The organism is Alcaligenes endophyticus (genome assembly GCF_026344035.1).
Lineage (GTDB): Bacteria > Pseudomonadota > Gammaproteobacteria > Burkholderiales > Burkholderiaceae_B > Alcaligenes > Alcaligenes endophyticus.
Genome location: NZ_JAPKND010000003.1, coordinates 169851 through 226944, shown reverse-complemented (window position 1 = coordinate 226944; position 57094 = coordinate 169851). Strand labels below are relative to the sequence as shown.

Genomic DNA, 57094 nt, shown 5'->3' with positions numbered 1-57094 from the left:
GGTAGCAGCACTTGGCTGACTGCGCGCATGGTGCTTATGTCACGGGTAAACCAACCTAAGGTGTCTAAGGTGTCACAGAGTAAAAACATTCCTGCGCGATGCACAATGCCAAAACTGGGCTTGAACCCCAGCAAGCCTGTGAACGCGGCAGGCCGCATCATCGAACCACCAGTTTGAGTTCCCAAAGAAAAGTCGGCCATATACGCTGCTACGGCGGCAGCAGATCCACTTGAGGAGCCGCCCGGGCTATGAGCTAGGTTCAGGGGGTTACGAGTTGGCCCAGGAGCTTTATAAGCGAATTCTGCGGTGACCGTTTTACCTAAGACCGTAGCTCCCGCCATTTTTAGTCTGGCGACGCAAGCAGCGTCAAAAAGGGCGGGAGCCTTGTTGGGGAAATTAGCGCCGTAGCAGGTGGGCATCCCGCGCACGTCAATCACATCCTTTACCCCAAAAGTTAAGCCGTTTAGAGGCCCTTCACTAGGCGGCTCTATGGTTTGGGGTAGATAGGACCAAGCTCGAATCTGTTTATCGTGTGCTTCGAGTGCTTCTATGGTGGGGTGCTGCATACCTAGTACGGCCTTTCTAGATTACTGAATAGTGATATTTTTTTCTTTGATGAGTCTGTCCCAGCGCTTTCCTTCCTGAAGAATAAATTCAGCGAATTCTTCGGGAGTTCCCCCTACCGCCTCGGCGCCTTGATCTTGCACCAGTTGGCGATAGGCTGGGTCAGCCACGGCATCGTTGACCGCTTTGTTAAGGGTGTTGAGTACGTCATCAGGGATTCCCGCGGGTGCAATCACGCCGAACCAGTTAGAAGCCACTAAGTCTACGCCTAACTCCTTGAATGTAGGGGTGTCAGGTAAGGCGGGCAGCCGCTCTTCCGAGCTTACCGCTAAGGTACGAATACGACCATTAGGGGGAGCAATGTGCGGAATGAATAAGCTTCCCAGTTCCAGATAAAAGCTGATGTTGCCTGCCATAAGGTCACTGGAAGCAGGTGCCCCGCCACGGTATGGAACGTGCGTTGCCTCGAAGCCTACGATGTCCTTGAGTTGTTCTGTGATCAGGTGTGAGGCTCCACCCGCACCGGTAGAGGCGTAATCTAATTTATTGGGATCGTTCTTACCTGCTTCCAGCAAATCTTGGGCAGTTTGGTAGGGCGATTCAGCATTCACTCCTAAAACCATCGCACCACGCTCAATAAGGGCGATGGGTTGCAGGTTTTTTTGAGGATCAAAGGGCAGATTGTCGCCGTATAAGGATTTGTTCACAGCCATCGGGCCAAAGTTGCCTAACCCTATGGTGTAGCCATCAGGCTTGGCACGCGCCACATAGTTAGTGCCAATGTTACCGCTAGCGCCAGGCTTGTTTTCGACCACAATGGTGACCCCTAGTGATTCAGCCATTTTTTGTGCCAACATGCGTGAGCGAGTATCAGAACTACCGCCTGCGGCGTAAGGTACGACAAAAGTGATGGTTTTGTCTGGATAAGTGGTTTGTGCCTGAGCAACTGAGCTCAAACCCAGTGCACTCATAAATAGACTGCTAAGTAAGGTGTAACGAATCAAAGTAGGGCGCATGGATATTCCTCCTAGTGACTGCTGTCTGAGTTTTTCGTGAGCTAATGGTTCACCTACTCAGTTCGCGTATATATTCAAGCTGTATCTTATGAAGCGTTAATTATGTTGTCTAATATAATATTGTCGATAAATTAGGTCTTTTTTCCACTTAATCGAAAGGCTTTATCCATTATGCTTGACTCGCGCCTTAGTGAAATGTTTATGGTACTGGCTGAAGAACTGCATTTTGGTCGAGCCGCACAACGCTTATTCATGACGCAACCGCCGTTAAGTCAGAATATTCGACGTTTAGAAGAACAGTTGGGGGCTACCTTGTTTGAACGTAGCACCCGCAGCGTGCGTCTAACTGCTGCAGGTCAGGAGCTACAGCGACGTCTACGCTTTCTGGCGATGGAGCACGCGCATACCGTGCAGGCTGTACAGCAGATTCACCGTGGGCAAGCAGGGGTATTGCGCTTGGCCTTAACGCCAAGCAGCGCCTACGCAGAGGTATCGCGCTTACTGTATTCGTTTCGACAGCAGTATCCGCACGTATTGCTACAGGTGCTGGAGTTTAACTCTCGCGATATGCCCGCTGCTTTGTACGATGGGCAGTTTGACATAGGCTTCATTCGTCCTTCGTTTGCGGATGCAGACATGAATCCAGAGTTAGTCTCCACGGAGCCTATGAGATTTGTCGTGCGACATGATGACACTCGCGCGCTCACCTATGAGCAGGGCATTAGCTTGGAGCAGGTGTTTTCATACGAGTTGCTAAGCTATTCACGAGAAAACTCGCGCTACTTTTGTCAATTAGTTAATAGTATGGCGGCTCGTTCAGGCAGAGAGCCTAAATTTGCACAGGAAAGTTTAATTCCCACTATTTTGACCCTTGTTGAGGCAGGCATTGCGCCAGCCTTGGTTCCTGCCTCTTTAGCTCGTTTGCGTAAAGATACCTTAACGTATTTGCCCTTATTAGATGCAGACGAGTTTCAAGCGCAGATCATGAGTGTTTATCTGAGTGATAACCATAATCCAGCAATACCCCATTTTTTGGCTATTTTACGTGGACAATAGGCTAGGATTAAGTTTATTACATTGCTTGTTTAAATCGTCATGGAACTGCCTTTCCCTATACGTCAAGAATGTCCACCGGGCGCTTGTATTTGCCAGCGAGAGCAACTTTTACAGGCGCCTTACGCTGACCAACGAATTTTGCGCTTAACGCGCGAAGAGGAGAAAAAGCTGGTAGCCCGACTGGAAAAATTACGCAGTTTGGATGATCTATGGCATATGCAGACTTTACTGTATGAACAGTTAGGCATAAAGCTGATCGTGCAGCCTGGCCAAAATGAGGTGCGCACGGTGCGCGGATTGCATATTGAGTTAGAAGCACAGGTAGGTTTATGCCGGAAAACGACACAGCACATCCCCGCTGCCATTCGTAAGGGCTTAGAAGCTAACTTGCAAATCGTGTATGAATTGTTGGATCAATATCCCTTGGTCAACGGACAAACAAGCTTGTTTGCGACAGGGGATGAGGCACGCAAGGACTAGGGGGTCTAGCCTTGGTGGCACGGAAACAGTTCTAAGCGCCTTGGTAAAACGGCCATTGAGCTGAAGAATGGCCCTAGGGTATAGATGAGTTCGGGCGCTATATGTTTTATTTTCTGCTTTTGAGCTGGTTTGCCCAGTGGTTCAGCGCTACCAGTTGCGCACGTACATAGCCTTCGGTGGTTTCATCCCTAAGTTCCCCATCATCAGCGATAAGGTTTTGTGCGGTGGGAATCATGATCTCAGGTTGATTAAGTGGGTGTACGTTTAAAAACACTAATACTTGGCGTAAGTGATATTGTGCTCGGGCGGTGGCAAAGCGGCCTGCACTGGCGCCCATAATAGCAGCCGGCTTGTGGGCAAAGGGTTGGTCACTGCCGCGTGAGGCCCAGTCTATGGCGTTTTTTAGCAGACCAGGGATAGAGTAATTATATTCGGGCGTTACAAATAGCAGTGCGTCGGCTTGTGCAATATCTGCACGCAATTGTTGCACCGCCAAAGGCAAGCCTGCTTGGTAAACATCATCGTTATATAGCGGAATGTCAGCGATATTTGCCTCTTTAAAGCAAAAATTAGCGGGAGCAACGCGTTGCGCACAGCGCAACAACGCTGCGTTAAAAGAGCCTTTGCGTAAGCTGCCGCAAATAGCGAGTACGTGTAAAGGTGTTGCTTGCTCAGTCATGCAGTAACTCCATGCAAATAAAGATTAAGTCAGAGGCGGTTTGGACCGGTGCGATAATGTTAACAGGCATGGGGCTTTAGGCGTTGCTTGGCGGCGTCTAGGTTTAACTTTTTATAAGGTGGTGACAGTTGAGCTTTTGGCGATCTCTATGTCGTATGCCGCTTCTTATCGTTGGCATAGGGCTTATCTTTTTGCTGGATACCCTGACGCATTACGAAGTTGCCGTAGCGGTTTTTTATGCTGTGCTGATCTTGGCGGTAGGCAGTAGGCTTAGCCGCGCCAGCTTGTTGCGTTTAGCGATAGTTTGCGTTTTTTTGACGGTGTTCAGTTTTTTACTCACACCCACCGGTAATCTGGGTACAGGGCTGATTAATACGGGCATTAGTATTGCTGCCATTGCATTAATTGTGCATGTGCACGCTAAAATTCAAGCTGCTCAGCAGCAAGCGCAGGCAGCGCAGCAACAGTTGGCGCGTTTAACTCAAGTACAAAGTTTGGCGGGCTTAAGCTCTTCTATTGCGCATGAAATCAATCAGCCCTTAGGCGCGATGTTGACCAGTGCGCAAGCCTGTCAGCGATGGTTGGCGCAAGAGCCGCCCAATGTGCTTAAAGCATCACAGTCTGCGAATCGGATAGTGCAGGACGCCGATAGAGTAAGCGCCATTATTGCTCGGGTGCGTAGCTTAACGCAGGGTGAGCAAATACAGCGTGAAGCCTTCGATATGAATGTGGCGCTAGGGGAGACTTTGTTGCTGTGTCAGCCTGAGCTCCAAGCGCAAAAAATTAGTGTGAAAACCAACTTGATGGTGCAGTTACCTATGGCCTTGGGGGACCAAGTGTCGTTCCAGCAAACCTTAGGTAATTTACTGCTGAATGCTATTGAAGCGATGGCCAGTGTTCCTCCTCAGTTTCGGGTGCTACATCTTGCTACGAGTATTGAAGACGATTCTATATTGCTTACTGTAGCGGATACAGGGCCCGGCTTGCTCGCAGAGCAAGAGCAGCAAATGTTTGAAGCTTTTTGGACAACTAAGCGCAAGGGGATGGGCATAGGTTTAAGCATTAGCCGTAGCATGATCGAGGCAGCAGGAGGTCAACTTTGGGGCAACAATCGTAGGGATGGGGGGGCTGTATTTTATTTGCGCTTACCCAGTGTCAAGAAGGAGGAGTAATGAGCGTATCGACGAGCGGCTTAAGCAGCCAAATGGTGTATGTGATTGATGACGATAGCTCAATGCGTTTGGCCTTAGAAGATTTATTCGCTTCCGTAGGCCTACCGGTGCTCAGTTTTGCTTCTGTGGCCAGCTTTCTTGCAGCGGAGCGTCCCGATGTACCTGCTTGTCTCGCGCTAGATGTACGTATGCCGGGGCAAAGTGGGCTGGACTTTCAGCAAGCGATGAGTAGTCTGGGTATTGAGATGCCGGTTGTGTTGATGACAGGGCATGGAGACATCCCTATGGCTGTACAGGCAATGAAAAATGGCGCCATTGAGTTTTTAAGTAAACCTTTTCGTGATCAAGATTTGCTGGATGCAATACAGCGGGGCATTGCCTTAGATCAGCAGCGCCGTGAACAAGCGGCTGAGCATGAAGGGCTGCGCCAGTGTTGGTTATCACTGAGCGAGGGTGAACAAGCGGTGGCGCGCTTAGTGGTTCAAGGCTTATTGAATAAACAGGTGGCAGACCAGTTAGGGGTAAGTGAAATTACGGTGAAGGTGAGGCGTGCACAAGTGATGCGAAAGATGCAGGTGCGCTCTTTCGCGCAACTGGTACGAGTTTTAGTTCAAGTGATCGAGCAGTAAAAGTATAGTGGGGGGAGCTGTCCCACTTGAAATCCATGTACTTGCCCTTATCTACCAAAAATGGTGCCGCCTAGCGGCAATTGGGCAACACTTTTACCGTACATTGTGATTATGAGTCAAACCGAACCCGTATCTACTGCTGAAACCCTAGGCTTTCAGGCCGAAGTAAAACAGTTGCTGCATTTGATGATCCACTCCTTATACAGCAATAAAGAGATTTTCTTGCGAGAGCTGGTATCAAATGCCTCCGATGCTTGCGATAAATTACGCTTTGAGGCCTTAGATCAGCCCGATTTATTGCAGGGCGACAGTGATCTGCATATTCGAGTTGAGTATGACAAAGACGCACGTACCATCACTATTTCTGATAATGGTGTGGGGATGTCGCGTGAGGAGGCGATTGCGAATCTAGGTACGATTGCGCGATCCGGCACAAAAGAGTTTTTCTCTCAATTGACGGGCGATAAGCAGAAAGATACTCAGTTAATTGGGCAGTTTGGCGTTGGCTTTTACTCGTCTTTTATTGTGGCTGACAAGGTATCGGTATTAACCCGCCGCGCCGGGGAAGGTCAGGAAGCTGTGCTTTGGGAGTCTACCGGAGAAGGAGAGTTCACCATTGCGGCGGCAGAAAAGGAAGGGCGGGGCACCTCTATTACGTTACATTTGCGTCCCGATGAGGATGAGTTCCTAGATGGCTGGCGCTTGAGAAATGTGCTGCGTCGCTATTCAGATCATATTTCTTTGCCAGTGCAAATGCGTAAAGAAGAATGGGATGAAGAAAAAGGCGAACAAGCCAAGCAAGAAGAATGGGAAAGCGTCAACCAAGCAAATGCCTTATGGACACGCGCTAAGTCTGAGATCAGCGACGAGCAGTATGCTGAGTTTTATAAGCATATAGCGCATGATTTTGAAGATCCTTTGGCTTGGACGCATAACCGAGTCGAGGGGCGTAGCGAATATACGCAACTGTTGTATGTGCCCAAAAAAGCACCTTTCGATCTGTGGGATCGTGATGCTCGCCGTGGGGTGAAACTGTACGTCAAGCGTGTATTTATTATGGATGACGCTGAACAGTTGTTACCGGCTTATTTACGTTTTGTACGCGGTGTGATCGATTCTGCTGATTTACCGTTGAACGTATCGCGTGAAATCTTACAAGAAAGCCGCGACGTGCGAGCCATCCGTGAAGGTAGTGCCAAACGTATTCTTTCTTTGCTGGAAGATTTAGCTGAAAACAAACCCGAACAGTACGCAGAGTTTTGGACCCAGTTTGGTCAAGTGCTAAAGGAGGGTGCGGGTGAAGACATGGGTAATCAGGCGCGCATTGCTGGCCTAATGCGTTTTGCCTCTACGCACAATGACACCGCACTACAAAATGTTTCGTTTGCAGACTATGTTGGGCGCATGAAAGAGGGGCAGGACAAAATATATTACGTCACTGCTGAGTCCTATGCTGCCGCGTCGCATAGCCCACATTTAGAGGTGTTCCGCAAGAAAGGCATAGAAGTGCTATTGCTTTCGGACCGTGTGGATGAGTGGATGCTCTCTTATCTGCGTGAGTTCGACGGGAAGTCTTTAGTATCGGTAGCCAAAGGTGGCCTAGATTTGGACGCCATGGCGGACGAAGAAGAGAAAAAACATCAGGCTGAAGTGGCGGAAACCTTTAAGCCGTTTGTTGAGCGTCTACAAGCCACTCTAGGTGACAAAGTCAAGGAAGTCCGTATTACGGCACGTTTAGTTGATTCACCTGCGTGTGTAGTGGTCGATGCCAACGAGCTAAGTCCTCATCTATTACGCATGTTGCAGGCGGCGGGGCAAGAGGCGCCTGAAGTGAAACCTATTTTGGAAATTAATCCTGATCACGCCTTGATCGCTCGGGTGCAACAAGCAGAAGACGCTGATTTTGAAGAGTGGTCTTTGTTGTTATTGGAGCAGGCGATGTTGGCTGAAGGGGCGTCTTTGCAAGATCCTGCCACTTTCGTTAAGCGTGTTAACCGCTTGCTGTTGCAAGCTTAAAAGTTTGTAGTACTGCGTCTTAATGGCTTGACCTTAAGACTTTGCTTTTTTAACCCTGTGCGGTCTTACCGACCACACAGGGTTTTTTTTCGTCCTCTCGCTGAGCCTTTCCTTAAAGTAGTTTTAGATCAATGAAGCATGGCAAAAAAGCAACAAAACGTCGATTTCAATGCTTTCCCTATGGCTGAATGAATTAAAAGATGCTTTTTAGATTGTGTTTAATAATAAGAATTATTAACATTCAGTCTTTGAGATTTGTTTAGTCACTATTGACGTCAAGTTGCCGGTGAGGCCAGAGCACTCTGGGGGTGCTGCCCACCGTGTTGAAAAAAATCGATTTATTACGGAGTGGTGAATGTCACAGTTTTCGGTCTATACCCCATTGGGGTTTAAGGAAACGGTTTTGTCTGCAGCGCTGTTTGCAGCCTTAAGTGGTGGAGCGTGGGCACAAAATGTAGCGGAAGAAGTCAAAGAGTTGCCGTCTATACGAGTTCAAGGTCAGTCCGAAAACTACCAAGCCAAGCAAGTTCAGTCACATAAATTTACTGCGCCCTTATTGGATACCCCACGTACGGTTACAGTGATTCCTGAAGAAGTGATTGTTGATCGTGGTGCTACTTCATTACAGGATGTGTTACGTTTTACGCCTGGGGTTACTTTAGGCTCTGGGGAAGGGGGCACTCCGCAGGGTGATCGTCCGTTTGTTCGTGGGTATGAGGCCAGCACCGATATTTTCATTGATGGGGTGCGGGACTATGCTCGGGGCAGTCACGAGACTTTTAATTTGGAGGCTGTCGAAATCGTCAAGGGCCCTAGTTCGGCGTTTACAGGACGTGGGGCTACCGGCGGCAGTATTAACTTGCAAACTAAAAAGCCACGTTTGGGAGACTTTTTTGAAGCCTCAGCTGGAGCAGGAACCGATAAACAATATCGCTTGAGTGTGGATGGTAACTATAGTTTCAACGAAACCTCTGCTTTTCGTCTGAACGTCATGCGCATGGGTGGTGATATGCCAGGGCGCGATGAAGTGAAAATTGACCGCTGGGGCATTGCACCATCAATAGCGTTTGGCCTAGGAACGCCAACACGTGTCACACTCAGCTACGCGCATATCGAGGTGAAAGACTCACCTGATTGGGGAATGCCGTTTAAGAATAATGCGAACCCAGATCGTGTAACCCCTCTAGAGCCAAATAGAAAAAATTTCTATGGTCGTAAAAATGTGGATTATAGAAAGAATATTTTTGATACGGGGACGGTGGATGTTGAGCACGATCTAAATGACAGGTTATCCGTGCGCAATATCACTCGATATGGCAAAAGCTTGAACGAGTATCTTTATACCCGTCCATCGTTTGATAATTGCACAGCGACCTCAGGCGGCTCTTGCGCCAGTGAAGATGCAGGTTTGCAATTTACGCGTGCGGATCGTGCACGCTGGCGTCAAAGTGAATCGCTAGTGAATCAAACCGAGTTGTTTGGGGAGTTTCATACAGGCGCCTTACGTCATGAGTTTGTGGTGGGCGCTGAGTTCAGTAAAGAGGACGTGTACTCAAGGGCAGCAACTGGTGGTGTCGCAAGCGATAGAGATAATTTTTGGAATCCTAATCCCAATCGTCACTACGTGAGCACCCTGGCTTTTGGAGCGAAACAAAAAGACGGCTCGATTAAAAGTAATGCCGTTTACTTTTTTGATACGCTCCATCTTAGTGAGCAGTGGATGATTAACGCCGGGTTACGCTACGATAGCTTCCGTGTAACGGACGACCAATTTACCGATAAAAAACGGGCAAGTGGCTATTTAGAAGAGCGTAAAGACAATATCTTTAATTATCAGTTAGGAGTGGTCTATAAGCCCGTGCCCTATGGTGCAATTTATTTGTCTTATGGTACGTCTAGCAACCCGGCAGGTGAGAATCTAGGGCAGGCTGGTGGGGCGGACGGTCCAGCGGGCGGCGCTACCATCTACGATTTGAAGCCAGAGCGTAGCCATAGTTGGGAACTAGGGACAAAGTGGGACCTTATGCAAGAGCGCTTGTCGTTGTCGGCGGCATTGTTTGAAACCAAGAAAACTGATGCCCGCTCGACGGACATTGACGGTGATGTACGTTTGGCTGGAAGTAATCGTGTACGTGGGATAGAGTTTGGGATCAATGGCGCGATTACGCCAGAGTGGAATATCTGGGCGGGTTACACGTATTTGGATCCTAAGGTATTAAACTACCGTAACGGTAAAAACGTATTTGACGGCAAGCAAATGAAGTTTATTGCCAAAAATAGTGCGAGCTTATGGACCACTTATAAGGTCTTGCCGCAGTGGACCGTGGGAGCGGGGGTAACCTATCTGGGGCAACGTTTTGTGGATGATGAGAACACCTATAAGTTGCCTTCGCATACGGTGTATGACGCGATGATTTCCTACGACGTTACGAAAAATTTTAATTTGCGCCTTAACGGTAATAACCTAGGTAATGCACGAGTGTACGATGCTTCGCACGTGGGCATTTTTGCTAACGTAGGGCCCGGTCGTTCGTACATGTTGAATGCCACATATCGCTTTGAGTAAAGTGTAGTAACTCCGTAGAATAAATGGGCTGCCCCTTAGGGCAGCCCATTTTTCTGGTTCACTTAACAAGGATGTAGCAATGCTGATAGTGATTCCTGATGTGCTGGATGCAGAGCAATTGCGTGATTGTCGGCAAGCACTTGAGCAAGCCCAGTGGGAAGATGGGCGCAAGACTGCTGGTTATTTAGCCGTGCAAAGTAAGCGCAATGTGCAGTTGCCGTTAAATAGCCCATTAAGCCAAAAAATGGGTGAGTTCTTATTGCGTGTACTGGATGATAACGCCCAATTTATAGCAGCCGCGTTACCGGCGAACATATTGCCACCACGTTTTAATCGTTATGAGGGCGGTGGCGAGTATGGGAATCACATCGATAATGCTATTTTCAGCGTACCTGGTACGGGAGAGCGTTTGCGTACAGATGTATCCAGTACTCTTTTTTTCAGCGAGCCAGATGAGTATGAGGGAGGCGAGCTGATGATAGAAGATGTGTATGGCCAGCAAAGTATCAAGCTACCCGCTGGACACCTGGTGGTGTATCCGGGTACGAGCCTGCACAGAGTTAACCCAGTTACAGCGGGCACCCGCTACGCGTCATTTTTTTGGACCCAAAGCATGGTGCGCCATGCGCATCAACGCAGTGTGTTGTGGGAGCTAGATCAATGTATACAGAGTTTAGCTAAGCAGGGAGCCCACACCGATGAGCTCGCGCGTCTTAGTGGGGTTTATCACAATTTATTGCGTGAATGGGCGCAGGTTTAATAAGGCGCCGCGATGAGTCATCAGCTATTACCTGAGTTAACCCACATACCAAGCAGTATTGCGAGTGTTAGTGACTACGAGCCTTATGCGCGTGAGCGCATGTCGACCGCAGCATGGGCCTATTTTAGCGGTGGGGCAGCCGACGAGTACACTTTACAAGATAATCTTGCCAGCTTTAGGCGTTACGGCTTATGGCCTGCCGCCTTAGCTTCGCTGCAAAACGCCACAACACAAACCGAGCTGCTTGGGCAGACGCTGCCTTATCCGATTATGTTAGCGCCCATCGCCTATCAAGCCATGGCTCATCCGCAAGGGGAGCTAGGAACGGTTTTAGCGGCCGGTGCAATGCAGGCACATATGGTGGTGAGTATGCAGGCGAGCCACAGCATCGAGGACATCGCCGCACAAGCGCATAGCCCTTTATGGTTGCAATGGTACTGGCAACGCGATAAAGCGTTTATGCGTGATCTTTTAGCGCGTGCGCATGCCAGCGCTTATCAGGCCATAGTATTGACTGTTGATGCGCCAGTGAACGGCGTTAGAAATCGTGAGCAGCGGGCTAACTTTACTTTGCCTGCCCATATCGAAGCGGTCAATTTACGCGGCAGTTCGCAGCCTACAAGTAGCCATGGGGCAGCCGGGACTAGCCCCTTGTTTGGTAGTGACTTAATCAAATACGTGCCGACTTGGGACGATTTGTTATGGTTGGTGCAACATAGTCCGTTGCCCGTCGTGGTGAAAGGGATGATGCGGCCCGCTGATGTGTTACGTGCGCAGCAAGCGGGTGTGGCAGCCGTTATTGTGTCTAATCATGGTGGCCGCACCCTAGATACAGCGCCGGCCAGTTTAGATGCTTTAGCGGCAGTAGTACAAAGCGTTAGTGTGCCCGTATTGTTGGATGGTGGCATACGCCGAGGTACGGACATCGTGAAAGCTTTAGCGCTAGGTGCTAAAGCTGTGTTGATTGGGCGCCCCTATTTATATGGCTTGGCTGCTGCGGGACCACGTGGAGTCGCCCATGTTTTACATATATTGCGTGCCGAGCTGGAGGTTGCAATGGCGCTATGCGGTTGTGCTCAGCTAAGCGATATCGGACCCCATGTTTTATACCGTCCCTTGGCAGACTAGCGTGTGTTTATTCTGGCAGGGCATCCCGCGGCCAGCCATGTTCGCGGGCTAAGCGCAGCCAGTCAAAATGTGGGCCAGGATCCGTTTTGCGCCCAGGGGCAATGTGCTCATGGCCGCGTACTGCCTCAATGGCATGGTGCAGGCGTAGCGTTTGGCTTAGGCTGGCAAGTTCGCGATACTGTTTATCAGTAAAAGGCACATAGTCGCTTCCTTCGAGCTCTATGCCGATGGAAAAATCATTGCAGCGCTCTCGTCCGGCAAATACGGAAACACCTGCGTGCCAAGCGCGCTTGAGGGTGGGGACAAACTGAATAATGAGTCCGTCACGACGGATCAAAAAGTGCGCTGACACTTTGAGGTCTCGTATATGTTCGAACCATGGATCGGCGCTGAGATCGAGCTTATTTTGAAAAAAATCTTGAATAAATGGGCCTCCAAACTGATTTGGAGGCAAGCTAATGTTATGCAGCACAAGTAGACGTATGGTGGCGTCAGTAGGCCGATCGTCGTGGTTTGGTGACGGCGCTAGACGCACATTAGCGTGTCGTTTTAACCAGCCTGTCTGAGTCAGTTCATAAGCTTTACGATGCCCTACCATATCAGTTGCGTGGCCCTAGTTTGGCATGTTCAAGGCTGCACCAAGTGTGGTGGTTACTCATCAGTGCCTCTGAGCGAGGTAAGTAAATACCACAATGTGCGCAACGCACCATGGGTTCAGCCCCTTTGTTGCGCTTATGCAGTTGGGGTGACTGACGTGCTTTGTGCTTTTTCTGGGACAAGATACGCATTACGATCATGGCACCCAGAAACACTAAAACCCAAACTAAAACCTTAGCCAATTGTGCCTCGCTGCAGGATGACTTCTAAGACAAAGTGACTACCCGAATAAGCCAGCAGCAAAAATGCGAAACCAGCTAGCGTCCAACGTAAGGCTATGCGACCACGCCAACCCCATATGCGTCGACCTAAGAGTAGGCCGCCGAAAGTCAGCCAGGATAAAAGTGTGAAAATGGTTTTATGGTCTAAGCGAATCAGTTGGTCATCTACCTTTAACGACACGGCGAATCCGCTTAAAACAGTTAAGGTTAAAATGATAAAGGCTACACGCAATAAACGGAAGAGCACTTGTTCTTGCACGAGCAAGGGGGGCATGGTGTCAAGGGCGCGTCCTAGCACGGTATATTGATCGCGAGCGGCAATTGGGCGGTGCAGTTGTTTATCCAGTGCTATCATGAGAATGGCATGCAAGGCAGCCACAGTACTGAGCCCGTAAGCCACCAATGCAATCAGCAGGTGAATACGTAGCCATTCGTTGTTGGCGTGTTCTACTATGGTGCCCTGGGGAAATAGTGCTGCCATGATGCTTACCAGCGTGGCGGCAGGTAGTAGAATCAGTAACAGGCTGTCTAGGCGTAGGTATAGGCTTTGAAACCAAAATACCACCATGCCTAACCAGATTGCGGCGGAAAAGGCTAAAGCCCAACCAAGGTGCAAGCCATTTGGCATGATAATAGTCAGGGCTAAGCCGGCACCATGCATAATAATGGCCGCTAGCAGGGCTACCCGGCTGGTGCGATTTAATACTGGCTGTGTGCTACCTTGCTTAATTGGGCGCCAAAGCGATATCGACAAGACGATATAAGCAAGTGCGGCCAGCAAGTGAAATACAATACTTGCAGACATATGATCCGTTAATACTGAAACGACTGTTATGGCAGTAGCCAAATATTCATTTTATTCTTATTCCTAGACCCACACGATAACCTAGTTTAAGCGATACCACTCTATGTTTGAAAATCTGACCCAACGTATGTCCCGTGTGGTGAAAACCATGCGCGGCCAAGCGCGTCTTACTGAGTCCAATACACAGGACATGCTGCGCGAAGTGCGCATGGCTTTACTTGAGGCCGACGTTGCTTTACCTGTGGTGCGTGAGTTCACGAATAAGGTAAAAGAGCGGGCTTTAGGTGCAGATGTTGCTGATAGTTTAAATCCAGGACAAGCCTTGGTAGGTATAGTCCACAAGGAACTTACCGCTTTAATGGGGGGTGATTTAGGGGTAGAGGCCAGTGAGTTGTCCTTAGCTGCCCAACCTCCAGCGGTACTGTTAATGGCCGGGTTACAGGGGGCGGGTAAAACCACCACCACGGGTAAGTTGGCAAAGTGGCTGCACGAAGGCGGCCATGTGCAGTATGGGCGCAAAACAGGTAAGAAAAAGGTTTTGGTGGTCAGTGCTGACGTGTATCGTCCGGCTGCTATCGAGCAATTGAAAACCGTGGCACATCAGGTGGGAGTGGATTTTCTCCCTACCGATACAAGCCAGCGCCCGCAAGATATTGCGGCTCAGGCCTTGGACCACGCTAAGCGCCACCACTATGATGTGTTAATTGTCGATACCGCTGGTCGCTTGGGTATTGATGAGGAAATGATGCGTGAAATACGCGCTCTTCATGATTTATTAAATCCGATCGAAACCCTGTTCGTGGTGGATGCCATGCAGGGGCAAGACGCGATCAACGTGGCACGCGCGTTTGCTGAGGCATTGCCTCTGACAGGGGTGGTGCTCACCAAGCTAGATGGTGATTCGCGTGGTGGCGCGGCGCTATCTGTGCGTCATGTCACCGGTAAACCATTGAAGTTTGTCGGTGTCTCTGAAAAGCTTGATGGTTTAGAGCCTTTCCACCCGGAGCGCATGGCACAGCGTGTGCTGGGGATGGGCGATATTGTTTCGTTGGTTGAGCAGGCGCAGCGCAATATTGACATTGCTGAAGCGCAAAAAATGACCGACAAAATCAAATCAGGTGGTAAGTTTGATTTGAATGATTTTCGCGAGCAATTGCAGCAAGTGAAGAAACTAGGGGATATGGGCTCTTTGTTAGAAAAACTGCCCGCACAGTTTTCCCAAGCGGCCTCTCAATTGCAGGGGGGGCAGGCAGAGCAACAGTTGCGCCGTACCGAAGGTATCTTGAACTCTATGACACCTACGGAGCGAGCTAAGCCTGAGTTGTTAAAAGCAGCTCGCAAGCGTCGCATTGCGGCTGGCTCTGGCGTGAGTGTGCAAGAAGTGAATCGCTTGCTTAATCAATTCGAGCAGATGCAAGGGATGATGAAGCAGATGAAAAAAGGCGGTATGGCCAAAATGATGCGTGGCTTGGGCGGTATGGGAGCCTTACGTGGTCTGGCAAAAGGTGGGTTTAAGAACTCCCGCTAGTACGGTAACGCCGCCTTAGTGAACTGACGCGGCGTTATTTTTTTCAAATCCCAAGGCCAGGGCAGTGCGTAAATAGTCTACAAATAGCCGTATCGCTTGGGGAACATGGGGTGAGTAGGGGCGTAGAGCATAAATTTGGTCACCAAATATTCCTAGGTTACGCCACTGAGGCAACACCTCGACAAGACTGCCTTGTTTTATGCAGTCTTGCACACTGAAGTCAGGTAGCACGGCGATACCCTGATGTTGCAACGCAATGTCGCGTAGCACTTCGCTATTATTGGCGCTAAAGCTAGAGTGAATCGGGATAGTGACGCTTTGCCCAAGCTCTGTTCTATGCTCCATGGTCCAGCTATTGAGCCCTTTAGGGCGGGGATAGCATAAACATCGATGGGTGCTTAGCTCAGCAGGGTCTGCAGGGGCCCCATGCTGCTGTAGATACGTAGGGCTTGCCACCAGCCGTGTTTGGGTGGTGCATAAAGACCAAGCAATATAATTCTCGGGTGGGACCGAGGTATGGCGTATCGCCAAGTCAAAGCCTTCATGTTCGAGAGTGAGCAATTGATCTGACAGATGCAGCTCAATATGTATATCGGGATAGCGCTGTAGGAAAGGGCCCAAGCGCGGCACAATTTGTTGTCGTGCTAGGGCGACCGGTAGAGTGAGACGTATGAGGCCAGCTGCCTGCTCGACTAAGTCTTGCAAACGAGCCACACCGTGGCGTAATTCATTAAATGAAGCCTGGGCTTGTTCAGCAAGGCGTTTACCAGCGTCGCTCAGTTGTACGCTGCGAGTAGTGCGCAATACCAACGGTAGGCCTATCTGTTTTTCCAATTCGCTGATGCGTTGACTAATAGCCGCTTTGCTTAGGCCTAGATATTGCGCTGTGCGGGTATAACTACCTTGTTGATGTAGCACCATGAGGCAATGTATGTGTGGCCAAAGCGTATTGATTGTTTTGTCATCCATGTTTTGATTGTTTGTTTTTATAAACAATAAGTCAATCTACCGCATCTAGGCAAGAGCCGTTTGCTTTTTTACACTAAGAAATAGTTGTATCACATCAAAGGAGACGAACAGTGAGTCAAAGCATTGCGCATTACATACAGGGCCAAGTGGTATCTGGTAGCAGTACACGTAGTCAAGAAATTCATAATCCCGCAACCGGCCAAGTCACAGGACGCGTGTTGTTGGGTACCGCTCAAGATGTCGACGCGGCTGTACAGGCAGCTAAAGCGGCCTTTCCTGCTTGGAGCGACACAGCCCCCATTCGCCGCGCACGTATTTTGAATGCTTTTTTGCAGCTTATGTATCAGCACCGCGATGAACTGGCTCGCCTGATCACCGCTGAGCACGGAAAGGTATTCACCGATGCGCAAGGTGAAGTGATGCGGGGTATTGAAATATTGGAATTTGCTTGTGGCGCCCCTCAGTTACTAAAATCTGATTTCACCGAACAGGTCGCTACAAATATCGATAACTGGACTTTACGCCAACCATTGGGTGTGGTTGCAGGAATAACACCGTTTAATTTTCCTGTGATGGTGCCTATGTGGATGTTTCCAGTAGCCCTAGCTACCGGAAATACCTTTGTATTAAAACCCAGCCCTACCGATCCTAGCACGAGCTTGTACATCGCTGATTTGCTCCAGCAAGCTGGCTTGCCTGATGGTGTTTTTAATGTGGTGCAGGGTGACAAAGAGTCGGTCGATGCGCTGATTGAGCATCCTGATGTGCAGGCTCTGTCGTTTGTGGGTTCTACGCCTGTAGCACAATCCATTTATGAGCGCGGCGCGGCGCATGGAAAGCGAGTCCAAGCGCTAGGGGGAGCAAAAAACCATTTAGTAGTGATGCCGGATGCCGATATGGATCAGGTGGTCGATGCTTTGATGGGGGCTGCTTTTGGTTCGGCTGGCGAGCGTTGCATGGCTATTAGTGTTGCGGTATTTGTGGGTGAGGGTACTGCCGAGCGTGTATTGCCTAAGCTATTAGCAAAAGCTCAGGCGCTAAAGGTGCAGGACGGTCGTGAGCTCTCTGCAGAAATGGGCCCCATTGTTACCCAAGCCGCTTTAGAGCGTATACGCAGTTATATTGCGCTCGGACAAGAGGAAGGGGCGACGCTGTTACTAGATGGACGAGGTTTTGACGCTACCCAAGCTGGTAAGGGATGCGAGCAAGGATATTGGTTAGGCGCCACTATTTTTGATCATGTCACCACGGATATGCGCATTTACAAAGAAGAAATCTTCGGCCCTGTGCTGGCGTGTGTACGGGTTGCGGACTTAGGCGCCGCAATGCGTGTAATCAATGAGCACGAGTTTGGTAATGGGGTTAGTTGTTATACCCGCGATGGGCATACAGCACGCGAGTTTGGTCGACGTATTCAGGTGGGAATGGTAGGTATTAATGTGCCTATCCCCGTTCCGATGGCGTGGCACGGCTTTGGTGGCTGGAAGAAAAGCTTATTTGGCGACATGCATGCGTATGGCGAAGAAGGTGTGCGCTTTTACACGCGTCAAAAAAGTATTATGCAGCGCTGGCCCGAAACTACCGAACATGGGCCCGAGTTTGTCATCCCTAGTAGTCAATAAGCAGACGTAGGCTTAGGCAGCCAGTTTTCGGGTAAAGCTGGCTGCCTTGATGGCGCTACTGGCTTGCTATTAACCGCCTCCTACAGCAACAACAATTTCAATGGTGTCGCCGTCCTGAAGCGCTGTGCTGGCGTGCTGGCTTTTAGGAACGATTTCCCCGTTGAGCTCAACGGCTATACGTTTATCGGCGTAGCCCAGATGAGTGATCAGCTCGGCCACAGAGTGGATGCCGGGGAAGGCCTCTGTAAGGCCATTTAAGATGATATTCATAACATTCCTATAAAACGCTGTCCTACCATGATGCTGAGGAGGTCACCGGTAAAAGTCGGTGTGCCTGCTGCATGTATTTATCGTATAGAGCCCAGAGTTTAAGACTGATGGGCAGCGGGAGCTGGTTGGGTATTACGGGTAAAAATAAGATCCCATACACCATGGCCCAAGCGTATACCACGATTTTCAAACTTTGTTAAAGGACGATAGTCTGGGCGAGGAGCGTAGTCGCTGAATTTATTGTCCAACATGGGCTCCGCACTCAGCACCGCTAGCATTTGCTCGGCATAGTTTTCCCAGTCAGTGGCGCAATGTATATAAGCACCTGGAGCTAGGCGGCTGACGAGCAGCTTGATGAAGGGCGCTTGAATTAAGCGACGCTTATGGTGCCGTGTTTTAGGCCAAGGGTCTGGGAAATAGATATGTATGCCCGCTAAAGAGCCAGGCTCAAGCATGTCTCGTACTACTTCCACCGCATCATGCTGAATGATGCGAATGTTGCTGATTTGCTCATCATCAATGCGCTTGAGCAAGGCGCCCACCCCTGCATTAAACACCTCTACGCCGAGAAAATTATCTTCGGGGCGGCTTTGCGCGATTTTTTGCGTGGTTTCTCCCATGCCAAATCCAATCTCCAGGATGGTTGGGGCTTGGCGATTGAAAGCTTGAGCCAGATTGAGTTTTTGAGGCTGATAAGAGAGTGACCATAAGGGCAATAAACGCGCCAGAGCCGCCTCTTGGCTAGGCGTAATATGGGCGCGCCTATGCACAAAACTGCGAATATGGGTTTGGCCAGAATCTGTATTGGCTACCTTGGGGTTGAGGATTGAAGCTTTAGTGTTACTCGAACTCATGACGGGAAATGCGCCATCGCGATTAGGCTTTGCGCTTGTGCAAAATTGGGAACCTTACATTGTAGTGATTATGACTGGGTAAGGGGGAGTGATCGCACGGACAAAGTGCCTGCTTGTGTCCATACCGCTGCAAGTCGAGCGTTTTCTATAGTGTTAATTTTAAATTATGTTTAGTCCTAAAGGACTTATTTCCGAGCTTTTTTTAAAAGATTGTCATTGGCGCGATAGTTATATTTAAGCTTTTACGATAGGTTTTTTTGTGTTTGAGAAATAAGAAGTTTTTCAGGGGTAAACCCGCTTGTTAGTATATGTAAAGGATTTTAGACTGAAAATAAAGGGTCGATTTTCGACATGCTTAGGTCCGTTATTAAGGCGGTCGTAAGTCGTTTGTATTCCTGGAGGGGAAATGCTCATAAAAATAATTGATGGTTTAAACGAGGCCGTAGGGAGAGTGGTCTCGTGTGTTGCCGCTATTTTTGCAGTACTTATTCTATTTGACGTGGTCATGCGCTATGTCTTTCATCTACCTACCCGTTGGGGTTTCGATGTCACCAAACAGTTGTTTGGCTTTTATTTCATTATGTTAGGGGGGTATGCCCTAAGACATCAGTCTCATGTACGGGTCGACCTTCTGATCGAGCGACTAACTCCAACTTGGCGACGTTGGGTAGAGGTTCTCGGCTATCCCATTTTTTTCTTCCCTTTTGCTTGGATTTTTATGAGCAAAAGTTATGAGTTCGCCTTGCGTTCTTGGAAGCAAGGTGAGACTACTTATGGTGCGGTGCAACTCCCTGTTTATCCCTTGAAAATGGCCATGACCGTGGCTGCGGTATTGTTGTTTATTCAAGGCGTATCTGAGTTTCTGAAATTAGTGCTCAATAAGGAAAATTAAACATGGGTGGCGAGTACATTGCATTGATTATGGCTGCATTACTGCTGCTCGGGCTCTTTATGGGGCATCCTTTGGCCTTTGTGCTGGGGGGAACGGCAGTTCTAGGGGCTTTTATAGCGGGTAAGCCATTAATTTTGGGTTTGGTGATTAACCGTATTTACGGCGAAGTATTAGACAATTTTACGCTGATAGCCATTCCGCTATTTATTTTAATGGCTCGATTTTTGTCTGATTCTGAAGTGACCGATAAGATGTTCGAAGCCTTACGTTTGCTAATGGCGAATGTGAGGGGTGGTTTAGCATTAGCAGTGGTATTTATATCTGTCTTGCTAGCAGCCACCACGGGCATTATCGGAGCATCGATTACGGTCACGGGGGTGATGGCTTTACGCCCCATGCTTAAGTATGGCTATAGTCCGCGTGTAACGGCAGGGGTGATTGCAGCCTCTGGTTGCTTAGGCATTCTGATACCCCCTTCCATTATGCTGATTTTGATGGCCAGCTATTCCCCCTTGTCCGTGGGTGAACTGTTCGCTGGGGCCCTGATTCCTGGGTTGCTGCTGGGGTTGCTGTATGCCATTTACGTAGTGTTCCTGGCTTTCGTGCGTCCTAAGGATGTACCGCGAGTCAGCTCCGAGGAGCGCATTAGCACAAGTGCTTTAGTCAAAATGCTGATTGTTGAAGCCGTACCACCCTTGGTACTCATTCTGGGCATTCTAGGCAGCATGTTGGCGGGTATTGCCACCGCCACCGAAGCCTCCGCGATTGGCGCGTTGTTGGCCTTACTCATTGTCATTATGCGCGGTAAGTTTAAGTGGGCAACGTTTTTTAGCGCGCTGAGCGAAACGGGGCGCACATCGGCCATGATTCTGTTTATTGTGGTGGGCGCGACGGCTTTTACCGGCGTCTTCAATGCCACAGGGGGGTTAGCGGCGGTTCAGACCTTTATGCGTGGCTTGGATATGGAGCCATGGATGCTGCTCACCGTTATGCTGCTGATTGTGTTTGTCTTGGGGTGCTTTTTAGATTGGACAGGTATCGTTTTACTGTCTTTCCCGATATTTTTACCGATAGTGCAAGAAATGGGCATTAGCCTTTTGTGGTTTGTGATTTTGATCGCGGTCGTATTGCAGACCTCTTTTCTCACACCGCCTTTTGGCTATGCCTTGTTTTACTTACGCGCTATCTCACCCCCTGAGGTTAAAACGAGCGACATTATTGCTGGGGTGATGCCATTTATAGGTCTGATTGTTGTGATGTGTTTGTTAGTGGCTGTGTTTCCTGATTTGGCGACATGGTTACCGAACAAACTCTATGTGAAATAACTTGGTTAAATTAATGCGACGTAGTTCGCAGGGAGGATGACATGAAACTCAAAATGAAAATAGGTTTAACGGTACTCGCTTCAGCGCTGTTAAGCACGACGGCCTGGGCTCAAAAGCATACCTGGACAATGACCAGTACTTGGCCTTCTTCTTTGGAGCTAATGGAGTTAGATAAAAAATGGGTGGAGTTAGCGAATCAGCTAACGGCCGGTGAGCTAAAGATAGACTTTCACGAGGGCGGCTCTTTAGTGCCTTCCGGTGAGGTCTTTGCGGCAGTCGAATCAGGGGCGATTCAAGCGGCCGGTGATTGGCCAGGTTACTGGGCTGGGCGTGATCCTGCGTTTTCTCCTTTGGCGACCCACTCCAGCTTGTTTAACGCCGTAGACTACATTAACTGGCTGCAGCAGTGGGGAGGCAATGAACTGTTTAATGAGGTTTACGGCAAGTTCGATATGGTCTACCTTCCTTATGGGGTGACCAATAATGAATCCGGCTTCCGCACTACCCAGCCTATACGTACGCTTGAGGACCTTAAAGGCAAGCGTTTGCGTTTATCTGGTTTAGAGCAGGGCAAAGTTTTAGAAAAGCTAGGTGGTAATCAGGTGTCTATGGCTGGGCAGGAGCTTTATCAGGCCTTGGAGCGCGGCGTGATCGATGGCGCGGAGTTCTCTACTCCTAACGTGGATGTGTCCGCAGGCTTACATCAAGTGACTAAGTTTTGGTCTACACCCGGGTGGCATCAGTCTTCGTCAACGTTTGGAGTGATGATTAACAAGGCTGCTTGGGATGCTTTGACCCCCGAAACACAGAATAAGTTAAAAATAGCGGCTGACGCAGCCATGCTGTGGTCGCTTTCTTATACTGAAAAAAGAGCGATCGATGGTTATGACACCTTTGCCAAGGCGGGAGTTGAAATTAATCGCATGGACGATGAATCTTTAGCAAAAATTCAGGAAGTCTCTAACCAGGCCATGATAGAGGTGGCGTGTAGTAGTCCTTTAGCCGCTAAGGTATACGTGAGCCAAGTTGAGTATTTGGATGATTATAAAAATTGGCGTGAGGCCTCTAAGCCCTATAACTTGGGACGTAATCCAAATGGCCCGGATCTGGACAAACTGAAAGCCTGTTTGAAATAAGTGATTAAGTAAACATTCAAACGCCCAACAGCTCACGCTGACTGTTGGGCGTTTTTTTTATCAATACAGGATGTTCCTTATATCCGTTCACCTAGTAGCTTAGACGCCAAAGAGGCGGTTTAAAGCCTGTTTTTACTCCCTTTTGTTGTATAACACCGCCTGGCCTATCTGTCCTTAGCGCCTGATTTCGCTTGGTGTTTAGACGCCCTCATGCTAAGGTTTGACTCAATTGGAAACATGCTATTGGGTAAGCTGTGCGCCGCTCTCCTTTTCTACTTTTGCCGCTGGTGATTCTATTGGCAGGCTGCCAGCGTTACGCGCCTAGCGTGTATATCGCTGGCTCTTATTTCCCCGCTTGGCTCATTTGTGCCGTGGTGGGGATTTTTGGTGCGTTGTTGCTACGAGTGGTGGCGATAAAAATTGGCCTGGAAGATATTTTGCCAGCTAGATTGCTGGTGTATGTGTGTCTTGCCTTAATTATTGCAATGCTTTTCGCCTACTTTGGCTTTACTTATTGATTATGGATAAAAATACTCAGCGCAAAGTGTTTGGCCGCTGCATTGCACTGTTGATCGTGCTGATCGCAATATTAGGGGTATGGGCATTTTGGAAGCACTTAGAGGTCAATCCTATGTCAGAGGATGCCACCATAGGTGCCGATGTCGTGCATATAAGCACCCCTGTACCCGGGCGGGTGCAAGAGTTTTATGTGAAAGACGGTAGCCGAGTTAAAAAAGGCGACTTGCTCTTTACTTTGGATCCCGTGTCGTATCGCTTACGAGTGGAGCAAGCTGAGGCCGAATTAGCAATGGCGGAAGACTTGCTTGACGCGCGCCAACGACAAATCCGTGCAGAAACTAAAAACAGTCATATTGCTGATGAGCAGATTACTCGTGCTCGAACTAATCTTGATTTGGCCGAACGCACGTTACAACGTTTGTTACCGTTGTCCAGTAAGGGCTATGTAACCCGACAGCAGATTGATGATGCGATGACGCTCAAGAAAGATGCTCAAGTAAGTTTGAATCAAGCATTGGCGCAGGCAGATGCGGCACAAGAGTTGATCGGCAAAGAGGGTGGAGCGCAGGCCGCTGTAAGGGTGGCGAGTGCCGCCGTAGCGTTAGCCAAAAAGGCTCTTAGTGATACCGAAGTGTATGCACCTCATGACGGTTTGATTGTGGGTTTGCGGGTGTCCAGCGGCGAATATGTAGCCCCTGATCAGTCTTTGTTTACGCTGATCAATACGGACACGTGGTTTACCACGGCTTTTTATCGTGAAACTGATCTATCTGCTATTCGGATTGGGGCGTGTGCATCGGTTTACATTATGGGGCAGCCTGATACCCCTTTGCAGGGTAAAGTGGAAAATATAGGTTGGGGCATAAGCTCCACAGACATGATAAGCCTACCGCGCGGTCTACCTTATGTAGAGAAATCATTAAATTGGGTGCGTGTCGCGCAGCGTTTTCCCGTACGTATTACGCTTACGCAGCCCGCACCTGCTAATTTATTACGGGTAGGAGCCTCGGCTAACGTGGTGGTTCGCGATGAGCAGCACTGCGAAAAATAGCAGCCTGCGTACTTTATTGTATGCAGGCCGCGAAGAATTACTTCCCTTTGATGGGCGATTCCAGATCGCTTGGCGGGTGGCAGCGCAATGTGCTTTAGCTGCCTTAGTCTTCATGACTTACGGTATACCTTTAGCCCCCATTGGCTGTTACTTGTTGCTGTTCATCGTTAAACGGGACAGTACCGAAACAACCTTGATGGCTATAGGAATTTCAATCTTGCTGTCACTGGTTGTCGGCATGATGTTTTTTCTTATACGCTGGAGTATTGATTACCCCATCTTACGTATGGTGGTGTTGGTGCTAGGCTCCTTTGTTTTTTTGTTTTTAGGCGCTGCCAGTAAATTAGGACCGATAGGAAATATTGTTGCCTTGGTCGTGGGCTTCATCATGACCATTATGAGCGACGTACCTTTTGGTGAAGTTGCCACTCGCGCTTTACTGTACGCTTGGTTAATGGGGCTCACGCCCATGGCGATTGTCGTATTGTTTAATACCTTCTTTGGCCGTTCTACCCCAAAACTGGTGCAAAGCACCATCTTAGAGCGACTTCACCAAGTGCATGCGGTGTTACAAGGTGCTGAGGGGCCTGATAGTCTGGAAAGTCTGTTAGCTGAGGGGAACTCCGAGCTCAACAAAAGCTTGGGCTTTACCAAGCTTTTGTATTTATGCTCCACTAAAAAGCGGCTTTTTTTACACAGTGCCACGGTCTATAGTTACAGGTTGATGCTTGCCGTACGTAATATGCCTGCAGATATCCCTGATAGCTTGCGACAAAATGTATTGGCTCAGTGTGAGCAGGCAATAGTCGCGGTGGAAAATATAGCGCCTCAAACTCCGTTAGATACTGCATCGTTTCAGGACAGTGTTTGGTACCTCGAGGTATCAAACAGCTTGCGCGCTATTACGCAAGCCCAAGTAGAAGTGGCACCGCCGGCCAGCAAAGAAGGGTTTATGTATCCCGATGCTTTTACGAATCCGGCTTATATATATTTTGCGCTGCGCACGACGGCTGCAGCCGTTATTTGCTACTGCATCTATACCGCCTTAGATTGGCAAGACATTCATACAGCCATGATTACGTGTTATGTCGTTGCCTTGGGCAGTACTGCCGAAACAGTGCATAAGCTTACTTTGCGTATCATTGGCTGTTTAATTGGGGCGTGTTTGGGTATTGCCTCGATAGTGTTTCTTATGCCCTACATGACAAGCATCTTCTCGTTGATGTTATTGGTATTTGTGGGCACGTTGATTGCAGGTTGGGTTGCCGCAGGTAGTGAGCGTATTGCCTATGCAGGAGTACAAATTGGCTTGGCATTTTTGATGACTGTGTTGCAAGGGTTTGGGCCCACGATGGAAATCTCGGCGGCGACCGATCGTATTATCGGTATTTTATTGGGTAATACAGTGTCTTTTTTGGTGTTTACGCTGTGGTGGCCTACATCGGTGGTTGTGGCTGCACGGACCAACTTAATCAAGGTCTGCACTAGCCTAGGTATTTTGACGGAGAAAGCCGGCAAAACGGGTGACCCTGCTACAGAAGAGCTAGCGGCCGCGATGGAAGAAATTGAAAAAGTTCGCGAGAGTTTGCAAATGAGCTTGTTTGAGCCGCGCAATGTACGTGCCTCGGCAGACGAAATTGCACAGTTGCGTGGCTTGCTAGAGCATGCTGAGCAGCTTTGCCGGTTACTCCCTTTTGAGTTTAGTAGAAATAATCCTGCATACAGGCAGGCAGTAGAAGAGCTGCCCAAATGGCGACAATCTCTTAATTCCATGAGCACATGACCGTCACTACATTGTTTAACTTCTCTATGTACCGCTCTACTTGTCGTGTAGCGGCAGTCACTGTACTAAGCGTGCTGGTGCAGGCATGTGCGACTGATGCTCTAAAAAATGCCCCCCAGGCGGCGGATAAGCCTTGGCAACCTTTTGTAGAGCAGGACGCTACTCCTCAAACCAAGCCAACGGCGTCTAAGGGGCTGGATTTTAGTGTGCCAGCCAATTCCCGTGTTAGTCAGATTCGTCCTGCACCCGTTTTATTAAGTGATCATTCCTATAGTTTGTACGAGTTGATCGATATTGCGCAGCGAGAGAATCCGTCTACGCGGCTGGCTTGGAATACCGCCAGGCAAGCAGCCTTAACGCAAGGCATGGTAGAGGCGACCTTTTTACCCATTATTTCGGCGCGCGTGATAGGTGGGTGGGGGCATAGTCGTTCCCCGATTAATTTACCGTTTATGGGCGAGACCGATATTAATGTTCGGGCTCAAGGGGTCGTACCCGCTTTAGCCCTTGAGTGGTTACTTTTTGATTTTGGGCAACGACGCGCCCTGGCCGCGGGGGCAGGGCATTTGTCTGATGCCGCTAACGTGTTGTTTAATGCCGCTCATCAAAAAGTGATCCGTGATGTTACCCATTCTTATTATCAATACGGTCTTAGCCGTGAGCGTGTACGCATTACCGAGCAATCGTATCGAAATGCTCAGCAAGTGGCTCAAGCGGTGCAAGAGCGCTATCAGGCGGGTGTAGGCACCTCGGTCGAGTCTGCCATTGCCACTCAACATGTGGCTCAAGCACGTTTACGTAAGGTGACAGCAGAGGGGGTGCACACGACCGCCTATCAGAACGTTTTGGCTGCCGTAGGGTTGCCAGGAAATAGTCAAATCGCATTGAGTACTCAAATGAGCCGCCCGCTGGAGCATATTTCGGCGGAGCTAGCCGATGAGGCGATTGAGCAGGCTTTGTCGCAACGCCCTGATGTGTTGGCGAGTTACTCAGCGCTACAAGCGGCCCAAGAAGGAGTGAAGGCTGCTGAGGCAGAGTTTGCTCCTAAAGTTTTTGTGGCGGGTGTCGTGGCACATACACGTAGTGAGTTTGGCGTCAATAACTTACCGGATTGGCAGCGACGCTCGTTTCCCTCCGCTTTGATGGTGGGCCTCAATTTACCTATTTTTGATTCAGGCTTGCGCGCTGCACGGTTAAAAGATGCACAGATCAGCGTATCTAAAGCTGAGGATATGTTCCAGAAGCTGCAGCAAGATGCGATGCGTGAAATGATTGCGATGCATTCACTGTTACGCTCGGCACTTGCGGCTTACCAAGCGGCGGGTGAACTAGAGCAGGCGGCACAGATTGCTTATGATGCCGCTTTGGATGCATACAAGTATGGTGTGGGTACTATTACTCTGGCGCACGAGGCCTCAAGCGGGTTGCTGGATGCACAGTTAGCACGCGCTGATGCCCATGTGGCGGCGTTGAATGCCGCGGCTGATTTGGCGTTTCTGATGGGAGAGATGACCAGTGCACCGCAGCCGTAGCCTCTTTTTACGCCGCCATATCACTGTGGTGAGCTGTAATCTGAGGTGAGTACCGCACAGCTTATTCTAGCCCGACTCGAACTGGCTAAAACCTACGAGGCGTGGGGCTGCCTTTATGCGGTAGATGCCGAGCAAGTATTAAACCAAGCCGTTCAACAAGACTCGCGACGTTTACGAGGCCAGTTTTTGGGGGCGTTAACGGGTGTATCGGTGGTAGTCAAAGACAGTATTGATTGCTCCGGCCTGCCTACCACCGGAGCGACGCCGGCTTTAGCTCACCATATTGTCCAACACGATGCTCCGATTGTGCAGCGTTTACGCCAAGTCGATGCCCTATTGTTGGGCAAAACCACCATGCATGAGTTGGGTTTAGGCGTCTCAGGGGTGAACTACCATGATCACTATCCCTGCGTACGGAACGCGATTGATCCTCGCTATGTGGCGGGAGGTTCTTCGGGGGGCACGGCTGTAGCCGTAGCATTAGGGATTGCAGACATTGGTTTGGGCACGGATACCGGTGGCTCGATTCGCATACCTGCGTCGCTAAATGGCGTGGTTGGCTTACGTCCCACTCAGGCTCCTACCAGCCAGTACGGAGCCTGTTATAGCACGCAAGGATGTCTACCTTTATCGCCTAGTCTGGATACTGTAGGACCCATGGCACGCGACGTGTCTAGTTTGATCCGTTTTGATACGTGTTTACAGGGGCAGGCTACAGATAGACAGGAGTTTTCAAGAACGGTACGTTTTGGATTGCCGTTGAGCTTATGGACCGCTTTGCACCCAGAAGTAGAGTCTGTTGCCAAACACGCTTGTCATCAGCTAGCGCGTCACGGAATAGAGCTGGTGGATGTTGATATTCCGGATTTGCTGGCTTTAGCCCGTACCTTGTTATTTGATCTCTGTATGTACGAGGCAAGACCAGCCTTGCAGGCTTATCTTGAACGGCACGGGCTATCGCCTGCATTGTCTTTAGCGCAACTGGCTCAGCGTATTGCGAATCCTGAGGTTCAAGCCGTATTTCGGGATTACATCCTCCCAGGCTTTTCAGTCCAAGCTTGGCAGCAATCGCGGTTTGAGCGTCAGCCTTTATTATTGAGTCGTTACTTGGCTTGCTTAAACCGTTGGCGGCTGGATGCCTTATGCTTCCCGGCAGTGGCTACATTACCCCCGTTGTGGGAGGAGGAGATGTGTAGGGGTATGGTTGAATCTGATGGGAAATATGACAGTTCATTTGCTACGCTAAGCCGCAATGCAGCCTTGGCGTCTGCAACAGGTTCGCCCGCCGTAGTACTGCCGGCAGGGTATAGCAAGCAAGGCTTGCCTATAGGGATGGAGTTATGCGGCAGGCCGGGAGAAGATAGCTACTTGTTGCAATTGGGGCTTTTGGCTGAGCGTATTTGGGCAAGTTGCTAAGCAACCTGCCCATGCCAGTAAGACTAAGACCGGTAATCGGCGTTAATCGTCACGTATTCGTGTGAAAAGTCGCACGTGTAGACGGTTTCAGTTGTTTTTCCACGGCCTAACGACACACGTACTAGTATTTCAGCTTCTTGCATAATACGTTTGCCGTCGGATTCTTGGTAATCGGGGTTACGTCCTCCGTCGGTGGCCACTAACACGTCACCTAACCACAAGCGTAGTTTGCTTACATCTAGGTCGTGTATGCCGGCATAGCCGATGGCACATAAGATACGGCCTAGGTTGGGATCAGAGGCAAAGAAAGCTGTTTTGACTAAAGGCGATTGGGCGATGGAATAAGCTACTTTTAAGGCTTCATCAGAGTCGCGCGCGTCGTCTACCTGTACTGTGATGAACTTGGTGGCACCTTCCGCATCACGCACTATTTTTTGTGCGAGATCGCTGGCGGCGGCAATCAGAGCATCGAGCAGCTTATTGTAATTAGGGTCGGCAATGGAGTCGATCTGTACACCGCTTTTGCCTGTTGCCATCATGATAAAAGAGTCATTGGTGGAGGTGTCACCATCGACGGTAATACGGTTGAACGAATGATTGGCCGCTGTCTTACAAATGTCTTTTAGCAATGCGGGGGCTATACCTGCGTCTGTGGCCAAGTAACCTAGCATGGTCGCCATATTGGGACGTATCATGCCGGCGCCTTTACTAATGCCTGTAATGGTGACCGTTTTGCCGCTTAGCTGTAGTTGTGTGGAATATATTTTAGGCAGAGTATCAGTGGTCATGATGCTGTGCGCTGCCTCGAACCAATTAGTGGCTTTTAAATCAGTAACGGCTGCTGGTAAACCACCGATTAGCCTATCCATAGGTAGGTTTTCTAGAATAACCCCTGTGGAGAACGGCAAGATTTGTTGTGGTCGTAGGTGCAATAACTTAGCCAATTCAGTACAGCTTTGGCGGGCATCAGCAAGCCCTTTTTCACCGGTACCTGCATTGGCATTGCCAGTGTTAATCAACAAGGCACGGATCTCATCACCCGTAGCCAAATGGGCTTCACACACCTGTACGGGAGCGGCACGAAAGCGATTGGTGGTAAATACCCCGGCGACACTGCTTCCAGGGCTGAGTGTGATAACGGTTAAGTCACGTCGATGAGCTTTACGTATGCCTGCCTCTGCAATACCGATCTCTACACCGGCTACAGGAAAAATATCGGATTCGTTGGGAATGAACAGATTGACGGCCATGATGCTAACCCGCTAGGTTGATAGACGACACAAAAATACTAATGATACTTGTATTTACGCCGTCCTGATACAGAAGCTGGTATCAAGAAGCGGCGGCCACGGTGAGGGTGTTGTTACGTGCCGTGACTTTGAGCGCCCCAAGCGCGTGAAAGAGGTTTAAGCGCGTATCGGCGGGCATATCTGCAAACACCTCAGAGAGCCACTCTTCATGCGAGCTGGCCATCTTTTTGAATTGTCGCTTGCCTTTAGAAGTTAGACGTATCAATGAGCTGCGGCGGTCGGTAAGAACCTTAACTCGTTCGACCAGACCTTCTTTTTCGAGTTGATCAGTGATACCCGTTATGTTGCCGTTAGTGACCATCATGTGGCGCGACAGTTCACTCATTTTAAGGCCACTAGGGTAGCGCTGTAACTGGGCCATTAAGTCAAAGCGCGGCAGGGTAGTTTGATGCTCAGTACGCAGACGGCTGCGTATGTGCCCTTCGACTAGCGTGGCGCAAGCCATCAGCCTTAACCACAGGCGGGTATCCAGATGGTCATCATTACGAGCGCGGCTTTCCAAGTCGGGAATAGCAGGAGAGATAATAGATGCGGAGATATCGTTCATGGTTGTACAGACAAAGTCGCTAGGAGGAGAGCCAAAAATACAGTGATTCATGGGCGCGACTGCAGCTTGCAGGTGAAAACTGTTGCGCTAAAAAATGATTTTAAAACATCAAACTGGTATTTGGCGTTGAGAGAGATCAAAGTAAACAAATATTAATGCCACGTTATCCCTAATAAGGATGACGACTTATTTTAATTAAATACGAAATGTAGGTTAAAAATCAAGGTCTAAAATATGTTCGGGTTTAATTTGAAACCTTGCAGTGATATTTCTATGAAATATCTAATCGTGATTTTTGTTATTTTTAATCGATGGAAGCCGGCGTGGGTGCTTGTTTTGATGTCTATATTGATGTGTTAGTTAGTTATTTTATAGCGTACTAAGTCAATAGATACTACACGTTTGGTCAATAAGTAGTAAAAATCTTGAAGTTAATGAAGGTAATGTTCAGGTTTTTATTCAATGAGAAGAAATGACCTGCCGCTTGGTGAGACTTTCGTCTACCATGTCAATGCAGTAAGAAATGTATATATAATATTTTTGCCGTTTATATTTCGTTATTTTGCAAATTTTTTGAGCTAAAAAAATTAAACGGGAACTTAATCCCGTTTAATTTTGGTCTCCGCAATCGATGACGTTCGTGCCGGCAGAGGCGGCTATTGTTAAGCTTTTAGTTGAGCAAAGGCCTGCTGAGCCCGAGAGATGGTGTCTGCAATGATCGTAGAGTCGTGCGTTATGGAGACAAAGCCAGCCTCAAACGCAGAAGGAGCAAAATACACTCCTGCGTTTAACATGGCATGAAAAAAGCGTTTAAAGTCGTCAATATTGCTGGTGGCGACATCGTTAAGTGAACGAGGTACGGTGGGACTAAAGTAAAATCCGAATAAACCGCCTTCATGATCCACGCTGAACTCAATCCCTTCTTGTTGGGCTGCGCTTTGCAGACCTTGCATCAATTGAGCGGTTTGGGCAGTCAGTTGCTCATAAAAGCCTGGCTGGCTAATTTTACGTAAAGTGGCTAAGCCACCAGCGACGGCGACTGGATTGCCAGATAGTGTGCCAGCTTGGTATACGGCACCGATTGGTGCAATGGCTTGCATCACGTCACGACGGCCACCGAAGGCGCCAACGGGCATTCCGCCACCGATTACCTTGGCCAAAGTGGTTAGGTCGGGACGGATATTATGGAGTCCTTGTACGCCTTGCAAGCCTACCCGAAATCCGGTCATTACTTCATCGAAAATTAAGAGTGCGCCATACTGGGTACATAAAGCACGCAGCCCTTCCAGAAAGCCTGGAGCAGGGCGTACAAAGTTCATATTGCCAGCGATAGGCTCAACAATAATACAAGCGATTTCATCGCCTTTTTGTTGGAAAACGCTTTCTACCTGATCGAGCTGGTTATAGTCTAAAACGATTGTGTGCTCGACGAACTCAGTGGGGACTCCAGCCGAGGTTGGATTACCGAAAGTGAGTAAACCCGAGCCTGCTTTAACGAGTAGGCTATCGGCATGGCCATGGTAACAGCCTTCGAATTTAATGATTTTTTTGCGATTGGTGTAGCCGCGCGCCAGACGAATAGCGCTCATGGTAGCCTCGGTGCCAGAGCTGACCAAACGTACCTGCTCGATTGAGGGAATCAATTGGCAGATGGTTTCTGCCAATTCTATTTCGCCTTCCGTAGGGGCTCCATAGGACAGCCCAGTAATGGCGGCCTCTTGCACTGCTCGTACGACGTCATCATCGGCATGGCCCAAAATAGCGGGGCCCCAAGAGCCTACATAGTCGATATAGGCTTGGTCATCGGCATCCCAGATATAAGCCCCTTTGGCGCGGCTGATAAAACGAGGTGTGCCACCGACTGAGCCAAAGGCTCGCACGGGTGAGTTGACACCGCCGGGGATTGAGCGGCAGGCGCGCTCGAAGAGTTCCTGATTTTTAGACATAATAGGTTTTCCAAGCAAATGAGCAATGAATAAGAGTCAACGGTCTAGCGTAGGGCAGCAAACAGTTGGGCGTAGCGTTGCGCTTGTAAGCGCACGTCACTGGCTTCAAAAAGGCCACTAATGACAGCCAGGCTATGGGCACCCGCTTGTATAACAGCGGTAGCGTTATCTACGTTAATGCCACCGATAGCAACAATGCGGGGTTTGATAGGGAGATCTAGGGAGTCAGACCATTGGCGCGCTGCCCGTATTGTACTGAGCTGGGCGCGGGGAGCATCGGGTTTGACGCTGGAGGGGTAAACAGCACCAAAAGCTACATAATTAGCCCCTTGTTGCCACGCCTGCTGCGCTAGTTCTAGACTGTTATAGCATGAGCTGCCTAAGAAGGCTGTTGGGCCTAATTGAAGGCGGGCTTGCTCAATAGAGCCGTCGTCTTTGCCTAAATGCACGCCTTGTATCGAATATTGGCTAGCCCATTGCCAGTGGTCGTTCAGGAGCAAAGGAAGGTCTAGGGACTGACATAGTTGGCTTAAAGAGTGGAGCTGCCCCTGTCGCTCAGACTCGCTGCCCTGTTTGCGGCGATACTGCAGCACTTGCATACCTCCTGCATGAGCAGCTTCGACTGCCGTTAGCAAGCGTGCAGTGTCTGCCCATTCGGGAGTAATGCCATATAAACCGACGGGGAAAGCAGATAGTAAAGAGTTAGTCATCATTGCGAGAAAGGCGATTAAGTTGACGATGCCCCATGCCAAGCTGGAAAGAGTGCTGGCTGGCAAGCTCTAGCTGCTCTATGCTCAGTTCTACTGCAGCACCCAGCTCATTGCCTTGTGCCAAGTAAGCGCAGATAGCGGTGCTAAGAAAACTGTCTAGGTCTTGTTGGCGCACCGCGTTAGGCAGGGGGATACGGTAATCCAATTGGTCGACATGGCTGAAAAACTGATAGGTGGGCATCCCTTGTTGAGAGTTGCCCCCCGTACAAAGAACATGATCGGCACCTGCTTGTAACAGTTGTTGTACGGGTGAGGTGTCCTCGCTGAGTAAGCCTTCGGACTGCCATTGCAGCAAACTGGTATAGTCCACTACCACTAAAGCGGTTTGTGGTAGTACGAGTTTGTATAGCGCATCGAAAGTGTCTTCAGGCCAGCACGGGTCTAATAAAGCTGTCTCGGGTAATCCAGTAAGGTGTAGGACGAGCGGGACCTCGTTATAATCCGCACTGACCTCGGCTAATAAGCTGGCGACTTCGGGGCTGTATACTGGCCCTGATTTAATCGCTTGTATGGATGAGTCTTCGAGCAAACAGCGTAATTGATCGTCTATGATCTCGTCGGTGAGTAACTGCACATGCTCCAGCTTGGCGCTGTCGCGCACGAGTAAAGAGGTAGGCACACTCAAGGCGTGACAGCCTAGCTGTGCACTATTGAGTACATCTGCGGGTAGGTAGGCGGCGCCACTGGGATCGTAAGGGCCCAGAATTAGCGCAACGGGAAGAGAAAGCATGCCTTTTTCTGAGGTCATTGAGTAGGGGAACAAGTAAGATTACCCTGAAGGGCTGGTGTTTAGTAATATTGTCCCCATTTTAATAGATGGAACCGCTTTGCAAGCAAATCGGTCTATGGTTTAACAAGTTAGGAATACTATGCGTACTTGGATGTGTCTGATCTGTGGTTGGATCTATGATGAAGAAGCGGGCTTGCCAGAAGAGGGCATCGCCCCAGGTACACTATGGGAAGATGTACCGCCGAACTGGGTGTGCCCGGAGTGTGGCGCACGGAAGGAAGATTTTGAGATGATCGAGGTTTAATTCTGCCTTTATTTATTTTTCATTTAGTAGTGAGGCGCTTATGACAACGACGAATACATCGCCAATGATTCAAGAAAGCGCCGATCTGACTCACCATTTACTGTTGGCCATGCCGCGGGTGGTATCGGGCAGTTTGGCCGACAGTGTGATTTATGTTTGCGAGCATAACGATCAAGGGGCTTTAGGCTTAGTGATCAATCGTGTGACCGACTTGAGCCTGATTGACATGCTGGGGCGCTTGAGTGTGCCTATTCTTGATCCGTCTGCCTTGCAAGATAGGCAGGTCATGTTTGGTGGCCCGGTGCAAACAGACCGGGGCTTTGTGCTCCACGATGCCCAAAAGCCGTATAGCTCTAGCTTGGCAGTGGGGGCGCTAACCTTAACTACGTCGCGCGACGTGCTTGAGGATATCGCACAGGGCCATGGGCCTGCCCACGCGCTAGTCACTTTAGGCTACGCTGGCTGGGATGCTGGCCAGCTAGAACAGGAAATGTCACAGAATGCCTGGCTGAATGTGAAAGCCACTGACGAAATACTGTTTGAAACGCCTTTTGAACAGCGCTATGAAATGGCCTTGGCTTTGCTGGGGATCAATCCTATGATGCTCACCGGTGATGCAGGTCATGCCTGAAGAAACACTTATTGCGTTTGATTATGGCTTAAAAAAAATTGGTGTCGCCTTGGGGAATACACTGACTCGCCAAGCGCGACCCTTATCAATTTTAAGGCCAGTGACGCGAGCGCAGCGCTTTGATCTCATACAGCAAGTGTTGCGCGAGTGGCAGCCGAATCGTTTAATTGTAGGTTTACCTTTGACCAGCGAGGGTGGGGAGCAGTATGCTTCGCTACGCTGCCGACGATTTGCTAATCAATTGTATGGTCGGTTTGGCTTGCCAGTTGAACTGGTAGATGAGCGTGAGTCTAGTGTGCAAGCGCAAGAAATGCTTAGTAGCCACGACGAGGATGATGCCGTAGCAGCAAGCATAATTTTACAACGCTATCTGGATTATCTTTCTTAGTTGTTGCTATATCTTGAGGCCATATTAGCTTGAGCACTCTTCGATTTCTTCTACGTGCCACTGTTCTCGTGCTTTGGATTGCGGTTGGCTTGCTGGTGGCATTATTGCTCTTCCCTGTGATTGGGCAAGCCACTCGGCGTTGGTTTGTCTTGCGCATGTCACGCTTATTGATGCATATATGTGGCGTAAAAGTGCATATTACGGGTAGCGCTCCAGTGCTTGAGCGACCTATTCTCTATGTCAGTAACCATATTTCTTGGCTCGATATTTTTGTGCTGAACAGCGTGCGCTGCACCTCCTTTATTGCGAAAAGCGAGATTCGAAACTGGCCTGTGGTGGGTTGGCTGGTAGCAGCAGCAGGGACGATATTTATTGAGCGAGGCCAACGCCATGCGGTTAAAACCGTGGGCACCCAAATGACGGCGTGTTTTGCTCGCGGGGATGCAGTGGGTTTGTTTCCAGAGGGCACCACTTCTACAGGCATGGATGTACGGAATTTCCATTCCAGCTTATTTGAAGCGGCGCTAGGTTTGGATATAGATATTCAGCCGGTTGCATTACGTTTTTTCCAGCGTGGGCAGCGTACTGAACGTTTTGCTTTTGTTGGCGATCAATCGTTGGTGCACAATATTTGGGTGCTGCTCAGTGCTCGCGATGTGACAGTGGAAAGTCATTTTCTATCTCCCCTGACAGCACATCAATGCAAAGAGTGGGGGCGCAGCTTAACAGCACAGCACACACGGGAGCAAATATTGGCAGTAATCGTGGATCAACAAGCCAGCCCAAGCTAATCCATGTGTTCTAGTTAGGCGCCAGGTTTTAGGGCTGCCGTGCAATGCACCTGTACGAGCTTGCGGTCATGGAGGCGTAGAGCACTAAGCTGGCGTCCCCATACGCAACCACTATCTAAACTTACTAGTGTGGCTTGTTGAAAAAAGCCCAAGGTAGACCAATGCCCGAAAATAATAGGGGTATGAGCACATGCGCGGTTGGGTAGTTCAAACCATGGCAGCATCCCCGAGTCGGGATCGGGTGCATCTTTATATTTAAAGTCCATGCTGCCATCAGGCCTACACATACGCATGCGAGTCAGGGTATTAATAATGGCGCGCAAGCGCTTGGTGTCTGTTAGGGAATCGTGCCACGTATCAGGTTCGTTACCAAATAAACTACCAATTTGTGCTTGCCAGTCGGAGGACTGCAGTACGGCTTCAACTTCTTTGGCATATAAGCAGGTTTGCTCAGCACTCCACTCGGGCTGTACACCTGCGTGCACCATGAGGTGGCCGTGGTCGTAAAGAGCTAAGGGCTGATGACGTAACCACTCAACTAGCTCGGGTAAGTCTGGAGCGTTTAATAGTTCAGAGAAGGTGTCGTGCTTGCCTTGCTTTCGAGCTTTCGCTAAAACAGCCAAAAAGTGCACATCGTGGTTACCTAATACACAACGTGCTCGATCGCCGAGACTTTTAATTAATCGTAAAGAGCCTAGAGAATCTGGGCCACGATTGATCAAATCACCGGCGAACCAAATTTCGGCGTGAGGATCCGCTTGTAGGTCTGGCTGAGCAAGTAGTTTTTCTAGGGAGTGGCAGCAGCCTTGTATATCACCAATAGCCCAGACGACAGGAGTAGTATGCATAAGTTTTTAGTTAGTAGTACTGCTTGAACGCCGCAGGTGATGTCTGTTTTCCATATGGAGTAAGGCGAGTATGGCCAGCAGCATAGCGATAACATTAGGCATTATTGCCGTGACCCAGGCAGGCAAGTCGCTCAGCATAGCCACATTAAGGGCCAGTTGGTTAATCATGAAAAAGCCCACCCCTAGTAAGATTCCGGTAAACACCTTTGTACTAACTCCCCCGTGGCGGGTTTGCATTAGCGCGATAGGGGTGGCAATGGTGATCATCACGAGTAAGGTAAACGGGTAGGCTACTTTGCGCCATAAGGCGACGACTTGGCGCTTAGTTTGTAACTTGTTGCTGTCTAAGTAATCGATATAATCGACCAGATCAAGGATTGACATGCGCTCAGGGGTCAGCACTCGGGCGATGAGGCGTTCCGCAGTGAGGCTGGTGGAAATCTCATGCTGATCTAAATGGGCCAGTTGCACTAAAGGGTCAAGCGGTGCTTGGGCATTTTTCAATGCCTGAATGGCTTGCGCATCAAAAGTGGTTTGGGTCAGGTTTTCCAGTACCAATGTGTCGTTGTTGAACTGACCACTAGGCGCTTGAGTAACGGCACTGAGTGTTTCATCGGTGAGAAAATCATAAAGGGTAATGTCACTGACTCGACCATTACCATGTAACTGCGAAATATTGATGATCCGGATGCCCCCTGTGGGGCTGTTTTCCTTGAACCAGTAGCCGCTGTCTAGGCGACCTCCACTGGAGCGCCCCAGCAACACCATACTTTGCTCACTGGCTTTGGTTTCGGCAGCAGGGGTAATGTATTCAGAAAGCAAGAACGCACCAGCTACTAACGGCAGAGTGACGACCCATAGCATGAGCATCAGACTGATGCCGCTTACCCCAGAAACGCGCAGAATAACGAGTTCATTGCGTTGTGCTAACCCCGCTAAAGCTAAGATGGCGCCGATCAGCAGGCCTATGGGTAGTAAGTCATAGAGACGGGTAGGCAGCTCGAGTGCCTGTACATAAAACAGGTTGAGCAAGGTGAATCGGGTGCCCACCTTGTCGAGCTCCTCTATCATGGCAAAGAAAGTAAATAGGCCTAGCAATGCAAGTAGCACGACGGCGCTAGAGCGATAAATTTCCGAGGCGATATAACGGCGGGCTGTGCGCATGTAAGAAGTTGGGATGCTTAAAAACGGTTAAGGCAGAGGAACTTGGCGTAGCCTAGCACTGATAGTGCGTGTACGGGATTGTAAATATGGGCTATCACGTCGTTTGTCGTAGTACGAAGGGTTGGGTAGCATCGCTGCTAGCCGTGCGGCCTGTGGTGCAGTGAGTTGCGCAGCTGTGCCGCGATAATAATGCTCTGCCGCGGCTTGGGCTCCAAAAGTGTGCGTGCCCCATTGGGCAATATTCAAATAGAGTTCAAGTATGCGTTCTTTACTCATTGCAGCCTCGATCATGTAAGTGAGTATGAGCTCTTGACCTTTTCTGAAGTAGCTGCGTGAGTTTGATAAAAAGAGATTTTTAGCCAGTTGTTGCGAGATCGTGGAGCCTCCACGGCGACGGTCAGAGCCTTGTGCCGCTTGTTGTCGATTATATTCCCAAGCTTGGCGGATGGCAGCCCATTCTATGCCGTCGTGACTTAGAAAGTTGGCATCCTCTGAGGCAATCACTGCTCTTTTCAAATTATTGCTGATTTTGTCGTACGCTACCCATTGATAGTTGATTTCTGCATCGGGCGCTTGCACGCGTAGAGTTTGCAGTTGCGCCTCCATAACCGGAGTCATACGCGGCGCGTTGACTCGGTACCAAAGCACCATCATGAATAATAGGCATTGGTAAAGTAATACGCCTGCTATCAGCACTGCGATAGCAATGACACTGAGTTTGAGTTTGTTAACTGTGCGCAGGCTCACCGATGCTCTGCCGCCAGTTGTGCGCGCAAATGCTCAAGCACCGGCACGATGTTGGGTTTATAACCATTCCAGATCTCAAAGCTGGCAGCCGCTTGGGCAACGAGCATGCCTAAGCCATCACTACGATGGGGGGCAGCAGAGCAACTTAGCATAAAGGCGGTTGGCCGGTCCGCATAGTACATATCGTAGGCCAGAGCCTGTGCCGTGAACCGTACTAAAGGCAAGTCAGGTGCGTGGGCACTCATGCTTGAAGAGGATGCATTAATGACGATGTCCCAGTCCCCCGCATGATCCTCCAGCCCACCCGTGCTTACCCTGTGCGAATACTCTGGGGCGTGTTCAGCGAGGTTGGTGTGTAGCGCTGCAGCACGACTGCGTGTGCGGTTGATAATATGCACTTGCTGGCAACCTTGCTCTAGTAAGGGGAAAAGTACACCGCGCGCTGCACCCCCAGCACCAATTAATAGAATTTTTTTCCCTTCGGGAGCATGGCCTAAACGTATTAAGTCGGTACATAAGCCAATGCCATCGGTATTGCAGCCGTGTATTGCTCCGTGTTCATCCTGCCACAGTGTATTGACGGCTGCGGCATGTCGCGCTCGAGGGCTAAGATTGTGTGCCGCGAGTTGATAGGCTTGTTCTTTGAAAGGCACGGTGACATTGAGCCCTTTACCGCCTTGCTGTTGAAAAAAATCCATACAGCACGTTGTGAAATCATCTAATGGGGCCAAAATACGCTCGTAACTCAGTGATAGCCCGGCTTGCTGCGCAAACTGGGCGTGGATAGCAGGTGAGCGGCTGTGGGCAATAGGGTTGCCGATAACACCAAAGCGTAGCGGAGTAGAGGAATGGCTCATAAGTAGAAAAGGGTGAGTGAGGCTCGCAAGCATAGGAAAGAGCATTAAGTAAAACAGGATTTCACGTGTTCCTCAAGTATTCCAAGCTTAAATGGCAAGAAGGTGCTTTTAGGGTGCGTTTTGAGTGCTCAGGCCCCCTTCGGTGAAATGCCAGTAACGAGTAATCACTAGCACTTCGGAGTCAGGGGCCACATGGGTGGGAATGGGGTTAAAAGGCGCTGCTAGTTGCACGATACGTTGAGCCGCTAAATTAAGTTCAGGATGACGCGCAGCTTGATCCACTTGAGTTTTCAATACGGTACCGTCACGTAATATAAAAACGCTCAGTTGCAAGCTGCCATGTAGCTTGTGCTGTCCTTGGTGTGGATAATACTGGGTGCCTGTATGTTCTATTTTTTGTCGCCAGTTTTCTACGTACTCAGCTTCGGGTGCGGCCATGGACGACGGTGCAGCATAGTGAAAACGCGGGCGTTGCTGGTAGCGCGTGATGTCGCGTTCAATTTGTGCTACTTGGGCATGTGCTATCAGTTCAGCCTGATTGAGTTCATCTTTGCCTGAGTGGCTAGCGTCGCCGGTATAGTCTTGCTCGGGAGTATTGGTGGGCGCGCGCGTTTGGCTTTGTAACTGGGTAAGTAAACGTTGCTGAGTTTGCTCAAGGTTGTGTTGACGCTTTTGCATTGCCCGTAGTACCAGTTCATTGGGATCGGGCCAAGCTGTATAGGGTAGTGGACTGCTGGCTTGCCCTTGATCGTCGCTGCCACCGCCTTCCAAGTTAGCTTGCGCTTTAATCAGCGCTTGTAAAGGAAGCTCTTGGGTGCTGAAGTTAACCAGACTAATCGTTAAATTCTCGACGTCACGCGGGGCAGGTGCGGCCACAGGCCAGAAGATAATCAGTAGGTGTACCATCGCGGACAAGGCGATGGCCCACCAAAGGTAATCTTGCTTGCTGTTGGCCTGATACATATGTTTAGCCCAACGATGAGTCCCGCCAACGACATTCTAGCTCTAGGGCAAGTTCGTCAAAGCGCAGGATATCTAAACTGAGCTCTTGTCCTCGCTCCATGGCGGGAAGTCCAGGTACACGTATTACCAGCGGAGCTTGTGCCAAGCGCACTAGGTCTTCTTTGATCACGTGAGCTTGTACGGTTTGAAGCTGGTTTTGTTGTAGCCAGCGTAAGCACCAATAACGTTCTAGGGTATTTTGGTAGTCTGACCAAGCGCCATACTGATTCTCAAAAGTGTTGATGATCGCGTAAAGGTCAGCATCTTTGGGTTGAAATGGCGCCGCTAAACGCGCTGAAATGCCATGTTCGGCGGCCGCAATAAGTTGACCTTGATTAATTAAATCTACATAGCGCCGCAAGGGCGAGGTCGCCCAAATATACTGGGGGACGCCGATGGAGTCATGGGGGCCAGGGGTAGTGGACATACGTGTACGCATATACTGCTGGGAGCGAAATACCCCAGGTACATTGTGTTGCGCTAGCAAACCGCCCCAAAGCTGATTGGCCAAGATCATGTATTCGGCCACCAGTAGACCCAAGGGGGCATTCCGGACACGGGGTATTAAGCGTATGACAGAATTGGGATCGTCGTGGGGGCCGTCAAGCTCAAAGCTATATTCAACTCGGTTATTGTTTTCTGGCTTGCCGCGCCGCTCATCGCGTTGCGCGGATAACAGTTGGGCAAACTGCCACAGGGGGCGCACCCAATGATCATACGGTAAGGCTAGAGTGGGGTCGGCTAAGGCCTCGGAGGTGTATAGATGCTCTAGCTCGTGCTGACGCAAGTTTTCCCTGACCTGTATTCGCTCTAAGCGGGTTTCATGGGCAAGAATTTCGCCAGTATTTAAGTCTGCCTCCACATACAGGGATAGGCAGGGGCGAACTACATCGTCATTAAGTGAGAAATAGCCGATGAGCTCGGGAGGTAGCATAGAAACTTTATAGCCGGGCGTATAAAGGGTCGACATGCGTGCTCGGGCAATATCATCCAAAGAGCTGCCGCGGGTAATGGCCAAGGCGGGTGCGGCGATATGAATGCCGATGCGTAGACGTTGATTGTCCAGCATCTGGACGGATAACGCGTCGTCAATCTCGGTAGTCGAGGCATCGTCCACCGAATAGGCTTCCACGTCAGCCAGAGGCAGGTCTTGTCCCCATTCTTTTAGTTCTACCGGTGGAAAGCCCGTTCCCTTGGGGAAGTGCTGGCTCATGAATCGGTGTTGGTGCAGTGCTAAGGGGTTAGACCATGCCCCTAAGGACAACAGAAGTTTTTCTGGATGACTATTGAGTGCTTTGAGCGCTGCGTCGAAAGCTTTCCATTCCAGTGAGTTTTTATCCGGTTGGCTCAAGAAGCTTTCGGCTTTTGCGGCTATCTCATCCGGCAGGACGCCGTCAATCAGGTTTTGTGTCCAGGCGGCAACCTGCTCTTGTTGTAAACGTTTTTTTTCTATTGCTGCGAGCGCGGCTTGCAGAATGTCTGGTGGCGCTGGGCGGTATAAGCCTTTCCCGCGTTTGTGAAAATGAGCGGGTGCGTCGTGTAGGGCAAAAATAAGGGCGGCTTTTTCTACCGCATTCGGAGCATGGCCAAAGTAGTCTTCTGCCAAGCTAGCAGCCTCAAACTCTTCTTGGGGGGCACACTCCCATAAAAAGGGAATATCTAGCGTTTCCGCCAGCGCGCGTGCTTTTTCTAGCAAGGTGACTGGATCGGGCTGCTCAAAATGAAAAAGCACAGCGTTTTTCTTAATTTTGCTGCGTTTCCCACTAGCCGACTCGACTTGCATGGTGGAATCGCTTTCGGAGAAGACTTTCTCTGCCTTAAAGTTGCTGCTATCTTCGAAAAGAACGTACATGGTTGTCCATCTTGATGGCGATGCCATCGTTGAAAGTTTAGGAGGTAGGAAGCGCGTAATTGAGCACGTCTTGGATATAAAGAGGGAAATCGCTCAGGCCGTGGTCGCTGCCTTCAATAAGAGTGATATGGCTATGCTGATACCAATCCACCATTTCGCGCCAATCAAGAACCTCATCACCTTTGGCTGCGAGTAAATAGAATAGTTCTGGCTTGGTGGGACGTGGGACAACAATGTGCGCTAGTTGTTGGACGTAGTTAGGTAAAAAGTGAAACGGGGTATCCGAGTGGTAACTTTGGTGGCTCCCGGCTTGAGTCGCTAAGTCGCGAGCCGCATGCACGACAGGATTAAGTAATACCGCTTTGCTCCCGTAATGTTGGGCGAGGTGGCTGGCGTAATAGCCTCCTAACGATGAGCCTATGATACAGAGTTCAGCGGTACCATGAGTTTGAATCAGTTGGTGACAAAGCGCGATCGCAGCCGCAGGGCTGGCAGGTAATTGCGGACACTGCCATAGGTGCGTCTGTTGACGTTGTTGTAGCTCTTGGGCCAGCAAACGAGCTTTATACGACTGCGGTGAGGACCGAAAACCATGCAAATATAAAATCATGCGCGCACCTTACCTTAATGATGAGCTCAAGCCAGGCTATCAAGTAAGCGTTGGTGTATGCCACCAAAGCTGCCATTACTCATAATGACGATGGAGTCACCAGGCCGAGCGACTTGAACGATGCTAGTGATCATTTTATCTAAATCTGTCCAAGTGCTTGCCTTATCACCTAGCGGTGCTAAGACTTGGCTTGCATTCCAACCTAAAGCATGCTTGCCTTGCGTCTCGTTATAGCAAAACACTATGTCAGCGCTACTGAGCGAGTCGGGTAGGCGAGCTGCCATAGCCCCTAGCTTCATGGTATTAGATCGGGGCTCTAAGACTGCTATGATGCGTTGCGGCCCTACCTTGCGACGTAGCCCTTCAAGAGTGGTTGCGATAGCGGTAGGATGATGGGCAAAGTCATCGTAAACAATAATGTCACGGCACACACCTTTGATCTCCATTCGCCTCTTGATGCCTTGGAAGGAGGCTAGGGCCTCGATGGCTTGTTCCACTGACACGCCCACGTGTGTTGCTGCGGCAATGGCAGCAAGGGCATTTTCCTGGTTGTGGCGGCCGCTCAGTGACCAGTTAAGTGTGGCCACCTCTACACCGTCGTGATGTAGGCGAAAGCTTGAACCATCGATATCATGCGCTTGCCAGCTACCGTTGAGGCCAAAGGTGTCCACGTTAGACCAACAGCCTCGAGCTAAGGTTTGGTCTAAGGCCTCACATTGCGCCGGGCGAATAATTTGTCCTTGTGAGGGGATAGTACGAATTAAATGATGAAATTGAGTTTGAATGGCATCAAGGTTGGGGAATATGTCAGCATGATCATATTCTAGATTGTTCAAAATGGCGGTGCGGGGACGATAATGTACAAATTTAGACCGCTTATCAAAGAATGCGGTGTCGTATTCGTCGGCTTCAATAACAAAATGTGTTTGGTGTGGCTGATAACGGGCCGAAAGCCCTAAATCGGGGGCGACACCACCAATCAGAAAGTTTGGTTGCAAGCCCGCACATTCGAGTATCCACGTGAGCATTGAGCTGGTGGTCGTCTTGCCGTGAGTGCCGGCGACCGCTAAGACATGCTGCTGGCGTAATACATGCTCGCCCAGCCACTGGGGGCCAGAAGTGTAAGGAAGCTGTTGATTGAGGATCGCTTCCATTAACGGATTCCCTCGACTGACGACATTGCCGATGATGTATAAATCGGCATTTAATTTGATTTGATCGGCATCAAAGCCTTCAATCAAGGCAATGCCTTGCTCTTGCAACTGCGTGCTCATGGGTGGGTAAACACCGCTATCGCAGCCAGTGACCTTATATCCGGCGGCTCTAGCAATGAGTGCTAGACCCCCCATAAACGTGCCGCAAATGCCAAGTATGTGTATGTGCATGACTATCCTCCGGTCTGTATTTTAGTCAGATGTGCACGGTTACGGAGCACCTTGTGAATTATCAGGGTGCTATCATGCAAGGATTCTGTATTTAAGTAGTGAAAACGATGAAGCGACGTGACTTTATTCGTTGTGGCCTAGTTGGGGCTGCAATGTTGAGCGCACAGGCTCCCTCTTGGGCCGCATTATTTCCTCCAGACCCTTTTTTTGGACTTTCTTTTCCTGACTTAGAAGGGCGTGAGGTTGGCCTTAAACAGTATTTAGGCAGGCCTTTGGTGGTTAACTTTTGGGCCACATGGTGCAAACCATGCATAGAGGAAATGCCTGACTTGCAAGCCTTGCATGAAACTTATCCCGATATGCCGTTTTTGGGGATAGGGATAGACAGAGCGAAAAATATGCTGGAGTTTTTACAGCGTGTACCAGTTAGTTACCAGATTCTTGAGGCCGGTAACACGGGGGTGGGAGTCATGCGTGCATTAGGTAATCGCCAAGGGGGCTTACCCTTTACCGTTGTTTTTGATGCGCGCGGTCGGATCCACGAGCGTATGTTGGGGCAGATCGTTCCCGCCAAGTTAGACGATGTTATTCAAAGGCTGCTGTCTACGTAGGTTATTTTCCTTTAAATGCTGTGAACTTTGCTCCTATATAAGTATTGTTACTGGGCTTGTAAGTACTTATTCAAAGATGAAAATCTCGTTGTTTGATAGACAAATACAGGTTTTTAGCGTAAAAAGGCGATCTATCTTCATGAAAAATCCGCAATGGCGAAAAATTTCCTTGTTCTGAATGGTCCCAATCTAAATTTGCTCGGCACTCGTGAGCCGGGTATTTATGGCGGCCAGACTTTGGACGATATATACACCCGGCTACGGGCGGTGGCGCAGGAAAATAATGCTAGCTGTGAGGTTTTTCAAAGTAATCACGAAGGTGAGCTCGTAGAACGGATACATCAGGCACGTGGTTGCGTTGATTACATCATTATCAATGCTGGTGCCTATACTCATACTAGCGTCGCAATACGCGATGCATTGGCAGCAGTAAGCGTGCCGTTTATCGAGGTTCATATCTCTAATGTATACAAGCGTGAGGCCTTTCGTCACCACTCTTATCTGTCCGACATCGCCGAAGGTGTTATTGTTGGGCTAGGTGTATATGGTTACGAAGCAGCGTTATTGTATGCCTTAGGAAAATAAGTATTACCTGAGTTTAATTTACCAATTTCTTTTTTGACGCCTGCTCTGAATCAACATAGACAGTGAGGTGTTGCGGGAAGCATCCATGGATCTTAGAAAGCTTAAAACCCTGATTGATCTGGTCGCGGAGTCCGGTATCGCGGAACTCGAAATCACTGAAGGTGACGATAAAGTACGTATCGTTAAATTCTCCCAAGCGCCTGCGCAGCCAGTGGTATATGCGACTGAAACAGCTGCTGCGCAATTGAGTCCAGTCGCTGTGCCTGCGGCCGCTCCAGCAGCGCCTGCTGCGCCTGCAGTGGCACAAGGACACAGTGTTACTTCACCCATGGTGGGTACTTTCTACCGTGCACCTAACCCAGGTGCAGCACCATTTGTAGAGGTTGGCCAAACGGTCAAAGAAGGTGAGCCTTTGTGTATTATCGAGGCGATGAAGCTGCTCAATGAAATTGAAGCAGACAAGTCTGGGGTAATCAAAGAGATCCTGGTTGAAAATGGCGGCCCCGTAGAATATGGCCAGCCGCTGTTCATCATTGGTTGATGACATGTTCGAAAAAATCTTGATCGCCAATCGAGGCGAAATAGCCTTACGTATTCAGCGCGCTTGCCGTGAGCTGGGCATCAAAACCGTAGTGGTGTATTCCGAAGCCGATCGGGGAGCCAAGTATGTGCGGCTGGCTGATGAGTCTGTCTGCATAGGGCCAGCATCCCCGCGAGATAGCTATTTGAGTATGCCGGCCATTATTTCAGCTGCCGAAGTGACCGACGCTGAAGCGATTCATCCAGGTTATGGCTTTTTGGCTGAAAACGCGGATTTTGCAGAACGCGTAGAAAAAAGTGGCTTTGTATTTATTGGACCTCGGCCCCAAACCATCCGTGAAATGGGTGATAAGGTCATGGCCAAGAAAGCAATGATCGCAGCTGGCGTGCCGGTGGTGCCAGGTTCTCCAGGTGCTTTGCCTGACGACCCAGAAGAGATCGTACGTATTGCGCGTGATGTTGGCTATCCGGTCATTGTGAAAGCATCGGGTGGTGGCGGTGGACGTGGTATGCGCGTGGTTTATACCGAAGCTGCATTGCTTACCGCTGTGGCAACGACTCGGACAGAAGCTGCCGCTGCTTTCAATAATCCTGAAGTGTATATGGAGCGCTATCTAGAAAATCCGCGTCACATCGAAATACAGGTGTTGGCGGACGGTGAGCGCAATGCAGTGTGGCTGGGAGAACGTGATTGTTCTTTGCAGCGTCGTCACCAGAAAGTCATTGAAGAGGCTCCTGCTCCAGGCATTCCACGCAAACTCATTGAGCGTATAGGCGAACGTTGTGCGGAAGCGTGTCGGAAGATGGGGTATCGAGGGGCGGGTACCTTCGAATTCCTGTACGAAAACGGTGAGTTTTTCTTTATTGAAATGAACACGCGTATTCAGGTAGAGCACACTGTTACCGAAATGATTACCGGTTTTGATCTCATTCAAGAGCAAATCCGTATCGCCGCTGGTGAGAAATTTACGCTGCGTCAACGCGATGTGCAGTTTGAGGGGCACGCGATTGAGTGCCGTATTTGTGCTGAAGACCCGTTCAAATTCATTCCTAGTCCGGGCTTAATCAGTAACTGGCATGTCCCAGGTGGGCCAGGCGTACGCATGGATTCACATGTATTTAGTGGCTATGTTGTGCCTCCTTTTTACGATTCCATGATTGCCAAGTTGATTACTTATGGTGCAACGCGTGAGCAAGCTATTGCGCGTATGGATATTGCGCTCTCCGAAATGGTGGTGGAAGGCATTCTCACCAATATTCCTTTGCACCGCGAACTAATGCAAGATGCTAGCTTTAAAGCCGGCGGAGTAAGTATTCATTACCTTGAGCAAAAATTAGCTCAACGCCCTTAAGGTAGCGAATGACAATATAGTAAAACAGGGGCTAGCCCCTGTTTTGCTTTCTGGAAGCTAAGATGCGTGAATTATTACTAAGTTGCTTGGAAGATGAAGCCGAACAGCTCTCTGATGTATTACTTGATTTAGGCGCACTTTCTGTATCAGTGGAGGACGCTGACGGTGATACCGAGGCTGAGCAGGCACTGTTTGGTGAGCCAGGTATGGAACCCGAGGTGTGCGCTTGGAATCGGAATCGAGTGGTTGCTCTGTTGCCGGATACCATGGAGGTTGATGAGCTGTTACATCAGTTATTATTGACAGGCGTCCTAGACGAGACCAAGCTAGAGTGGAGTTTGCGTGAAGTACCCGATACAGACTGGGTCCGTTTGACACAGTCTCAGTTTGGACCTATCGAGGTCGGTGATCGTATCTTGATTGTGCCCAGTTGGCACAAAGACGAGCAGGCTTGTCTTGATGTAGGAGACCGAGTGCAGATTCAATTGGATCCCGGCCTGGCCTTTGGTACCGGTAGTCATCCAACTACGCACTTGTGTTTAGAGTGGCAGGCGGAGAATTTACCTGATGGTGCGAGCGTGCTGGATTATGGTTGTGGCTCAGGCATATTAGCCATAGCAGCCAAAAAGCTTGGTGCTGCACGGACGCTAGGTACGGACATTGACGTGCAGGCGGTTAACTCTACACGTTACAATGCGCAGGTAAATGAGGTAGAGGTAGAAGCCTACCTGCCTGACGAGTTGCCCGGTGGCCAGTCGGATGTAGTGTTGGCCAATATATTATCTAACCCCCTTAAAGTTTTAGCACCTATGCTAGCCAATCGGGTACGCCCCGGTGGTTACTTGGTTTTATCGGGTATTTTTGAATGGCAAGCGCAAGAAATGATAACGGTGTATGCACCTTTTCTACCCCTAGAGGTTTGGCGCGAGCGTGAGGGATGGGTATGTTTAGCGGGTCGACGACCGCTTGACTAATTTTTGTGTATTCTGGCTTAAGGTCATTTATGGAGCTCAACACTCGTTGTCCGCGTTGTGAGGCCGTTTTCGCTGTAAGCGTAGAGCAATTACAGCGTCGTCGTGGCTATATACGCTGCCAGAAATGTGCACATATCTTTGATGGTTTTGAGGCGGTGCTTGACGAGCCGCTCCCTGGGAAGAACGACTCCACGGCGGCCATCGTATCATTGCCTTCATCTGAACATGGTCCTTTGGATAGCAGCCAGGATGTAGTCATCCCCCGTTTGAAAAGTCGGGCTGATCACTTGTTGCAAACCGTGTATTTACCTGGCTTGAATGTAGGTATGCACGTACAGGAGCTTTCCCGCCACGCTCCTCCAGCGCATACGGAGGTTAGGGCAACTGAGTTAGTAGTACGTAGACGGTCGGACTTCTCTAAACCGGAGGCGGAAAGCGGCCACCCTCAGGACGATACTGAGCAGGATTTCGGCCCTGCACAAGGGCTCGACGTATCCTTTCCACCCGCCAGTTTGGTATTAGAGCCGTTTGTTGATGATAGCGAACCCTATGTATCTGCTTCGCCTGTGAGCCCATTGGTAAGCGAAACACCCAGCGTTATTCGTGCTCGTGGTCAAGACCAGTTCAGTGTTTTCGTGAGTCCCCAAGATCCAGAGTCAGATCTGATCGAAAAGCGTGAGCCTAGTTTGAAGATGCCTTTCGCGGCGCCGCCGATTATGACTACTGAAGAAAGGAACAATGCGGCAGACGATAATATTGAGCCCATAATAGGAGCCGCGGAGCTCGACAATATTGCCACAGCAGACTCTAGTTGGGTGATGGCAGCCGATCAGAGTCGTATGAGTGAAACTGTGTATGAGGGTGAGCCTACCTTTTGGCGACGTTTGTTACGTGGTTTTTTAGTTTTCGTATGCGTTGTGGGCCTGTTATTAGCCGCCGTGCAGTTGGTTTATATTTATAGGGTGCAGATTGCTAGCCACGTCCCGTTTATTCGCCCAACACTAGAGTACGCGTGCGCACAAGTGGCCTGTGATGTACCCTATGAGCGCCGCCTCGCCGAGGTGGGAATCAGCACTTCTAGCTTTCAAAATCTACCTGGTGATGCAGGCCAGGCCAATTTAAATTTCACCCTGAAGAATCGCTTTACCCGTGCGTTGGAATGGCCGGCCTTGACCTTAGAACTGAAGGACTTTTCCGGTGCTCTGCTTGTGCGGCGTAACATTCCGCCATTGGCTTATTTGGGTCCTGAGAAGGCGGCACAGCCTTTTTCTGCCCTGTCTTCAGTGGCTGTACAGGTGCCCGTTAGCGTGAGTGATTTGCAGGTCAACGGTTATCAGCTTAGCTTGTATTTTCCATAAGGTTTTTTATGTCTCAACGTATCCTAGTGTGTGGCTCTATCGCTTTTGACACCATTGCCGTGTTTGAAGGGTATTTCAAAGACCATATCCTTAGCGATAATGTACATGCCTTAAGCGTGTCTTTCTTTGTTCCTCAACTTCGTAAAGAGTGGGGCGGCTGTGCGGGCAATATTGCTTATAGTCTGAGCCTTTTAGGGGCCAAAGCAGTGCCTGTCGGCATGTTAGGTCAAGACGGTCACGAGTACTTGCAGCGTATGCAAAGCTTAGGCATAGATACCTCTATGGTACGTTTACTAGAGGATGCTTTTACGCCCCAGTGCTTTATTACGAACGACTTAGATAATAATCAAATTACCTCGTTTCACCCTGGGGCCATGTTGCGTTCGGCGGAAAATGACCTAAGTGGCCAGCAGGCAGCATGGGCGATTGTATCGCCTGATGCTAAAGATGGTATGTTTGCCCATGCTCGTCGTTTGCATGCTCAAGGTATACCCTTCATCTTTGACTTGGGGCAGGCAATGCCACTATTTGACGGAAAAGACTTAGAGGAAATGCTGCGTTTGTGTCAAATTTTGACCGTGAATGAGTACGAGGCTGAAATCATAGAGCAACGTACAGGACGTAGCATTGCAGATATATCCAAGGGCTTGCAAGCTGCCGTGGTTACCTTAGGGGCGCAAGGCAGTATGCTTTACGAGCAGGGCGAGGCACGTAGCATTGCTACCTTACAGCCCGAGCGTATCGCTGATCCTACCGGTTGCGGTGATGCGCATCGTGCAGGTCTGTTATATGGACTTACAAATGAATGGCCCTTGTATGATAGTGTATGCTTAGGTAATGTGATGGGTAGTATTAAAATTGCCCAGCAAGGACCACAGAATCATACTCTGGAACGCCAAGAGCTGGCGGGTATTTTAAAAGAACATTATGGTATCCAGCATAGTCTGTGATGTGGTTGCCGTAGTCTTATCAATGTTGTTCCTGGAGGCCAGGAGATGAAAACACAATCTATGCTTAATTTTTCTACCATGCGCATGGCAGTGGTCGCTGCTTGTGTAGGCACGGCGCTTTTATTAGGCGGGTGTGCCAATAAATCCGCTTCGGGTGGTGTATATACATACGACCAAGCACAACGTGAGCAAATTGTGCGTTTGGGCACGGTAACAAACTTGCGTCCCATTACTATACAGTCGGGACAGTCCTCTGGGGTTGGCGGGGTAGCCGGGGCCGCACTAGGTGGGGTAGCGGGTAGTGCTATTGGTGGTGGGCGTGGTAGTGTCTTGGCTGCTATTGGTGGAGCCTTAATAGGCGGGCTGGTAGGTAATAAAGTGGAAAACGAAGTCGACAAGACACGCGGGGTAGAAGTGACCGTACAACTGGATAATGGTGAGACTCGCGTGGTAGCACAGGCGGATGACACACCATTTTCAGTGGGTCAGCGTGTACGCCTGATCAGCGGCAGCGGCCCCACTCGTGTAGCCCCCATGTAAAAGGTGCGTAATTTATCTGTAAGGCTCGTTAAAGTGAGATTTTAGGTCTCATGAGTTTACGCACAACACTTAAAAAGTAACCCACAGCAAATAGGCTTGCTGTGGGTTTTTTATTTAGCTATTGTGTTGAGAACGAGGTCACATACCGATTAAGCGCATGGAAATGTTGTTGAGCACAATGGTGGCTAATTGCGTCAGAATAATAATTGCCAAGGGGGATAGGTCTAGTGCGCCTAGGTTAGGCAGAACACGCCTGACAGGGGCTAGTAATGGCTCTGTTAGTGTACGCAATACAGGCATAAAAGGTGCACCAGGATTTACCCAAGAGAGTATGGCTTGGCCTAAGATAACCCAGAGAACAAGGCTAAGAGCCCAGCGTACGACATACACCAGTGCAAGCAACAGTAATTGCGGTAGCAGGCTGAACAAAACAGTGAGGTGAGCTAAGCCGCTTTGAACAATAAAGATGAGTAATGTGTAGAGTAAAGCGGCTAGGTAGGCACCAAGTAGGCTAGGCCAATCGAGGCGCATACTATTTTTGACTATTTTTCGTAACGGGAGAACTAGCCAGTCTGTGACCTTAAATAGAGTTTGAGAAATAGGGTTAAAGGGGTGTAGGCGCGTGGCATAGGCCCAAGCCCTTAATAAAAGGGCAACCCCAAATAGCGAAAAAATAATATTAATTAAAAAAGTGAAAACTTCGCTAAACATGGGAGCTCTAGAGTAGGAGTGGCTGAGTATTGAATTGTCGCATGCGCGTGTGTAAAGCTAAAGAGCCACTTGAATCAGTGGCTCTGTTAGGTCGGCTTATGGACGTTCGCCTGTAGGGAAAGGCCATGATCCAGCAGGATTAGTATCCTTCTTGGCTGTTTCGGCTTGGACAGCTGTTTTACTAGCCTTACGAGCGGCTGTTTTATTGCCAGGAGCGGGAGAGTTTTTAGGTGTAGAGCTACTAGTCACTTTTTTGCTACTTGTCTTTTTACTAGGGGTTGAGGTAGAGCCGGCACTGCTTGCCTTGGCTTTACTGGGTTCACTGGCTACTTTAGCAGTACGCTTAGTGACAGTGGCTGTTTTGCTAGCTGTTTTGGCTGTACTTGCCTTAGCAGGGCTTTTTGTTTTTACAGCTTTGCTAGGGAGAGTTGCTGTTTTTTTAGCAGCGACTTTGCGTGCAGTGCTAGGTACTGTTGTAGCAGATTTTGTGCTGCTTTTGGCAGTTGTAGTGGTTTTTTTTGCTTTGGTGGCAGTAGCACTTGTTTTGCTTACGCTTGCCGTGGTTTTCTTAGGGCTTGCTTGAATGCTAGGGTCTGCTGTTGCGGTTTTCGTTTTTGGACTGACTGCTTTAGTGGCGGTTTTAGCCGTACTTTTTTTGGCAATTGCCATGATCACGCTCCCGAGGATAAATCTTGCAATGTCAGATGGATGTTGGCTGCGCCAAAGTAGTTGATAGACGCGCCTTTAAAGCAAAAAAGGCGTATAAGATACAACACCTTATACGCCTAAAAGTCTAGCTTAAGAGATTATTCAGTCAAGTGTTAATCCCAGCTTAATGCACCGCCGGTTTGATATTCAATGACGCGTGTCTCAAAAAAGTTGCGTTCTTTTTTAAGATCGATCATTTCAGCCATCCAAGGGAAGGGATTCTCTTCGTGTGGGTACAGAGGTTCCAGCCCGATTTGTTGACAGCGGCGGTTAGCAATAAAGCGTAAGTACGACTTGAACATGCTGGCGTTCAGGCCTAACACTCCACGTGGCATGGTGTCTTCGGCGTAGGCATATTCAAGCTCTACGGCTTGAACGAAGAGCTTGCGAATTTTTTCTCGAAACTCTTCCGTCCACAAGTGGGGATTTTCGAGCTTGATGGTGTTGATTAGGTCAATACCAAAGTTGCAGTGCATGGATTCGTCACGCAAAATATACATGTACTGTTCCGCAGCACCAGTCATTTTGTTTTGACGACCTAAAGCCAGAATCTGGGTGAAACCTACATAGAAGAACAGGCCTTCCATCAAGCACGCAAAGACAATCAGTGACTCTAGGAGTTTTTGATCATTTTCTACCGTACCTGTTTTAAAGTCAGGATGGGAGATTTGATCAATGAACGGAATCAAAAATTCGTCTTTGTTACGAATCGAAGCTACCTCATGGTAAGCATTAAATATTTCCGACTCATCTAAATCCAGGCTTTCCACAATGTACTGGTAAGCATGAGTGTGAATGGCTTCTTCAAATGCTTGACGTAACAAAAATTGGCGGCACTCAGGCGCTGTGATGTGGCGGTAAGTGCCCAACACTATATTGTTGGCAGCCAAAGAGTCAGCCGTGACGAAAAAGCCAAGGTTGCGTTTTACGATACGTCGCTCATCTTCGGTCAGACCGTTCGGGTCTTTCCATAAGGCGATGTCGCGCGACATGTTGATCTCTTGGGGCATCCAGTGGTTAGCGCAAGTGGCTAAGTATTTTTCCCATGCCCACTTGTACTTGAACGGCACTAGTTGATTAACGTCTGTTTCACCGTTAATGATACGTTTGTCGGCAGCACGAATACGGTTACCAGTACCCGTGTTCAAACCTGCAGCAGTCGCCGCAACGGGGCTGGCAGCTCCGCCGTCAACGGGTACGGCGGGTTTAGCAGCGGGTTCATTGTCCCAATTTAACATAGTAGTATTCCTGTCAAAGGGCTTATTGGCAGGCTTCGCATTCGTCGAAGCCTTCGTCGCCAGGTCTCATGGTGCATACTTCGCCGAGCACTTCAGGCTCAGGCAAGCTGGAGGCTGCAGTAGCCATGGCACCAGAATTTTGGCTTTGGTTGGAAACGGCATTTAGCTCACCGATACGGCCCGTGGATTTCTCGGCGTTCGTAGCACTGCTGGAGCGCAAGTAATAGGTGGTTTTCAAACCGCGTATCCAAGCCAGCTTATAGGTTTCATCTAGCTTTTTGCCTGATACGCCTGTCATGAAGATATTGAGCGATTGCGCTTGATCAATCCATTTCTGGCGACGTGAGGCGCACTCCACGACCCACTGAGTGTCAACTTCAAAAGCAGTGGCGTACAGTTCGCGCATCTCAGCAGGAATGCGATCAATACGAGCCAGGCTACCGTCGAAGTATTTCAGGTCAGACACCATCACTTCGTCCCACAAGCCGAGTTCTTTTAGATCACGTACCAAGTATTCATTGATAACAGTAAACTCACCCGACAAGTTAGACTTCACGTATAAGTTGCGGTAGGTGGGCTCGATACATGGTGAGACGCCAATAATATTGGCAATCGTTGCAGTAGGGGCGATGGCAATACAATTGGAGTTGCGCATGCCATTTTTCTGAATGCGTGCACGTAGGCCATCCCAGTCCATAGTTTTGCTGGTATCTACGTCCACGTATCCACCACGCTCTTGGCGTAGCAGCTCTATGGTATCTAAGGGCAGAATACCACGGTCCCAGAGCGAGCCTTTGAATGTTGAGTAGCTGCCACGTTCTACGGCTAAGTCGCTAGACGCTTTGTAGGCATAATAGCAAACCGCTTCCGCGGAGCGATCAGAAAACTCTACGGCTTCTTGTGAAGCAAACGGTACGCGCATAAGGTGCAAGCAGTCTTGGAAAGCCATCATGCCCATGCCAACAGGGCGGTGGCGTTGGTTGGAGTTGCGAGCTTTATCTACGGCGTAGTAGTTGATGTCGATCACGTTGTCTAGCATGCGCATAGCTATGGTAACGGTACGCTCTAGTTTTGCGTGGTCTAGTTCGTATTGACCTTGTTCGTTTTTATGCATATGCGCCGCTAGGTTGACTGAACCTAGGTTACATACGGCAATTTCATTTTCGTTGGTGTTGAGCGTAATTTCAGTGCATAAATTAGAACTATGTACGACACCTACGTGCTGTTGAGGCGAACGGATGTTGCAAGGGTCTTTGAAAGTAATCCAAGGATGGCCTGTTTCAAATAGCATAGACAGCATTTTTCGCCATAGCGACAATGCAGGGATCTTTTTGAACAGTTCAATTTCACCTGTCTCGGTTTTGCGCTCGTAAGCCGTGTAAGCCTGCTCAAACTCGCGGCCGTATATCTCGTGCAGATCAGGCACATCGGAGGGGGAGAATAGCGTCCAGTCACCTTCTTCCATGACACGCTTCATGAAGAGGTCAGGAATCCAGTTGGCGGTATTCATATCGTGGGTGCGGCGGCGCTCATCACCCGTATTTTTGCGCAGCTCTAGGAACTCTTCGATATCCAAATGCCAGCTTTCTAAGTAGGCACATACAGCACCTTTGCGCTTACCACCTTGGTTGACGGCTACGGCAGTGTCGTTAACTACTTTCAAGAACGGAACTACGCCTTGGCTTTCGCCATTAGTGCCTTTGATATGGCTACGTAGGGCGCGCACTGGAGTCCAGTCGTTACCCAGACCACCGGCGTACTTGGCTAATAGGGCGTTATCTTTAATGGCATCGTAAATACCGGCCAGATCGTCGGGCACGGTGGTCAAATAGCAAGAAGATAGCTGTGAGTGGATGGTGCCAGAGTTGAATAGCGTAGGGGTGGAGCTCATGAAATCGAAAGAAGACAGGATTTCGTAGAACTCGATCGCGCGTTGCTCTCGTTGAGGCTCATTAAGGGCGAGACCCATGGCGACACGCATGAAAAATACTTGTGGAAGCTCAATACGCGTACCACGAACGTGCAGAAAGTAGCGATCGTAAAGCGTTTGCAAACCTAGGTAATTAAACTGATTATCACGCTCGGCATCTAGTGCCTTGGCAAGAACCTCTAAGTCGAACTGCGCTAGCTTTTTGTCTAACAGTTCGTTTTCAATCCCTTTTTGAATGAATTCGGGGAAGTAGCTGGCGTAGCGCGTATGCATATCTGCTTGGGAGGTTTCTTTACCCAAGACTTCTGCACGGATGGTGTGTAGCAACAGACGTGCGGTTACTAGGCTATAGCTAGGATCGGTTTCCACCAAAGCACGCGCTGCTAAAATGACGGACTTAAAAACCTCTTCCACAGGGATGCCGTCGTAGAGGTTCTTAACCGTTTCACGCAATATGCCGTCTACATCAATTTTGATGCTTAAGTTAGAGCCTGCCTCGGCAATGGTGGCATGTAGGGAGTTCAGGTCTAGTGGGCGTAGCTGGCCGTTTTCAGTGACGTTCAGTGAGGTCTGCAAGCCCGGTACAGCATTTTGCGCAGCAGCCTGCTTACGTTCTTGGTTGCGTTTTTCACGGTATAGCACATAAGCACGGGCGACATCGTGTTCGCCTGAGCGCATTAAAGCGAGTTCGACTTGGTCTTGAATTTCTTCAATGTGAAAAGTACCACCGCTAGGGCGGTGGCGTATCAAGGCGGAGACCACTTGCTCGGTAAGACTCTCTACTAATTCACGTACACGAGCAGAGGCGGCACTTTGGCCTCCGGCTACTGCGATAAAGGCCTTGTTCAGAGCGACGGCTATTTTGTTGGGTTCGAAGCCCATGACTGCGCCGTTACGGCGGATGACGCTGAACATGGACCATTGATTGGGAGCAGAGTCACTGCTGGTGCTGGCGGGCTTAGTAGTAGTGGCAGCTCTGGACTCAGCAATCTGTGTGCTTGGCATGAGGACTCCTGTTCGTGAGTAGACACACGGCAAGGCGTGTGTAGAGTTTATGTGAGGTGGTGTG

56 protein-coding genes (1 of these 56 running past the window's edge) are annotated in these 57094 nt (G+C 49.5%); 31 read left to right on the top strand and 25 right to left on the bottom strand.

Annotated elements, in window-relative coordinates; genetic code table 11:
• Positions 1 to 566, bottom strand: the 5' portion of a protein-coding gene (locus OSH01_RS07600) for an amidase (protein ID WP_266123481.1). 601 nt of this gene lie to the left of the window's left edge; only the first 566 of its 1167 coding nucleotides appear in the window; its start codon is at positions 564 to 566; its stop codon lies beyond the left edge, outside the window.
• A 21-nt stretch (positions 567 to 587) separates the two neighbouring features.
• The gene (locus OSH01_RS07595; RefSeq protein ID WP_266123480.1) at positions 588 to 1580 is read right to left on the bottom strand and encodes a Bug family tripartite tricarboxylate transporter substrate binding protein; all 993 of its coding nucleotides are present in this window, start codon (positions 1578 to 1580) and stop codon (positions 588 to 590) included.
• A 171-nt stretch (positions 1581 to 1751) separates the two neighbouring features.
• On the opposite strand from OSH01_RS07595, the gene OSH01_RS07590 reads away from it, so the two are divergent.
• Together OSH01_RS07590 and OSH01_RS07585 are read left to right on the top strand one after the other, a co-directional pair.
• Positions 1752 to 2636 carry a LysR family transcriptional regulator gene (locus OSH01_RS07590; RefSeq protein ID WP_266123479.1) on the top strand — a complete coding sequence of 295 codons (885 nt, stop codon included), beginning with the start codon at positions 1752 to 1754 and terminating at the stop codon, positions 2634 to 2636.
• Between the two features lie 39 nt (positions 2637 to 2675).
• The gene (locus tag OSH01_RS07585) at positions 2676 to 3116 is read left to right on the top strand and encodes a hypothetical protein (protein ID WP_266123478.1); all 441 of its coding nucleotides are present in this window, start codon (positions 2676 to 2678) and stop codon (positions 3114 to 3116) included.
• A 106-nt stretch (positions 3117 to 3222) separates the two neighbouring features.
• Here OSH01_RS07585 and OSH01_RS07580 read toward each other — a convergent pair whose 3' ends face one another.
• Positions 3223 to 3795: an NADPH-dependent FMN reductase gene (locus tag OSH01_RS07580; RefSeq protein WP_266123477.1), complete on the bottom strand. Its 573-nt coding sequence runs from the start codon at positions 3793 to 3795 to the stop codon at positions 3223 to 3225.
• A gap of 155 nt (positions 3796 to 3950) precedes the next feature.
• Here OSH01_RS07580 and OSH01_RS07575 point away from each other — a divergent pair, with 155 nt between their 5' ends.
• The 6 genes from OSH01_RS07575 (at position 3951) to OSH01_RS07550 (ending at position 12066) form a co-directional block, all read left to right on the top strand.
• Positions 3951 to 4967 (top strand): sensor histidine kinase, encoded by a 1017-nt coding sequence (locus OSH01_RS07575; protein ID WP_266123476.1) that lies wholly within the window; start codon positions 3951 to 3953, stop codon positions 4965 to 4967.
• Positions 4967 to 5596, top strand: coding sequence for a response regulator transcription factor (locus tag OSH01_RS07570; protein WP_266123475.1), 630 nt, complete (start codon positions 4967 to 4969; stop codon positions 5594 to 5596). Before OSH01_RS07575 ends, OSH01_RS07570 begins: the two co-directional genes overlap by 1 nt.
• A 111-nt stretch (positions 5597 to 5707) precedes the next feature.
• Positions 5708 to 7612, top strand: a complete 1905-nt coding sequence (gene htpG / locus OSH01_RS07565) for a molecular chaperone HtpG (protein WP_266123474.1) — start codon at positions 5708 to 5710, stop codon at positions 7610 to 7612.
• 355 nt (positions 7613 to 7967) lie between these two features.
• Entirely contained in the window at positions 7968 to 10178 is a 2211-nt protein-coding gene (locus tag OSH01_RS07560; protein WP_266123473.1) for a TonB-dependent receptor, read from the top strand.
• A gap of 79 nt (positions 10179 to 10257) precedes the next feature.
• A complete protein-coding gene (locus OSH01_RS07555) occupies positions 10258 to 10938 on the top strand; it encodes a Fe2+-dependent dioxygenase (protein WP_266123472.1) in 681 nt (226 codons plus the stop codon).
• Between the two features lie 12 nt (positions 10939 to 10950).
• Positions 10951 to 12066 (top strand): alpha-hydroxy acid oxidase, encoded by a 1116-nt coding sequence (locus OSH01_RS07550; RefSeq protein ID WP_266123471.1) that lies wholly within the window; start codon positions 10951 to 10953, stop codon positions 12064 to 12066.
• A gap of 7 nt (positions 12067 to 12073) precedes the next feature.
• Here the strand turns inward: OSH01_RS07550 and ampD are convergent, their stop codons facing one another.
• Genes ampD through OSH01_RS07535 form a run of 3 tightly spaced genes read right to left on the bottom strand, consistent with a single transcriptional unit; the run spans position 12074 to position 13749 of the window.
• Positions 12074 to 12664 carry a 1,6-anhydro-N-acetylmuramyl-L-alanine amidase AmpD gene (gene ampD, locus OSH01_RS07545; protein WP_266123470.1) on the bottom strand — a complete coding sequence of 197 codons (591 nt, stop codon included), beginning with the start codon at positions 12662 to 12664 and terminating at the stop codon, positions 12074 to 12076.
• A gap of 1 nt (position 12665) precedes the next feature.
• The gene (locus OSH01_RS07540; protein WP_266123469.1) at positions 12666 to 12905 is read right to left on the bottom strand and encodes a PP0621 family protein; all 240 of its coding nucleotides are present in this window, start codon (positions 12903 to 12905) and stop codon (positions 12666 to 12668) included.
• The gene (locus OSH01_RS07535) at positions 12898 to 13749 is read right to left on the bottom strand and encodes a cytochrome C assembly family protein (protein WP_266123468.1); all 852 of its coding nucleotides are present in this window, start codon (positions 13747 to 13749) and stop codon (positions 12898 to 12900) included. Before OSH01_RS07535 ends, OSH01_RS07540 begins: the two co-directional genes overlap by 8 nt.
• A gap of 103 nt (positions 13750 to 13852) precedes the next feature.
• Here OSH01_RS07535 and ffh point away from each other — a divergent pair, with 103 nt between their 5' ends.
• Positions 13853 to 15277 carry a signal recognition particle protein gene (ffh, locus tag OSH01_RS07530; RefSeq protein WP_266123467.1) on the top strand — a complete coding sequence of 475 codons (1425 nt, stop codon included), beginning with the start codon at positions 13853 to 13855 and terminating at the stop codon, positions 15275 to 15277.
• Between the two features lie 15 nt (positions 15278 to 15292).
• On the opposite strand, the gene OSH01_RS07525 is transcribed toward ffh, so the two are convergent.
• The gene (locus OSH01_RS07525; protein ID WP_266123466.1) at positions 15293 to 16246 is read right to left on the bottom strand and encodes a LysR family transcriptional regulator; all 954 of its coding nucleotides are present in this window, start codon (positions 16244 to 16246) and stop codon (positions 15293 to 15295) included.
• A gap of 110 nt (positions 16247 to 16356) precedes the next feature.
• Between OSH01_RS07525 and OSH01_RS07520 the strand changes: the two genes are divergently transcribed.
• Positions 16357 to 17868, top strand: coding sequence for a CoA-acylating methylmalonate-semialdehyde dehydrogenase (locus OSH01_RS07520; RefSeq protein WP_266123465.1), 1512 nt, complete (start codon positions 16357 to 16359; stop codon positions 17866 to 17868).
• A gap of 69 nt (positions 17869 to 17937) precedes the next feature.
• On the opposite strand, the gene thiS is transcribed toward OSH01_RS07520, so the two are convergent.
• Both thiS and trmB read right to left on the bottom strand, forming a co-directional pair.
• Entirely contained in the window at positions 17938 to 18138 is a 201-nt protein-coding gene (gene thiS / locus OSH01_RS07515; RefSeq protein WP_266123464.1) for a sulfur carrier protein ThiS, read from the bottom strand.
• Between the two features lie 98 nt (positions 18139 to 18236).
• A complete protein-coding gene (trmB, locus tag OSH01_RS07510; RefSeq protein ID WP_266123463.1) occupies positions 18237 to 18992 on the bottom strand; it encodes a tRNA (guanosine(46)-N7)-methyltransferase TrmB in 756 nt (251 codons plus the stop codon).
• 406 nt (positions 18993 to 19398) lie between these two features.
• Between trmB and OSH01_RS07505 the strand changes: the two genes are divergently transcribed.
• The 8 genes from OSH01_RS07505 (at position 19399) to OSH01_RS07470 (ending at position 28646) form a co-directional block, all read left to right on the top strand.
• Positions 19399 to 19884, top strand: coding sequence for a TRAP transporter small permease subunit (locus OSH01_RS07505; RefSeq protein WP_266123462.1), 486 nt, complete (start codon positions 19399 to 19401; stop codon positions 19882 to 19884).
• A gap of 2 nt (positions 19885 to 19886) precedes the next feature.
• On the top strand, positions 19887 to 21209 hold the full coding sequence (locus tag OSH01_RS07500; protein ID WP_266123461.1) for a TRAP transporter large permease: 1323 nt from the start codon (positions 19887 to 19889) through the stop codon (positions 21207 to 21209).
• A 41-nt stretch (positions 21210 to 21250) separates the two neighbouring features.
• The gene (dctP, locus tag OSH01_RS07495) at positions 21251 to 22345 is read left to right on the top strand and encodes a TRAP transporter substrate-binding protein DctP (RefSeq protein WP_266123460.1); all 1095 of its coding nucleotides are present in this window, start codon (positions 21251 to 21253) and stop codon (positions 22343 to 22345) included.
• A 254-nt stretch (positions 22346 to 22599) separates the two neighbouring features.
• Positions 22600 to 22863 (top strand): YtcA family lipoprotein, encoded by a 264-nt coding sequence (locus tag OSH01_RS07490; RefSeq protein WP_266123459.1) that lies wholly within the window; start codon positions 22600 to 22602, stop codon positions 22861 to 22863.
• A 2-nt stretch (positions 22864 to 22865) separates the two neighbouring features.
• Positions 22866 to 23915 carry a multidrug transporter subunit MdtN gene (gene mdtN, locus OSH01_RS07485; RefSeq protein WP_266123458.1) on the top strand — a complete coding sequence of 350 codons (1050 nt, stop codon included), beginning with the start codon at positions 22866 to 22868 and terminating at the stop codon, positions 23913 to 23915.
• Entirely contained in the window at positions 23893 to 25698 is a 1806-nt protein-coding gene (locus OSH01_RS07480; RefSeq protein WP_266123457.1) for an FUSC family protein, read from the top strand. Before mdtN ends, OSH01_RS07480 begins: the two co-directional genes overlap by 23 nt.
• Positions 25695 to 27230, top strand: a complete 1536-nt coding sequence (locus tag OSH01_RS07475; protein ID WP_266123456.1) for a TolC family protein — start codon at positions 25695 to 25697, stop codon at positions 27228 to 27230. Before OSH01_RS07480 ends, OSH01_RS07475 begins: the two co-directional genes overlap by 4 nt.
• A 45-nt stretch (positions 27231 to 27275) precedes the next feature.
• Positions 27276 to 28646 carry an amidase family protein gene (locus tag OSH01_RS07470; protein ID WP_266123455.1) on the top strand — a complete coding sequence of 457 codons (1371 nt, stop codon included), beginning with the start codon at positions 27276 to 27278 and terminating at the stop codon, positions 28644 to 28646.
• A 23-nt stretch (positions 28647 to 28669) separates the two neighbouring features.
• Here OSH01_RS07470 and argJ read toward each other — a convergent pair whose 3' ends face one another.
• The 5 genes from argJ to thiD form a co-directional block, all read right to left on the bottom strand.
• Entirely contained in the window at positions 28670 to 29896 is a 1227-nt protein-coding gene (gene argJ, locus OSH01_RS07465) for a bifunctional glutamate N-acetyltransferase/amino-acid acetyltransferase ArgJ (RefSeq protein WP_266123454.1), read from the bottom strand.
• Positions 29897 to 29978: 82 nt separating this feature from the next.
• Entirely contained in the window at positions 29979 to 30503 is a 525-nt protein-coding gene (locus OSH01_RS07460; protein ID WP_266123645.1) for a MarR family winged helix-turn-helix transcriptional regulator, read from the bottom strand.
• Between the two features lie 662 nt (positions 30504 to 31165).
• Positions 31166 to 32449, bottom strand: a complete 1284-nt coding sequence (gene hemL, locus OSH01_RS07455; RefSeq protein WP_266123453.1) for a glutamate-1-semialdehyde 2,1-aminomutase — start codon at positions 32447 to 32449, stop codon at positions 31166 to 31168.
• A gap of 44 nt (positions 32450 to 32493) precedes the next feature.
• The gene (gene thiE / locus OSH01_RS07450) at positions 32494 to 33162 is read right to left on the bottom strand and encodes a thiamine phosphate synthase (RefSeq protein WP_376918066.1); all 669 of its coding nucleotides are present in this window, start codon (positions 33160 to 33162) and stop codon (positions 32494 to 32496) included.
• On the bottom strand, positions 33152 to 33949 hold the full coding sequence (gene thiD, locus OSH01_RS07445) for a bifunctional hydroxymethylpyrimidine kinase/phosphomethylpyrimidine kinase (protein WP_266123452.1): 798 nt from the start codon (positions 33947 to 33949) through the stop codon (positions 33152 to 33154). The genes thiE and thiD overlap by 11 nt, the downstream gene beginning before the upstream one ends.
• Positions 33950 to 34088: 139 nt before the next feature.
• Between thiD and OSH01_RS07440 the strand changes: the two genes are divergently transcribed.
• Genes OSH01_RS07440 through OSH01_RS07425 form a run of 4 tightly spaced genes read left to right on the top strand, consistent with a single transcriptional unit; the run spans position 34089 to position 36063 of the window.
• A complete protein-coding gene (locus tag OSH01_RS07440; protein ID WP_266123451.1) occupies positions 34089 to 34253 on the top strand; it encodes a rubredoxin in 165 nt (54 codons plus the stop codon).
• Between the two features lie 40 nt (positions 34254 to 34293).
• On the top strand, positions 34294 to 34884 hold the full coding sequence (locus OSH01_RS07435) for a YqgE/AlgH family protein (protein ID WP_266123450.1): 591 nt from the start codon (positions 34294 to 34296) through the stop codon (positions 34882 to 34884).
• On the top strand, positions 34877 to 35272 hold the full coding sequence (gene ruvX / locus OSH01_RS07430; protein ID WP_266123449.1) for a Holliday junction resolvase RuvX: 396 nt from the start codon (positions 34877 to 34879) through the stop codon (positions 35270 to 35272). The genes OSH01_RS07435 and ruvX overlap by 8 nt, the downstream gene beginning before the upstream one ends.
• A 29-nt stretch (positions 35273 to 35301) precedes the next feature.
• Complete coding sequence (locus tag OSH01_RS07425; protein ID WP_266123448.1) at positions 35302 to 36063, top strand: lysophospholipid acyltransferase family protein; 762 nt, start codon at positions 35302 to 35304, stop codon at positions 36061 to 36063.
• Between the two features lie 14 nt (positions 36064 to 36077).
• Here OSH01_RS07425 and OSH01_RS07420 read toward each other — a convergent pair whose 3' ends face one another.
• The 8 genes from OSH01_RS07420 to mpl all read right to left on the bottom strand — a co-directional run bounded on the left by OSH01_RS07420 (position 36078) and on the right by mpl (position 44528).
• On the bottom strand, positions 36078 to 36911 hold the full coding sequence (locus tag OSH01_RS07420) for a symmetrical bis(5'-nucleosyl)-tetraphosphatase (protein ID WP_266123447.1): 834 nt from the start codon (positions 36909 to 36911) through the stop codon (positions 36078 to 36080).
• Between the two features lie 6 nt (positions 36912 to 36917).
• Positions 36918 to 38075: an LPS export ABC transporter permease LptG gene (gene lptG / locus OSH01_RS07415; protein WP_266123446.1), complete on the bottom strand. Its 1158-nt coding sequence runs from the start codon at positions 38073 to 38075 to the stop codon at positions 36918 to 36920.
• A gap of 27 nt (positions 38076 to 38102) precedes the next feature.
• Positions 38103 to 38822, bottom strand: coding sequence for a monofunctional biosynthetic peptidoglycan transglycosylase (gene mtgA / locus OSH01_RS07410; protein ID WP_376918065.1), 720 nt, complete (start codon positions 38820 to 38822; stop codon positions 38103 to 38105).
• On the bottom strand, positions 38819 to 39679 hold the full coding sequence (gene aroE / locus OSH01_RS07405) for a shikimate dehydrogenase (protein ID WP_266123445.1): 861 nt from the start codon (positions 39677 to 39679) through the stop codon (positions 38819 to 38821). Before aroE ends, mtgA begins: the two co-directional genes overlap by 4 nt.
• A gap of 108 nt (positions 39680 to 39787) precedes the next feature.
• Positions 39788 to 40642 (bottom strand): energy transducer TonB, encoded by an 855-nt coding sequence (locus OSH01_RS07400; protein ID WP_266123444.1) that lies wholly within the window; start codon positions 40640 to 40642, stop codon positions 39788 to 39790.
• Positions 40643 to 40646: 4 nt separating this feature from the next.
• Entirely contained in the window at positions 40647 to 42533 is a 1887-nt protein-coding gene (locus OSH01_RS07395) for a ribonuclease catalytic domain-containing protein (protein ID WP_266123443.1), read from the bottom strand.
• Positions 42534 to 42570: 37 nt separating this feature from the next.
• Positions 42571 to 43143 (bottom strand): YqiA/YcfP family alpha/beta fold hydrolase, encoded by a 573-nt coding sequence (locus tag OSH01_RS07390; protein WP_266123442.1) that lies wholly within the window; start codon positions 43141 to 43143, stop codon positions 42571 to 42573.
• Between the two features lie 26 nt (positions 43144 to 43169).
• Complete coding sequence (gene mpl, locus OSH01_RS07385) at positions 43170 to 44528, bottom strand: UDP-N-acetylmuramate:L-alanyl-gamma-D-glutamyl-meso-diaminopimelate ligase (protein ID WP_266123441.1); 1359 nt, start codon at positions 44526 to 44528, stop codon at positions 43170 to 43172.
• A 107-nt stretch (positions 44529 to 44635) separates the two neighbouring features.
• Here mpl and OSH01_RS07380 point away from each other — a divergent pair, with 107 nt between their 5' ends.
• The 8 genes from OSH01_RS07380 (at position 44636) to OSH01_RS07345 (ending at position 51438) form a co-directional block, all read left to right on the top strand.
• A complete protein-coding gene (locus OSH01_RS07380) occupies positions 44636 to 45139 on the top strand; it encodes a TlpA family protein disulfide reductase (protein ID WP_266123440.1) in 504 nt (167 codons plus the stop codon).
• A 153-nt stretch (positions 45140 to 45292) separates the two neighbouring features.
• Positions 45293 to 45724 (top strand): type II 3-dehydroquinate dehydratase, encoded by a 432-nt coding sequence (gene aroQ / locus OSH01_RS07375; protein WP_266123439.1) that lies wholly within the window; start codon positions 45293 to 45295, stop codon positions 45722 to 45724.
• A gap of 85 nt (positions 45725 to 45809) precedes the next feature.
• Positions 45810 to 46265 carry an acetyl-CoA carboxylase biotin carboxyl carrier protein gene (accB, locus tag OSH01_RS07370; RefSeq protein WP_266123438.1) on the top strand — a complete coding sequence of 152 codons (456 nt, stop codon included), beginning with the start codon at positions 45810 to 45812 and terminating at the stop codon, positions 46263 to 46265.
• 4 nt (positions 46266 to 46269) lie between these two features.
• A complete protein-coding gene (gene accC, locus OSH01_RS07365) occupies positions 46270 to 47616 on the top strand; it encodes an acetyl-CoA carboxylase biotin carboxylase subunit (protein WP_266123437.1) in 1347 nt (448 codons plus the stop codon).
• 62 nt (positions 47617 to 47678) lie between these two features.
• Positions 47679 to 48590, top strand: a complete 912-nt coding sequence (gene prmA, locus OSH01_RS07360) for a 50S ribosomal protein L11 methyltransferase (protein WP_266123436.1) — start codon at positions 47679 to 47681, stop codon at positions 48588 to 48590.
• Positions 48591 to 48619: 29 nt separating this feature from the next.
• Positions 48620 to 49948: a zinc-ribbon and DUF3426 domain-containing protein gene (locus OSH01_RS07355; protein ID WP_266123435.1), complete on the top strand. Its 1329-nt coding sequence runs from the start codon at positions 48620 to 48622 to the stop codon at positions 49946 to 49948.
• A gap of 8 nt (positions 49949 to 49956) precedes the next feature.
• Positions 49957 to 50898 carry a carbohydrate kinase family protein gene (locus tag OSH01_RS07350; protein WP_266123434.1) on the top strand — a complete coding sequence of 314 codons (942 nt, stop codon included), beginning with the start codon at positions 49957 to 49959 and terminating at the stop codon, positions 50896 to 50898.
• Positions 50899 to 50943: 45 nt separating this feature from the next.
• Positions 50944 to 51438 (top strand): outer membrane lipoprotein, encoded by a 495-nt coding sequence (locus OSH01_RS07345; protein WP_266123433.1) that lies wholly within the window; start codon positions 50944 to 50946, stop codon positions 51436 to 51438.
• Between the two features lie 138 nt (positions 51439 to 51576).
• Here the strand turns inward: OSH01_RS07345 and OSH01_RS07340 are convergent, their stop codons facing one another.
• Positions 51577 to 52149 carry a YggT family protein gene (locus tag OSH01_RS07340; RefSeq protein ID WP_266123432.1) on the bottom strand — a complete coding sequence of 191 codons (573 nt, stop codon included), beginning with the start codon at positions 52147 to 52149 and terminating at the stop codon, positions 51577 to 51579.
• A gap of 151 nt (positions 52150 to 52300) precedes the next feature.
• On the opposite strand from OSH01_RS07340, the gene OSH01_RS07335 reads away from it, so the two are divergent.
• A complete protein-coding gene (locus OSH01_RS07335) occupies positions 52301 to 52732 on the top strand; it encodes a hypothetical protein (RefSeq protein ID WP_266123431.1) in 432 nt (143 codons plus the stop codon).
• 238 nt (positions 52733 to 52970) lie between these two features.
• Here OSH01_RS07335 and OSH01_RS07330 read toward each other — a convergent pair whose 3' ends face one another.
• Both OSH01_RS07330 and OSH01_RS07325 read right to left on the bottom strand, forming a co-directional pair.
• On the bottom strand, positions 52971 to 54095 hold the full coding sequence (locus OSH01_RS07330) for a ribonucleotide-diphosphate reductase subunit beta (RefSeq protein ID WP_266123430.1): 1125 nt from the start codon (positions 54093 to 54095) through the stop codon (positions 52971 to 52973).
• A gap of 22 nt (positions 54096 to 54117) precedes the next feature.
• Positions 54118 to 57030: a ribonucleoside-diphosphate reductase subunit alpha gene (locus OSH01_RS07325; protein ID WP_266123429.1), complete on the bottom strand. Its 2913-nt coding sequence runs from the start codon at positions 57028 to 57030 to the stop codon at positions 54118 to 54120.
• Positions 57031 to 57094: the final 64 nt, after the last annotated feature.

Bases quoted from the DNA above. Each gene is read 5' to 3' on its own strand.
- OSH01_RS07590 (WP_266123479.1), top strand. From the start codon at position 1,752: ATGCTTGACTCGCGCCTTAGTGAAATGTTTATGGTACTGGCTGAAGAA.
- OSH01_RS07570 (WP_266123475.1), top strand. From the start codon at position 4,967: ATGAGCGTATCGACGAGCGGCTTAAGCAGCCAAATGGTGTATGTGATT.
- prmA (WP_266123436.1), top strand. From the start codon at position 47,679: ATGCGTGAATTATTACTAAGTTGCTTGGAAGATGAAGCCGAACAGCTC.
- OSH01_RS07535 (WP_266123468.1), bottom strand. From the start codon at position 13,749: ATGTCTGCAAGTATTGTATTTCACTTGCTGGCCGCACTTGCTTATATC.
- OSH01_RS07355 (WP_266123435.1), top strand. From the start codon at position 48,620: ATGGAGCTCAACACTCGTTGTCCGCGTTGTGAGGCCGTTTTCGCTGTA.
- ffh (WP_266123467.1), top strand. From the start codon at position 13,853: ATGTTTGAAAATCTGACCCAACGTATGTCCCGTGTGGTGAAAACCATG.
- aroQ (WP_266123439.1), top strand. From the start codon at position 45,293: ATGGCGAAAAATTTCCTTGTTCTGAATGGTCCCAATCTAAATTTGCTC.
- OSH01_RS07325 (WP_266123429.1), bottom strand. From the start codon at position 57,030: ATGCCAAGCACACAGATTGCTGAGTCCAGAGCTGCCACTACTACTAAG.
- OSH01_RS07525 (WP_266123466.1), bottom strand. From the start codon at position 16,246: ATGGATGACAAAACAATCAATACGCTTTGGCCACACATACATTGCCTC.
- OSH01_RS07345 (WP_266123433.1), top strand. From the start codon at position 50,944: ATGAAAACACAATCTATGCTTAATTTTTCTACCATGCGCATGGCAGTG.
- OSH01_RS07480 (WP_266123457.1), top strand. From the start codon at position 23,893: ATGAGCAGCACTGCGAAAAATAGCAGCCTGCGTACTTTATTGTATGCA.
- OSH01_RS07340 (WP_266123432.1), bottom strand. From the start codon at position 52,149: ATGTTTAGCGAAGTTTTCACTTTTTTAATTAATATTATTTTTTCGCTA.
- OSH01_RS07400 (WP_266123444.1), bottom strand. From the start codon at position 40,642: ATGTATCAGGCCAACAGCAAGCAAGATTACCTTTGGTGGGCCATCGCC.
- OSH01_RS07420 (WP_266123447.1), bottom strand. From the start codon at position 36,911: ATGCATACTACTCCTGTCGTCTGGGCTATTGGTGATATACAAGGCTGC.
- ruvX (WP_266123449.1), top strand. From the start codon at position 34,877: ATGCCTGAAGAAACACTTATTGCGTTTGATTATGGCTTAAAAAAAATT.
- OSH01_RS07435 (WP_266123450.1), top strand. From the start codon at position 34,294: ATGACAACGACGAATACATCGCCAATGATTCAAGAAAGCGCCGATCTG.
- OSH01_RS07585 (WP_266123478.1), top strand. From the start codon at position 2,676: ATGGAACTGCCTTTCCCTATACGTCAAGAATGTCCACCGGGCGCTTGT.
- OSH01_RS07350 (WP_266123434.1), top strand. From the start codon at position 49,957: ATGTCTCAACGTATCCTAGTGTGTGGCTCTATCGCTTTTGACACCATT.
- thiD (WP_266123452.1), bottom strand. From the start codon at position 33,949: ATGCTTTCTCTTCCCGTTGCGCTAATTCTGGGCCCTTACGATCCCAGT.
- OSH01_RS07330 (WP_266123430.1), bottom strand. From the start codon at position 54,095: ATGTTAAATTGGGACAATGAACCCGCTGCTAAACCCGCCGTACCCGTT.
- OSH01_RS07555 (WP_266123472.1), top strand. From the start codon at position 10,258: ATGCTGATAGTGATTCCTGATGTGCTGGATGCAGAGCAATTGCGTGAT.
- hemL (WP_266123453.1), bottom strand. From the start codon at position 32,449: ATGTCTAAAAATCAGGAACTCTTCGAGCGCGCCTGCCGCTCAATCCCC.
- OSH01_RS07500 (WP_266123461.1), top strand. From the start codon at position 19,887: ATGGGTGGCGAGTACATTGCATTGATTATGGCTGCATTACTGCTGCTC.
- OSH01_RS07475 (WP_266123456.1), top strand. From the start codon at position 25,695: ATGACCGTCACTACATTGTTTAACTTCTCTATGTACCGCTCTACTTGT.
- OSH01_RS07460 (WP_266123645.1), bottom strand. From the start codon at position 30,503: ATGAACGATATCTCCGCATCTATTATCTCTCCTGCTATTCCCGACTTG.
- OSH01_RS07505 (WP_266123462.1), top strand. From the start codon at position 19,399: ATGCTCATAAAAATAATTGATGGTTTAAACGAGGCCGTAGGGAGAGTG.
- aroE (WP_266123445.1), bottom strand. From the start codon at position 39,679: ATGAGCCATTCCTCTACTCCGCTACGCTTTGGTGTTATCGGCAACCCT.
- dctP (WP_266123460.1), top strand. From the start codon at position 21,251: ATGAAACTCAAAATGAAAATAGGTTTAACGGTACTCGCTTCAGCGCTG.
- OSH01_RS07440 (WP_266123451.1), top strand. From the start codon at position 34,089: ATGCGTACTTGGATGTGTCTGATCTGTGGTTGGATCTATGATGAAGAA.
- mpl (WP_266123441.1), bottom strand. From the start codon at position 44,528: ATGCACATACACATACTTGGCATTTGCGGCACGTTTATGGGGGGTCTA.
- accB (WP_266123438.1), top strand. From the start codon at position 45,810: ATGGATCTTAGAAAGCTTAAAACCCTGATTGATCTGGTCGCGGAGTCC.
- OSH01_RS07550 (WP_266123471.1), top strand. From the start codon at position 10,951: ATGAGTCATCAGCTATTACCTGAGTTAACCCACATACCAAGCAGTATT.
- lptG (WP_266123446.1), bottom strand. From the start codon at position 38,075: ATGCGCACAGCCCGCCGTTATATCGCCTCGGAAATTTATCGCTCTAGC.
- accC (WP_266123437.1), top strand. From the start codon at position 46,270: ATGTTCGAAAAAATCTTGATCGCCAATCGAGGCGAAATAGCCTTACGT.
- OSH01_RS07560 (WP_266123473.1), top strand. From the start codon at position 7,968: ATGTCACAGTTTTCGGTCTATACCCCATTGGGGTTTAAGGAAACGGTT.
- OSH01_RS07580 (WP_266123477.1), bottom strand. From the start codon at position 3,795: ATGACTGAGCAAGCAACACCTTTACACGTACTCGCTATTTGCGGCAGC.
- OSH01_RS07575 (WP_266123476.1), top strand. From the start codon at position 3,951: ATGCCGCTTCTTATCGTTGGCATAGGGCTTATCTTTTTGCTGGATACC.
- OSH01_RS07395 (WP_266123443.1), bottom strand. From the start codon at position 42,533: ATGTACGTTCTTTTCGAAGATAGCAGCAACTTTAAGGCAGAGAAAGTC.
- htpG (WP_266123474.1), top strand. From the start codon at position 5,708: ATGAGTCAAACCGAACCCGTATCTACTGCTGAAACCCTAGGCTTTCAG.
- OSH01_RS07380 (WP_266123440.1), top strand. From the start codon at position 44,636: ATGAAGCGACGTGACTTTATTCGTTGTGGCCTAGTTGGGGCTGCAATG.
- trmB (WP_266123463.1), bottom strand. From the start codon at position 18,992: ATGAGTTCGAGTAACACTAAAGCTTCAATCCTCAACCCCAAGGTAGCC.
- argJ (WP_266123454.1), bottom strand. From the start codon at position 29,896: ATGGCCGTCAATCTGTTCATTCCCAACGAATCCGATATTTTTCCTGTA.
- OSH01_RS07390 (WP_266123442.1), bottom strand. From the start codon at position 43,143: ATGATTTTATATTTGCATGGTTTTCGGTCCTCACCGCAGTCGTATAAA.
- mdtN (WP_266123458.1), top strand. From the start codon at position 22,866: ATGGATAAAAATACTCAGCGCAAAGTGTTTGGCCGCTGCATTGCACTG.
- thiS (WP_266123464.1), bottom strand. From the start codon at position 18,138: ATGAATATCATCTTAAATGGCCTTACAGAGGCCTTCCCCGGCATCCAC.
- ampD (WP_266123470.1), bottom strand. From the start codon at position 12,664: ATGGTAGGGCATCGTAAAGCTTATGAACTGACTCAGACAGGCTGGTTA.
- thiE (WP_376918066.1), bottom strand. From the start codon at position 33,162: ATGATGACTAACTCTTTACTATCTGCTTTCCCCGTCGGTTTATATGGC.
- OSH01_RS07595 (WP_266123480.1), bottom strand. From the start codon at position 1,580: ATGCGCCCTACTTTGATTCGTTACACCTTACTTAGCAGTCTATTTATG.